The sequence below is a fragment of the Leisingera sp. CC-HEC096 genome, from assembly GCF_059429235.1.
The window spans coordinates 1,614,590-1,670,128 of the sequence record NZ_JCAIJS010000001.1 but is presented as its reverse complement, the minus strand read 5'-3'; the positions used below and the strand labels follow the sequence as shown (position 1 = coordinate 1,670,128).

The window sequence follows — 55,539 nt, the reverse complement described above, 5'->3', positions numbered from 1 at the left end:
TGGGCAAGCAGCCGCTGCTGTCTCTGGGCCTGCGGCTGGGCGAGGCCTCCGGCGCTGCGCTGGCGATCCAGGTGCTGAAAGGCGCAATTGCCTGCCACAGCGGCATGGCGACCTTTGCCGAGGCGGGGGTTTCAGACGGCTGACCGGCCGAATGCCAACATGAAAAAGCCCCGGCCTGTGCCGGGGCTTTTTCATTCTGCGGCTTCCGAGGATTTCTTGCGCTTGCGCTCCGCCATCTCGAAAATCGCGCTTTCCAGTGCCTTCTCCAGCTCGCGCGCGCGTTCAATATAGGCGGGGTTCTGGCTGGCCGGGGTGCCGGGAATCCAATGCTCGGCCAGATCGCGCAGGTTCTGGCGGTCGTGGGCATAGAAGGTCTGCGCCGCCTGCGCCGCCTCGTATTCGCTGAGGCCGACGTTCTCCAGCACATAGCGGCCCGCCCGCACCGAGCTGTCGAACAGCTCGCGCACGATATCGTCGGCGCCGGCCTGATACAGCTCATAGACGTGGTTGCGGTCCTTGGCGCGGGCGATGATGTGCAGGTCCGGATACGCGCGGCGCACATAGGCCACCATCTTGACCACCCCTTCGGGATCGTCCAGCGCCACCACAAAAACCTTGGCCTTGGCGATGCCGGCCGCCTTCAGCAGCTCCGGCCGGGTCGGGTCGCCCAGGAAGCTCTTGACCCCGAAACGGCGCATCAGCTGCACCGCTTCCATATCGTGGTCCAGCACCACGGTCTTGAAGCCGCTGGCCTGCACCAGCCGGTTAACGATCTGCCCGAAGCGGCCGATGCCCGCGATGATGACCGGGCCTTCCTCGTCAATCTCGTCCGGCTCATGTTCTTGTCGGGCGTCCCCCATACGCTTGGACAGGAAGTCATAGAGGATGAACAGCAGTGGCGTGATCAGCATCGACAGCGCAATCACCAAGAGCAGCTTTTCCGACAGCGCCGCCGGAATGACGTTGAGCTGGCGCGAAAAGGCAAGCAAGACAAAGCCGAATTCCCCGGCCTGCGCCAGGCTGAGGGTAAACAGCCACAACCCGCGGCGGCGAAGGCCAAAGGCGCGGCCGACCGCAAACAGCACTATGCCTTTGGCCAGTATCACCAGCGCGGCCAGGCCGATCAGGTCGCCGGGATCAGCCAGAAACTGGCGGTAGTCAATGCCCGCGCCGACGGTGATGAAAAACAGCCCCAGCAGCAAGCCTTTGAAAGGGTTGAGGTCGCTTTCCAGCTCATGCCGGAATTCGGAGTTGGCCAGAACCACCCCCGCCAAAAACGCGCCAAGCGCCGGCGACAGGCCGACCAGCGTCATCAGGAAGGAAATCCCGACCACGATCATCAGCGCCAAGGCGGTGTACATCTCGCGCAGGTTGGAGGCGTGGATAAAGCGGAACAGCGGCCGGGTCAGGTAGATGCCCGCCAGGATGATGAAGGCGATGGCTGCCAGGGTGACAAGTGTTACCGCCCAGCCCGGCAGCCCTTCCACCAGCGACAGGGAACCGTGGCCCGCGCCGTGGTCATCGCCTTCGAGGCGGATGGAGCCATCGCTGGAAAACTGCGGAATGGCGTATGAGCCAAGCAGCGGCAGGAAGGCGAGGATCGGGATCACCGCAATGTCCTGGGTCAGCAGCACCGAAAAGGCCGAGCGGCCGCCGCCGGTCCGCATCAGCCCCTTTTCCGAAAGGGTCTGCAAAACGATCGCGGTGGAGGAGAGCGACAAAGCGAGGCCGATGGCCAGGCTGACGTGCCAGGGCTGGCCCATCGCCATTGCCGCGCCCATCAGCGCGAGCGTGGACAGCGACACCTGCATGCCGCCAAGCCCCAGCAGCTTGTGCCGCATCGCCCACAGCGCGCGCGGCTCCAGCTCCAGCCCGATCAGGAACAGCATCATGACCACGCCGAACTCGGCGAAATGGCGCAGATCCTCGGTTTCGGTGCCGGTCAGGCCGAGCACCGGGCCGATGGCGATGCCCGCCGCCAGGTAGCCGAGCACAGAGCCGAGGCCGAGACGGGCGGCCAGCGGCACCGCGATGACGGCGGCTGCCAGATAAACGGTTGCCTGATAAAAAAACTCTTCCATACAGAAGGTATCGCAAGTGCGCCGGTGCCTTGGCAATGGCTTTGGCAGCTGTGGCGCGCTGATAAGGCAATTCAGCGCCTGCCGGGGGCAGGCGCTGCGGAATTATTGTTCGAGGAGACGGATTTCTTCACTAAGCTTGCCGATCCGGTCCAGCCGCCGCGAGATCCGCTCCTGGAAACCGCCGAGCTGGTCGATGATATCGGCCAGGGTTTCGCCGGAATCGGTCAGCCTGGCGCTTTCGATCTTGAGCAGCACCCTGGTCGAGCTGAGGCCAAGGAAGTGCCGGTGCATGATCTGGCAGGCGCTGGTGATGCGATCGGCTTCCTGATGGACCTCCTTCATCCCGTCCTGCGCGCGCTTGACCTGCTCCTGAACCAGATCGCCGAGGATATTGCGCTCCGACTCCATGTCGAGTTCGCCCAGTTCGCGGCGCTCCCTTTGCAGCTGGTGGTCGCACTCGATCAGGATCCGCGCCATGCCCTCGACAAACAGGCTGTCATTCACTGAGGATTTTATCTTGGCGAAGTTGCTGTTCTTGCCCATCACATGCGCGGCGAACCAATCCGACATCTCACGCGACATGGATCCGTAGTTCTGCGACAGCACGGTGACCGGGCCGCCCGAAGGCTCAATCCGGGAGGCCAGCACCCGCAGGTTATGCGGGATCGTGTGCATGGCGTCGAAATCGGCGATCAGCCCCTCGGTCTCTTCCACCAGGGTTTCGGCATTGCGCAGCATGCCGGTCAGCTCCTGGATGCGGGCATGCGGCTGGTTGCCCAGGCCGGTGTCGCGCGCGATCAGCTCCTGGCTCAGCGCGTGGGCGGCAAACTGGTGGTAGTTCTCGTAGCCGTGGCTTTCCAGCCAGTCGAGCAGGTACCGGGCGCTTTCCTCTGGCTTTACACCATGCTCTTTTTCGCGCTTGAGCATCTGCGCATACAGGCCGCGCACCTCCTCGAACAGCTTGCTGCTGGGCTTGATGCGCGCGGACAGATAGCCGTCCTGGCACGGCACCACCACGGCGAAGACCCAGTAATACAACCCGTCCTTGGCTTTGTTTTTGACATAGGCACCCATGAACTCGCCGCGCTGGATGGTGTCCCAGAACAGCGAAAACACGCCCTTGGGCATGTCAGGGTGGCGGATCACCTTGTGCGGAGCGCCAATCAATTCCTCCCATGGGTAGCCGCCCACCCGCCGGAACACATAGTTACCCGCCTGGATAACACCGCGGCTGTCAGTCCTCGAAAAGAACACTTCATTGAGGCCAAAGGGAGCCTCGCCGCTGCTTGGCCGCGTTTCAACACGCCGGTCGACAAAGGACACGTCAGTTTCCACTTCAGATTGAGATATTTGTTGCAGCCTGATTACATAGAAATTCTTGTTTGTTGGTTAAGTCGGCAGCGGCGCATCGCGTTTTAATTGTGCCATTACGATCTGACTCTGGACCCGTGACACCCCGGGATGCGGCAGCAGAATCTCGTGGATCAGCGTGTTCAGCGCCTGCAAGTCGGCACAGTAGACACGCAGCAGGTAATCGGCCTCTCCGGTCATCGTCCAGGCTGAGGTGATCTGCGGCTGGCTGGCCACCAGCCGGGCGAACCCCTTGGACTGTTCAGGGCCGTGGCTGCCCAGATGCACCTGCACAAATCCCTGAACGGCCAGCCCCAGCTTGGCCGGATTGAGCCGCGCCGAATAGCCCTCGATATACCCTTCCGCCTCCAGCCGCTGGCGCCGCCGCCCGGCCTGGCTGGGCGACAGGTTGAGCAGGTCTCCCAGTTGCTGCGCCGTCAGATGCGCGTCTTTCTGCAGCGCTGCGAGGAGTTTCGTATCCGTTGGGTCCAGCATGCGCAAAATCTCCGCGTTTTCGGCACTTTCCGTGAAAAGGCCGCGCATATCAACCTGCGCGCGCGAAACTATGCGGAAAACCTGTATCCGAAAAGCGGTATCCTTAGGGCAAGATTTGATCCTGTCCCCACACAAGATGAAGGAGACGCGCAATGGGCCCGTTCCCGCATAACGCCCCGAAATCCGAGATCACGCCGGAGAACCCCGCTGGCACCGATGGCTTTGAATTTGTTGAATTTGCCAGCCCCGAGCCGCAGGAACTGCGCGACCTGTTCACCCAGATGGGCTATGAGCTGGTCGGCCGCCACAAGCAGAAGCCCGGCGTCGAGCTGTGGCAGCAGGGCGATATCACCTACATTCTGAACGCCGAGGCCGGCAGCTTTGCCGAAAAGTTCGTGGCAGAGCACGGCCCCTGCGCCCCGTCGATGGGCTGGCGCGTGGCCGACGCGCAGAAGGCGTTCGAACATGCCGTCGCCAAGGGTGCCGAAGCCTACGACGGCGATGACAAGACCATGGATGTGCCCGCGATCAAGGGCATCGGCGGTTCGCTGATCTACTTCATCGACCAGTACTACGACACCTCGCCCTACAACGAGGAATTCGAGTGGCTGAAGCAGTCCAAGCCGCGCGGCGTCGGCTTCTACTACCTCGATCACCTGACCCACAATGTCTACAAGGGCAACATGGACAAGTGGTTCAAGTTCTACGGCGAGCTGTTCAACTTCAAGGAGATCCGTTTCTTTGACATTGAAGGCAAGTACACCGGCTTGCTGAGCCGCGCGCTGACCTCGCCCTGCGGCCGTATCCGGATCCCGATCAACGAGGACCGCGGCGAGACCGGGCAGATCGTCTCCTATCTGAAGAAGTACAAGGGTGAGGGCATCCAGCACATCGCCGTCGGCACCGAGAACATCTATGACTCGACCGATGAGATCTCGGAGCGCGGCATCCGCTTCATGCCGGCCCCGCCGGAAACGTATTACGACCTGAGCCACGACCGGGTGCAGGGACATGACGAGCCGCTGGACCGGATGAAGAAGCATGGCATCCTGATCGACGGCGAAGGCGTGGTCGATGGCGGCGAAACCAAGATCCTGCTGCAGATCTTCTCCAAGACTGTGATCGGGCCGATCTTCTTTGAATTCATCCAGCGCAAGGGCGACGACGGCTTTGGCGAAGGCAACTTCAAGGCGCTGTTTGAATCGATCGAGCGCGAGCAGATCGAAAACGGCGAGATCCAGGCCGCGGAATAACGGCTAGCAGGCTATTGCCCCAGGCCGGGTCCGCATCGCGGGCCCGGCCTTTTCTGTGCCTGCACCCTTCCTGTCCCGGCCCGCGCAAAAGAGGAGCCGCCGCCTGCGTTGCAGCGGCGGCAGCTGTCGGCTGGCCAGGGGAGAGGGCAGGTAAGGGAAATCTCTTTGGAGCGGGCGCTTAGCCGTTCGGCATCTTCAGAGTGCGGTTGCGGCCGCCTTTCTGATACTGCAACTGGTTTTCGCCGATGGCGATCACCCGGCCGCCGTCGATGCGGTCGCCGACCTGCACCTTCTTGTAGCGGCCCGAAGGCAGCCGGACCAGCGCGCGGCGGTCGGACGCGGTGCCGTAGACACCGATGAGGTTCAGCTTGCGCAGGTTGATAGCGTTGCTGACGGTGGCCCGGCGGGCGACCGACGCCGTAGTCGGGATGCGCGGCGCGACGGCGGCGGCGGCTGCTGGCACTGCGGCGGCGGTCTTCACCTGGTTCTGGGCGTTGCGGCGGGCGCGGTCGACCAGATTTGCGAAATTCGCGGGCCGCTCGCGGGGGACTGCCGAGGCGGCAATTGCCAAGGCTGTTGCGGGCAGCTGCTCTTCCTCCGCCGGCTTCAGGCTGGCTGGCCGCTGACGCGGGCGCAGCGAGGCGAGCTCAGCGCGGCTGAGACCGCCCAGCTGGGCGCGCTCGGTCTGTTCCTGCAGGTCCGCGGGCCGGGCCTTTGGCCGCTTGCGCGACAGCACCTGATTCCGGGCCACTTCCTCGGCCAGGGCTTCAGCGGCCGGGTCGCTGCGTTCGGGTGCCGGCGGCGGCACCTTCTTGGGGCGGCCCAGGTAAACCGTAATGCCGTCGGGGTTCAGCGTGCCGCCAGGCGTCGCTTTGACCAGGCCGCGCTCATCGAGGTCGAAGTCTGCGCCTGCCGCGGCGGGCGAGGCGACGGCGCCCGGTTCCTCATCCAGGGCAAAGGTCTCCGGCTGCGGCAGCGCCACCGCGTCCGGCGCGCTGCCGGTGCGGTCGATAGAGGCGGTATACAGCTCATCGAGGCGCGGCGCAGCGGGGAACGTCCCCAGATCCGGCGCCACTGGCCAGATCCCGGTTGCAGCGTACCGCGCGGCCAGGGCCAGGTCGTCCAGCGGCTCATCCTGGACGGCGGCCGCGTCCGCGTCCGTGTTCACAAGGGCAGTGTCCGTGCCATCCTCAGGCAGCTCCGCACCGTCTGCGGCGGCTTCGTCCTCGGCGGTGGGGTCCGGCCCAGTGTCCGGCAGGGCTGCGTCGCCGGCAGCCTCCTCCGCTGCCGCCCCGGTTTCCTGAATGCCGGGATCGGGCTGATCGGCCAGCACGCTGACCTGCGGAGCGATGGGGGAGCTGTCCTGGTCTGCTTCGGGCTGCGGCACCAGGGCTGGCGGTTCGGTTTGGCCACCTGTCTCCTCCGCCTGGCTGCCGCCGGAAGCGGGGGAGAGGCCGCGGCCGCCGTCTGCTGCGTCAGACAGGAAGCCGCCGCCGCCAAACACGGCCCAGACCGCGACAGTGGCCATGAACAGCAGCAGGATGGCGGTCAGGATCAGGCCAAGAAAGCGAGGCTTGCCTTTGGTGGCGGGCTTGTCCGCGGCGGGTTTGGACGGTGCGGGTTTGGACGGTGCGGCAGGGGCCGGGGCAGACTCGCGCAGCGCCGCGGGAGCGGGCGGAATTTTCGGGCCGGGCGCGGCGGTGTCAGCCTGGTCTGCGCCCTTGGCCGCAACTGCGGCTCCCAGCGGTTTCGCCGCTTCCGGCACGGGGCCCGGCTGCCGTGCGGCTGCAAGCGGTGCTGTGTTTTCTTGGGGCTGCGGCGCCGGGTCTGCTGCTGAGGGCGGCGGAGCAGCAGAGTTTGCGGCTGCGGCAGCTTTGTTGCGGGTGGTCGAGAACCCGCTGGCGTTCTGCACCTGCGCGTCAGCCGCGGGCGCGGCAGGCGGCGGGGCAGGCGGGAGGCTGGCCGGCGTCTCAGCCTTTGCAGCTTTCACCGGAGGGGTTTCCGCCGTATCCTCCTGCGCCGGGTCCGCTTCCGGTTTCTGCGCAGTTTCTTCGGAGGGCAGGGCGGCGTCTCCGCCGCTCGCCGGCTCAGAGTTGTCTGCCTGCGGTGCGGGCCGCTTCTGATCGCCGGCAGGGTCCTGGACGGGTGCCGGGTCGTCAGCCGCTGCCTCGGGGTTGCTGTCGTCGCTGCCGTCCTCGGTCACCGGGTCCGGCAGTTTGGCCGGGCCGGCAACCTTTACCGCTTCGGCGTCGGGTTCCACCTCGGTGCCGCGGATCGCGCGTGTGGTGCCAAAGAAGGGCTCGCCCTGAAAACCGCTGTCTTCGGGTGCCGCGACAAAGCTTACCGGGCCAAAACCATGCTCCACCGCAAAGGTTTCCGCCTCATCCAGCGTTTCCAGCGCCACGGCGGCAACATGGGTCAGGCTGCCGTCAGCGCTGATGTCAAACGCCAGCTCGTCCACCGGATAAGGCGTCGCCCCTTCCAGCGCAGCCCTGGCGGCGGCAATCCGCTCCTCCGCGGACTGCTCACCTGTCTCAACCGTCAGATACCGGATCTGGTCATTGGGCAGGATCAGCTTGCTGAACACGCCCTCCGGCGCCAGCCGCAGCGCGTCAGCACGCATCTCAGCCAGTGCGGCGGGCAGGTCCTCGGCGTCAAACGGAGTGCTGCCCACGTGCCGCCAGCCGTCTTCGGCGCGATAGAGAAGCGCAATACCATCAGCGGAAAGCGAAAGAGCAAAAGCCGGTTTCATGCCTTGGGTCAAACCATCCAAATCCATACTGCCCGGGGCCGCCCGACGCGCCCGGTGTTTTGCCGCGGACCTTAAAGCAGGAGATTGCCGAGTTAAAGGAAAAGACTTCTGCCGGGGCTTGCGGGCGGCAGTTTGCCGTCCCCATCTAAGGGGTATTCGAAAAAGGAGCTTTTGAGAATGAAAGCAAGGAAACTTCTGGCCGCCGCCCTGATGCTGTCGATGAGCGCAGGCGCTGCTGCCGCAAGCGAGGCCGCGGCGCCGCGGCAGATCACGGTCAATGGCGAAAGCACGCTGCAGGTGGCGCCGGAACTGGCGACCATCACCCTGGGCGTGACGGAGGAGGCCGAGGAAGCCGCAGCTGCGATGGCGGCCGTGTCTGAGGCGATGGGCGGGGTGATCGCACGGCTCAAGGAAAGCGGCATCGCCGGCGCGGACATGCAGACCCGGCAGATCGCGATGCATCCGGTCTGGTCGCAGGACCGGTCCTACGACAGCGGCGGCCGGCGCGAGATCACTGGCTTCCAGGCCTCGAACACGCTGATGGTGCGGGTGCGGGATCTTGACCGTTTGGGACCGGTGCTGGACACGGTTCTGACCGCCGGCGCCAACCAGTTCCAGGGCCTGACCTTTGGCGTGGAAGACCCTGCCGAGGTCACTGACCGGATCCGCGGCGAAGCGGTCAAGGATGCCATCCGCAAGGCGCAGCAGCTGGCGGAGGCGGCCGGCATGGAGCTGGGCCCGGTGCGCACAATCACCGAGCACGGCAGCGGCGGCGGGCCCCGGCCGATGATGGCGATGGACATGGCCCGCAGCGAGTCGATGCCGGTCGAAGCCGGGGAGCTGACGTTCACGCACAACGTCTCGGTGGTGTTCGACATGGCGGTGCCGGGCGGCGAGGGCAGCGAATAACAAAAAAAGGCCGGGCAGGGCGCCCGGCCTTTCTCTTTCGGATAAACCGAACCTCAGCCGCAGGCTTTGGCCAGCGCCTGGTCCAGATCGCGGATCAGGTCGTCCGCATCCTCGATGCCGATGGACACGCGCACCACGTTGGGGCTGGCGCCCGCGGCTTCCTGCTGCTCCGGCGTCAGCTGCCGGTGGGTGGTGGAGGCCGAGTGGATGATCAGCGAGCGGGTGTCGCCGAGGTTGGCGACGTGGCTGAAGATCTCCAGCGAATCCACCAGCTTGATGCAGGCCTCGTAGCCGCCCTTGACGGCAAAGGTGAACAGCCCGCCGGTGCCCTTGGGGTAGTGCTGCTGGGCACGCTCGTAATAGGGGGAGGACGGCAGGCCGGCATAGGTCACATAGTCGATCCGGTCATCGTTCTCGAGCCATTCGGCCACCTTGCGGGCATTCTCGCAATGGCGTTGCATCCGCAGGGACAGGGTTTCGACGCCCATCAGCGTGTAATGCGCCGCCTGCGGGTTCATCGTCATGCCCAGATCGCGCAGGCCGATGGCGATACCGTGGAAGGTATAGGCCAGCGGACCGAAGGTCTCGTGGAATTTGAGGCCGTGATAGGCGGGTTCCGGCTCCGACAGGGAGGGGAACTTGTCGTTGCCCGACCAGTCGAACTTGCCGCTGTCGATCACGCAGCCGCCGGTCACAGTGCCGTTGCCGGTCAGGTACTTGGTTGTCGAATGCACAACCAGCGTCGCGCCCTGCTCGATCGGGCGGCACAGATAGGGCGTGGCAGAGGTGTTGTCGACGATCAGCGGGATGCCGGCGCCATCGGTAATGTCCGCCAGCGCGCGGATGTCGGTCACGTAACCGCCCGGGTTGGCGATCGACTCGCAGAACACCGCGCGGGTGTTTTCGTCGATTGCGTCCTTCACTGCGTCCAGATCGTCGGTGTCGACAAATTTCGCCGACCAGCCGAAGCGCTTGATGGTCTGGCTGAACTGGGTAACGGTGCCGCCATACAGCCGGGTCGAGGCCACCACATTGCAGCCCGGACCCATCAGCGGGAACAGCGCCATGATCTGCGCCGCATGGCCGGACGAGCAGCAGACCGCGCCGACGCCGCCCTCCAGCGTCGCCAGCCGCTCCTGCAGCACTGCAACGGTGGGGTTGGTCAGGCGGGAATAGATAAATCCGACTTCCTGCAGGTTGAACAGGGCCGCCGCGTGCTCGGCATCGCGGAAGACATAAGCGGTGCTCTGATAGATCGGCGTCTGCCGCGCGCCGGTCGCCGGATCCGGCTTGGCGCCGGCATGGATTTGCAATGTGTCAAAGCCATAAGACGGGGCATCGGTCATGAGTGGGTCTCCCTGAAAACTCTTTCGCGCGCACAACAGCATGGCTGGATGCAGAAGGCAATCGCGCCAATGCCGCAGCGCAAGCGGGCCGGGCGGAGGTTCGTTCCGCTGGCGGCATGCGGCAGCACCGGCAAGGGAAGCAAGCGGGCAAATCACCCGCGCCCCGCCAGCTGCAGCACGCAGAACGGCCAGTGGATGTTGTTTTCCAGTTTCCCGCGTATCAGCTGCCGGAACCAAAAGCGCCGGAACTGCAAAGGCAGCGGTAGGCGAAACGGTCTCCGGCAGGATCCACGGCTCATTGCGATTGCGTGAAGCCGGAGAGAAACCAATATGTTAGCTGAAAAAGTGGTGCCCCCACACGCGCTCAAATCGAACTTGCTATGGGGGTGATCCGTTTATTTTCAATGACTTACAGGGGTGCGTCTTGCGGAGGTGTCCCAGAAAGTACCCTGAATGTGTCTTACGAACCGGCGCAGAATGCAAGACCGCCCTTGCCCTTCAATCCGAGGCTTGATCGACTTTATTCAAGACGCGGCGTGCATTGAGCATCGCGCGGTAAGACATGGCTTGCCTGTAAGCGTCATGGGAGCGTGCCGCATCCAATTGCAGCAGAGTAATTAACAAGGCCTCCGCGAACCTAAGCCTTCCGGATATTTTACCATCTTCAGCACGGCAATGGCGGATGACCGCGTCTACATCCTTTGAGCTTACTTTGAAATTGAGCTGGTGAGCGGCTTTATTTCGCAACTTGTTAATTAGGCGAAGCGCTTCGAGCAGACCCTTATCGAACAGCCCTAGCGAGTACAGTAGATCAACTTTCTGGGCAAATGCCCACCTATCGACGTCAATAGCAGAGTGAGCCACAAACTGCTGCGAAAGAAATACGCTAAGGGTATGATCTAGGGCCAAGTGAGCGGTAAGAAGCTGGGTAGCGTGATTGTTCAGGCGCAGGCGACTAGCTAAGTCTTTAAGGTCAAAGCAATAATCTTCGCAGAGTTTCTTAACATCCTCCTCCGAAGCCTCAAGGATGTCTATAAACCCCGCTGCCTCAGCCTTCTTCAGAATACTCTCAACAACTGGTTTCAACTGGGTCTTCCTTAATAGCGAGCTGTTACCGCTATACGGGACCATGAATGTGTGAAGTACAACCCTCGAAAAACACTGATACACCCCAGCGAACCCGCTCGCATGAAATATATATCAGCAATACCGACCTTTCTCAGTCACGCCCTCTCAAGCCGCTCTATGGTCCTCTTCACCTGTGACGCCTGCCATTCACCGCCACGGGCCGTTCGCACCCCCGCCCGGTTCAACTCCGCAGCAATCTCCCTGAGGCTCTTTCCGGCTTCCCGCAACGGCTGAATTAGGCCAGCCACGTTCTGGGCACGCTCGGCGGCCTTACGCTGAACCTCTTGGTTCCGCTTCAGGGTCTTGTCACGGGCACCGCCAAGCTTCACGCCACGGGCCTTGGCTTCCTTGAGTGCTGCCTTGGTCCTGATCGAGATGAACTCACGCTCCTGCTCGGCCAATGCTGCATAGATATGAAGCTGGAACTTGAGCGCCAAGTCCTCAAACAGTGATTTGCTGTTTTCATAGTCAACTTGTGCCTGCCTAGTGTTCCCAAATGACAAAGCGTAATTGCCGCGGCGCTGGAGCGCGACCGCATAGAAACGGACGAACCGCGTATCTTTGGAATCCTCGTCGTGAAGAGATTTGGCGACCTCCACAGATCGGTCAAATGGTTCTCGAGCGTTTTCCGACTGCCCCAGCCCTAGATAAGCGTCACCCAGCATTATGTTGGCGACAACCAAGTCGCGACGCCAGTCCGGGTTTCGGCCTATCAGCGATTCACGAATGGCAAGTGACTCGACAAGCAGTTTCGACATCTGTTCATAGTCGCGCCGATGTTCCGCTACTTCCGCCAGCCTCGCCAATGCAACTGCAACATCTCGAGCCGCCCGATCATTTGACTTATCGTTAGCTGCAAGGCTCCGGCGAGTTTCAAGCGCCTGCTGGTAGGAGAACACGGCTGACTCATAGTCGCCAACCTCCTGCATCGCGTCACCCAATTTGACAAGGCTGAGAGCCTATTGCCGTTGTACATCCGAACCCAGATCGCCTTGTTCGACCAGATCCCGGATCAATGCGACACTTTTCTCAGCCGCCGTCCGAGCAGATTCCGTATCGCCCTGCGCAAGATAGGTTTCAACAAACTCGTTCTGCATGACGGCGCGGCTGAGCAGCAACGCACTGTCTTCACCGACCGATCCGGAAAGCTGATCGAAAGCTTGCTGCGCCCGGTTTAGGATTTTTCGAACACTTTCTATTTGAAGCCCTTCCACATGGCGCAAACCCCTCGCAACGTCGACAACCAAGCCGTCCGCAGTGGCTTTGGCGGTTTCAAAGTTCGCCTGTGCAATATCCCGCTGGCGGCTCGCCTCGACGGCCTGCCACGTGGCAGCGGCAGTGGTCATTGCAAGAACCATAGCCGCACCTAGGAATACGCGCTGCCGCTTTTGATTCTGACGTGTGTATCCAAACCCGCGGACAAGCTCGGTAACAACATAGCCCGGCGGATCACCATCGGGATCATCGGTCGTCACGTTTAGGCGCAGCCAATGTCGTTCTTGAGCCAGGGTGGCAAGTTTCGCCTCTTGTGGTGCCGTCCCAACAGCATCATTGACGTCAACTATGATCGGGATTTTTCCGCTTTCCACAGCAGTTTGCACTTCGCGAAATACCCACTCTGATTTCATCGCGGCTGGGCGCCCGACAATTACGATTTTTCGGCTATTGCGAACTTGCCGTCTAGTTTCTCTTCTGAGGTCGACACCGGCGACATAATCGGTCTGATCAAGAAATACCCGAAATCCAGCTTCCTTGAGGAAAGCGGCCAATTGTCGTGGAAAATGTAGTCCATCGTCGTGGCTGTATGAGACAAAGAAGTCATATCCGAATACCCAGTCCACAGCGCGCTCCGACGGCCCAAGCGTAGTTGCATTTCAAGATTCATCATCCATTCGAAACCAACCTTACCAATTGTTCGTTCCGCCAGCTCTGCTATAATGGTGATGGCCATCAAAATGTCAGAAACTACGTGTCAGAAATATATAATCTGTCAAATTCCCCGGCACTCATCGCCCAACCATCCAATTCGTCTCTATCATTGAAAACAATCATGTCCCCGGCTTCATAATCGGTGAAGCCCGACGTGGTTTGTATTTTCCCGCTTTCTCTCGCCTTTCGGGCCCAAACTGCGTTGGTCTTTTCATAGACGCCCAGGCTTTGCATCGAGTATGTCCGCTCGAATACCTCTCGGTCAATTGTGTAGACATTTCCGTTATTGTTCACCAACCAGTCACCCGCCCGCGCAACCTGTACATCACCCCACTTCCGATAGGTGAAGCCGTCTGTATCAAGATCGATCTGGACCGCTGTCACCAAGGTCTTTTCGCGGCGACGGTACCGTCTGAGATCGTCCATCATTATTTCCTTCATCAACACGGCTAGGTCAGATCAAACGCTCCTGGAAGATGCGTGTCCAGTAACTTGCGGCGTGCATCTATTGCAGCAAGCTCTTTCAACATCGGCATGCTGTAAGGATCATCCATCGTGGTCAAAGCTGTCAACAGCTGGTCTGGAATCCCGGGCTTCAGCGCATCCACCGCGTCTAGTTTCAAGGGTAGGTCAAAACGCGAACCGTTGTGCAGAAGGTGAATCATGTTCTTCAGATCGCGTCGAGGGCCGACTTCTTCAGTAGCCTTTTAGAGGCAACCGTCTTGTTCTCTTCGCGAGGCATTCGCATTAACCACCTGTAGCCTCGGAAACAAGTTCTTCCACTTCTGCAATAATCTCTGCCAAATCACCCTGGTTCTCCGCGTGCTCAGGCATCACGTCGAAATAGGTTTGCAGATCCTTCAGGGTACTATCAAGTTTCCAATACTCAACCCCGTCTTGTTCCACCCGTTCGAGCCACTTACGCGCTTCTGCAATGTCGCCGCTGCGGAATGCCGCACCCAGCAGCGTGGGTGGGGTCCACACGTCACCAATGCCCAGTTCCAGCGCGCGTTCGCAAGCTGCAACAACCATATGGTCTATCGAACGAGCGCGCTCTCGGTCGTTTCCTTTATCACGGGCCGTCAATAGCAGCGCCATGTTACATGCGGGATAATACTCGTTCAGATCCAGCTGCATACCAGCCTTATAGGCGGCAATCGCGTTGTTGAGATGCTTGCGTTCGGCCGGTGAGGGGCGAGATTTGCCGGCCGCCACCCTTTCGCTCCGCGCCTCGCGCCAGAGCGTTTTCAACCGGCCACCCAAAAGACCATAGCGTTCGGACGAGCCTCCATGTTCTTTAATCAGTTCCTCAAGAGAAGCCGCCGCCAGCGCCGGATCGCCACGTTTGCCCAATGCCAGCAAGCGTTGTTCCTGCACGAAAGGCATGGCGCGAATGTCCTTGTCGAGAGCGTCGATAAAGTCCACCAGCGACGGCCAGTCGTCCAAGAGGTCGCGAATATGCACAATCATCTCAACCGCCGCCTGCGGCAGGCGCATCGTGGCGGATCCTTTGAGCTGTTTCATTCGCTCTGCCAGAACCTTTTTGCGTTCGTCCCCGTCATTTTTCAGCCGCAGCGCGCGCAATTCGGCCTGAAAAACACTCAGTTTCCGGGCTTGTTCCTTGAATACGTTGTCCGAACTGGTCCCGTCCTGCTTGCGCAGCATGTCGTGCCAAGGGGTAAAGCTGCTTTTGAATTTGTGGATCGAGTCCGCGACGATCCCCCGGACTGCTTCGGCCTGATCATCGGGCACCTCTCCGAAGCCGAGGCTGTAACGGATCGTCGTGAACTGGTCTATGTCAAACAGCTGTCGCGACCAGTCTGCGGCAAAGAGGATGCAGCCCTGTTTCTGTGCCACATGGCGCAGGCCCACCTCGTAATAAACATTGCCGTTGGGCAGGCTCATATCCGCCAGCACCAGATCGGAATACGCCAGCCGCTCGTGCATGTCTTTAATGATGACTGACCCAGTGTCGAAATCGGCCCGCACAGGCGTGAATCCGGCGTCCTCGATGGCGGGGCGATAGGCCTTATCCCAAAGATGGTCGAAGTTCACCTCTGAAGGTGCACCTTCCCTCGCTCCAGTCACCTTCTTGATGCCAAAGGGCATGGCAATGAAACAGACTGGGCGCAACTCATCTGTCATTGTCGGTCTCACTATCTTTTTTGCCGCGCTCATGTTCGAAAAAGATCTTCTGTTCCTCTGCAATAATTTCTTCTAGGCGGACCACCAGTGCTTTTTCTGCGATATTGTCATCCCCGCTATATGGTGGGGCTGCATTGGCAAAGAGGCGCTGTTCGCGCTTCATTCTTTCCGATGCGAGGCGATACTCCGGCCAGGTCTCGGCGAAGCGATAGATGCGTTGCGCCCCTTGCGCGATGGCCACCGCCGCGCCCAAAAATGATACGATGATATCCGGCACCTCTGGATCGCCACCGGATTTCAAAATTGGGATAGCCGCGACGAGAGCCCCCAACGAAATCACGAGCAGATCCAAGCTTTGCGCCTGTTTCTTTAGCTCTCTTGCGCGCTTGGAATACCAAGCGCGCTGTTCGTTGAATTCTGTCAGCGTCTCAGAAAAAGCCAGCCGCGCCGACTTCTGTGATGCTTCGGTCATTGCAAAAACTCTTTGAGAAACGACGCAAACTGGCTTCGCAGGTCCACTTGTTTACCTAGCTGCTCACCGATGCGTTTCATGTCCGGAGCGGCGGCAACGTTGTCCAACGCAAGACTAGAAGGGTCGATGCTGCCAAGTCCCATCGCCTGCAGTTGGGACGGGGACGTGTCAATATCGTATCTCGCATAAAGAAAGGCTCGATCTGTCTGTACGCTTGGAGCCGGGATCATGTCGCCGACCTCGCCATCAAGTTTCGGGCCCGCGACGCAGCGCCCAACGGTCCGGCAGGTGTGGTCGTTCTCATTGGCAAAGCCGCGCATCAGTTCCGCGGGGATCGACTTTGCAGTTTGCAGCAGCGACTCACCGTGTGAATGCGGATTCGGCATCAGCCGGTAGTTGTAGGAGGTGCCTACGGAGATAATCATCAGCTTATTTTCGCCAGTTTCCCAGCCGCAATTGTATTCCGGTGCGGTCGCCATTTTGTAGAGCATGAAAGCAGGATTATTGTACGGCGTGACGCCGCCGTCCTCAAAATAGAACTGCTTGTCCGGATCGTTGGGATCCCATTGCAAGCGCTCCGGCTCAAAGAAGGTGGGCGCGGCAGTTGATGCCCGGATCAATTGCCAAAGCGGGATCTTCAGGTTGCAATCGGCACGGTCGGCTTTGTTGTATTTGGCCTGCGGGTTGGTGCTGATCGGCCACGGGCTGTCAGTTTCCACATTCCGCGTGACAACCATCAGGTGTTTATCACAGCTCAGTTTTCCGCTTGCCTGCAACTGCCTGATGGAGTGGTCCGTGAATTCTTGCTTCAAACGCCGGGTAAGCTTCTTGTGGCTGTACTTCGACCGCAGCCGGGTAACTGCCCGTTCCAGAAGACCGCGCTTGTCAAAGATGTCCGGGCCTTCCTCAAGGTAGATCCGCTCGATCCTGTCGACATCCATTCCAAGCGCGAGCCCCGCAGCGATGATCGCACCGGTCGACGTGCCCGCGAAATAGTCGAAGAACTGGTTTAGACGCAGATCCGGTTCGCCGGTGATCTCGCGCAGCTGGGTTTCGATTTGACGAAGAGCGCCCAGTGAAATCACACCCAGGATGCCGCCTCCGTCACAAGCCAACATCCGTTTTTGATCTGTATTAAACATCTGAACCTCCTTTAAAAAACTTGCCGTCAATCAATGTTCCGGCTTTGCAGCATGCCCACAAGCCGAACGGCTTTGTCGACCTTCCCAAGAAATCCCCAACCTGTCAGCAGCGAAAGAACTGTGATTAGGGTACTGGAATGGGTTTCCAGGAATGTGACGATGTCGCCCTCAAGACCTACTGCTGGCAGTAAGGTTGTTAGAAGCAGGCCGATGATTCCGGTAACGGATTTCTTTCCGTTCAGCGCATGTCCAACCGTCTGACCGAGGGCTGCGTTGATGGGGGTCAAGGGCGGTTCTCCGTCCGGGCCTTTCGTGATTTTCGCAGCGTCCTGACCGGCGATCGAACCTGGGCTGATCACGCCTAAAAGAAGCCGCGCCAGGGCCTTGTTTCGTGATTTTCCTGCACTGTCTCCGGAATCTTCCTCCAGAGCCAGCTGAGCGATCTTGGCCAGAACCGCTCGCTTGTTTCCGCCTTTAGCGGCGCCTGCGATTTCCAATATGTCAGTGATGTCGACTTTTCTGTCAGAAACTTTCATTTCAATTTCCGGGCGCGCGCCCGACCCCTTGGGCAATGTGTTGATGATTTCACGAAGACCGGCGAGCCTGGCAAGGCTCTCAACAGTGGATGCCGGTTCCGCTGGCTGGCCGCGCAGATGCGTTTCAACCTCGTCGAGGAATGCCTCCGCCAAAACGGATGGATCGGTTTGCTTGACCGCTGCCATGGTCAGTCGGCCAATCAGCCCGTCCACCTCTAAAGGTTCGCCATCGACGGTCATATCTAGGCTGTTGAACGCTTTCTGGATGAGTTTCACGGCTTGCATCGGGCCGTATTGCGCGGCGGTATCGAAAACTGCCAAGGCCATCCGTTCAGGCATCTCTGCGCAACGGCAGGCTGCGTAGTAGCGCGTCCGGTAAATCTGCTTGACCTCCATCGGCGCGAGATCCAGTAGATCCTGCGCACTTACTTCCGATGCGCTGATCTTGCGCCATTCCGCAAGGTTTTCCAGGGTGATACCCATGCGGCTTTCAACAGCCCCACCTGCAGTTCGGCGTTCAGACTGTAATGTCAGTTGCATCACGGCATCGTAGAGCTTTTCGAAGCGCGCGCTGGCCGCCGGTGGAAGAGAAGTTGTTTTTGCCGCCGTCAGGCCGACAAGCGACGCGTTCACCCCGCTATCGAACCAATCTGCGACCGTGAAGCCAGGACAGGCTTTGGCCGAATACTCGTTGTGACCACTAATTTTCCTTATAGAAGGGAAATTCGCTTTTTGACTGGCGATGAAATCGCGCAGCGCTTTGTCCTGCTCCGTAGTGAAATGCTGTTCAAAACTGTCGTTTTCTGAGGAACCGTGGCCGCCCAGCAGGCACACTCCCACCGTGCCGGTGTTGTGCCCACGAACATGCGCGCCCGTTTGAGCAACGGGCCTGCCCTCTGCGACAGTGCCGTCACGGTCAATTAGGAAGTGATATCCAATATCCCGCCAGCCGCGACCATCTGGCTTTGGATCGGTATGCCAACGCTTGATCTCCGCGACCTTCGCTGACGTTTTCTGACCTTTCATCCAATCCGGCCGGGTCGCGCTGCAGTGTATAATGATTTCTGAGATTTCTCGCATTTGAACCCTCCTGAGGCAAAGCCATTTCTGCGCAACCTTATGAGGAATTCTGTAGCGCAATTTTGAAATGAGTAGGATTCTCTTTTCTTTGGCTGGACTATCGTATAAGTAAAGTAGGCGATGTGCCAAGTCACGTGAAGGTTATGAGCCGTTAATTTCTTGGAATGTGCAGGTTTCACCAGCCAGGAAAACGAGTGGTTTCATGTCTGATCTCTTCTGGATTAGGGGCGCCTAAATGGCGCGCTTTGAGCCCATTTTCTCGGCGATGTTGCACAAAGTTGCTTGAAGGTTGATTGCGCCCTTTTCCACCTGAAGTCAGACGGCAGTTTCGATCTCGGCGGTCTGGCGGCCGAGGTCTCGTGACATGATCTTGTCCCCGAAGAGTTTCAGGCTGTTCATTCGTGCCTCGACCGGGCTTCGGGCACGGTACCCCGCCCATCTCTTCCACAGCACCAGGCTCAAATGCCGGTTTGTCCGTAGGATCTAGTTTCGCGTGACGGCAGCGGGGCAGTCCTCTTTCCAGGCTCGACCATTGCGGCGGATCGGGATTGCCACCTCGGCGCCTCAGTCGGTGACACGCATTCCCGGCTCTGCCCTGCGGCCGATCCGCGCTTCACCTATCGGGGCGAAGATGTTGTGCAGACGCTCGAACGGGTCTGCGGGCAGATCGGCTAATGTCGGCAGGGTCCGAAACCGCCGTCGCCTCCAGGATCATTCCGCCGTCGGCATCGACAACACAGATGCTGGTCAATTCGAGTGAGACATCAAGTCCCGCGAACAGTACTTTGGTCATGGTCGTTCTCCCGGTCATGGACTTACCGGCAAGAAGAATACCGGCGATCCCGGGGACAGAGCCCCGATTACGCCATCTGAACGCACACTGGTTCATGAGCCTTGCAGATGCCCGCGAAAAACTGGAGGATTGGCGTCGGCACTACGATGAGGACAGACCACACAGCGCAATCGGATACAACGTCCCGATTGCCATGCATTATCCCGATGGCGTCACCAGCCCGTCATCGTGACAGAGCCGGAAAAATCTAGCTTCTGGCGGTCCAAGGTTGGGGCTCAGAGCAGTTGGAGATCAGGCTAACCTCAAAGCGAGGGCATTTCAGGGGAGCACGTCAATCAGAAAGCCTACCAGGGAGATTTGGGCGGTTTCGGTTCGTCGGCATTTGACTTCAGCCACCAAGGGAAAGGAGGGCTATAGCCCTCACTACAAATCTGACCGGTAACGCCTACTGACTCGTTTTCAAGCGAATTGGAGATTCTGACATCCTTTTTTCCGTCAACGAATGGTAGGAGCGAACAAGCGAGCTGAAATATGATTGCGCTCTTCGGTTCACCATGTTCTCGGATCTGATGCAAGCGTAACTGATATCGCTCCAGTTCAAAAATTCGCGCGTTGCCTCGCGTATCCCACGTTGTAAGTTTCTTTCCGTCGCGAGAGAAAGCAATGTTAGCGAAAGAGGCACCATGCGCCTCAAACTGCGCAACTTCCTGCCCCAACTCGGCGTCCCAGAGCCGCACAGTCCCGTCCACGCCCGCTGTCGCGAGCCACACCCCGTCGTGAGAAAATGCAACGCTGCGAACCCAGCCGTGGTGCCCCTCTAACTGGCCCAGCAATTGAGCGCCCTCAACGTTCCACACCTGTACGGTACCATCCGAACCCCCTGTTGCGAGCCTAGAGTCATCATGCGAAAACGAAATACTAATAACACTAGGCCGATGCCCCATAAGCGGGACGCATTTCAACCTAGTTCTCAGGTTCCAGAGGCACACCGTTCCATCTGCGCCACCGGTGGCTAACAATGTTCCATCGTGAGAGAAAGCGATACTATTGACAGCGTTTTGGTGGTTCTCGAGCAGTGCCATTTCTTTACTTGTCTCAGTATCCCAGAGGCGCACGTCCCCATTGTCCGCACTAATCGCTAGGCGTGCTCCCTTTTTGGAGAATGCGATGCTGCGAATCTTGCTTCCATGCTCAACTAAAACAGCATAGGCCTTTTCAGCCTTAACGTCCCAAAGCCGCGCTGAACCGTCCGTTCCGCCTGTCGCAAGAAGCGCCCCGTCGTGCGAGAATGCGATGCTCGTAACTGCTTCTTGATGACCCTCAAACCTAGTGAGCTCCTTTTGAGAAACGACATCCCACAAGTGCACCCCGCCATCACTCTTACCAATCGCAAGCTGCGTCAAGTCGTGTGAAAATGCGAGGCTTCTCTTAAAACCCCACTCCCTTCTTACTCTCAAGACCTTGCGCCCCATATCAGCTTTCCAAATCCGCGCGGAACCATCCAAACTCCCAGTAACAACTGTCCCTCCATCCGGTGAAAATGCGATGCTCGTGATCGGTCCGCTGTGCCCCAAGAATTTGGCAAGACGGTGCCGACTTATCCCGTCCCAGAGCTGCACGGCGCCGTCCCAGCCGCCAGTCACTAAGCGGGTCCCGTCTGGTTCGAAAGCGACACTCAACTTTCCGATCCCATGGCCATCGAAGATGGCACGTTCTCGCCCGGTGTCAGTGTTCCAAAGGAGTGCTGTTCCGCCGTCATCCGCCGTTACCAGCCAAGCGCCATTGGACGAAAATGCGATGCTGGTTATTATGCCCCTATGCCCGTCAAGCTCCGCGAGTTCTTGTCCAGTCGCCGTCTCCCATAGCCGCGCAGTATTGTCCCAGCCACCAGTCGCGAGCTGTGCCCCGTCAGGTGAGAAGGCCAAACTTACAACCCCACCAGGATGCTCCCTCATCCAATTGATCCGTCCACTCTCTACCGTGTCCCACAATATCACCGTTCCGTCGTCGTCTCCTGTCGCGAGGTGCAACCCGTTTTGAGAGAATACAATACTCGTAATTTGGTCAGTGTGCCCATCAAGCTGCGCGAGCTCGTTCCCGGTTTTCGCGTCCAGCAGCAGCAATTTTCCTTTCCAACCACTGGTCGCGAGCCGCAGCCCATCTGATGAAAAGGCGACGCTCCGCTCTCCTCCTTGATACCCATCATGCCGAGCGATCGTATTCCCTGTTTCCGCGTCCCACAGAAGAAGTACGTCGTCATCCACAGTTGCTATTCGTTTCCCGTCCGGCGAATACGCAATCCTTGTTACTGAACTCTGATGTCCTATGAATTGAGCGACTTCCTGTCCCGTCTTTGGATCTACGGTCAGAATGGAGCCGCCTCCAGTTCCTGTGGCGAACTTTGTCCCGTCAGGTGCAAACGCAATGCTTTGAATTTCGCTCCCATCGCCTTTGACCCTAGCCAGTTCCCATGATGCCACCAGAGCTCCTGAAAGCGCTTCCAGTGACTGAGGAAGCTGCGCACTCCCGGTGCCCGCTTCGCTCGGCCACGCTGCAAGGGCAAGTTTTATTGCTTCGGCAGGTCGGCCGCCGGACAGGGCTGCGTCGGACAACGCCGCAAGTGCGCCCATTTCGTTTCTCTTAGCAAACCAGGCTTCGCGCCGCGTGGATTGCGTCTGACCAATTGCAACCAGACCAAGAGCGGTTGTCACCAATGCCACGAGAATAGTCGCAAAAATTGTCCGCTTCTGTCGACGCGAGTACACCGACCTACTTTGAGCGATATAGTTCAATTGAACACCTGTGGGTGGCGGCGAAGTTGCGGGATGTAGATCACGCCAACGTTCGGCCCCAGCTATTGCTTCTTCGGAAAACATGAGAAGCCGTTGAACCTGGCCTGCCTTGTCCCACGCTGTCGCGAGGTCATTTATTCTCGTCTTTTCTCGCTCCCACTCTAAGTCGATGGAGAGAGTTTCGACGATACTGGGAAGCGAGGCTGCACGCTCTTCGTCTGTCCGACATAGTATGAAGTTTAGGCGGCTTAGTCGACCTGGGATTAAAAAAACTTCTGTATCTTGAACTACAACCGGGAGGATGTTTTTCCCGAGGCGCTCAGCGTGGTCAATCTCCCAAGCACAAATTTCTGACGCAACAGAAGCAGGGCTTACCAGGAAGATGATCTGTTCAGCTGACGCGATCAGAGATCCAAGCCTCTCACGCCATGGCTCACCAGGCAATACGTCATGCAGATCCAAAAACGCTTCGAGGCCTGCTTCGGCGAGTTTGTCGCGAAGCCACTCGGCCTCGGCGAGGTTCTGACGTGAGTACGAAAGAAATACCCTCGCGCGATCGTCGCCATCTTTCATCTTGCTGTCCTATCAAAAAAATCAAAGATAACTGCACGGGTGAGAGTTTTTGTACGGCCTCTATTAATGGGCATTATAACGCATGAAGGTCCTTTCGGGAGAAATTCAGCGCGAGTTAGACCTGGTACAGCCGACTAGGTGTTTGATCCCACGGTTTGATGGTGCGATCCACTCGTCTGAATGGAAGGCAGCACTATGGGACATAGTTCGTCACGGCAGCGCCACGACCACGCACGCCATCCGAGCTGCAATACAGCGATCGCAAGCTTCGACCGCGGCGTTGAAGGGGCGATAGGGTTCGCCGTGTTTGACCACGGCGTGTACGGTGCGCGCCATCTTGGCCGCGATAGCGGTATAGGCCTTGCGGCGCAGATGGGCATTGTGCCGGTCCTTGGAGATGTAACGCTCGAACTTGTCGCGGAAGCTGTTGGTCTTCTTCAACGCAGCCGTCTGACCCGCCATCCAGAGCGTGCGCCGGAGCCGGGCATTGCCATACTTGGAGATCTTGCTTTGTCCGCGGAACATTCCGGACTGCACGGTTGCGAGATCCCTCCCGGCGGATTGCTGCGCAATCGCCTTCCGGGCAATGCATGCCGCAGAACTTCAGGAACTGGCGGTGATGCCGGAAACGGCGCAGATCACCTGCTTCAGTCAGGATGGTCATTGTGTGGATCGGGCCGATACCGGGGATGGTCGTCAGCAGCTGATAGTCAGGCAGATCGGATAGGAGCTCGACGGATCGGGCCTCAATCTCATCGCGCTGCCGGATCAGGCTGCGGCCTTCGGCGAGAACGAGGCGGAACATACGCACGGCGTCGGATTCCGGGCGGGCAGGAAGCCCGACTGAACCCGCAGCAGTCGTGTAAATGTCTGAAAGCAGGCGTTCTTTGGAAACCTTGCGGCCAACGACTTGCCAGGCATCGGCGATGAAAGCCTGCCGGCTCATGGCCGAGATCATGTGTGGCGACGGGTACTTCTCGAGAAACGCCAGGAACCAATCCGTCCGGGAGTTTCTGTGAAACCGCTCGGCTTCGGGAAAATACAGAGGCAGGTAATGGGTCAGGATGCGGTGCCAGAGTTCGGTCTTCGACCGCGAAACGATCTCATGGGTCTTTGACAGTTCCTGAATGTCAGCGGTTCCAGTGGCCAGCGGATCATGGAAGAACTGCACGGCTCCGATCTCCAGCATGTGAAGGATGACCTGGGCGTCCTTCGGGTCGTTCTTGTCCCAGCTGTTGTGCAGGGCCTCCCGCGTCCGGACCAAGCCCACGGAGGACACGAGCTTCAGCTCGAACCCCGCCTGGCCGAGATGATGTGCCAATGCCGATGATAGTTGCCGGTTGCTTCGAACCCGATCCCAACCATCCGTGGACCAATGGTCAAGTCGAGCGGATGAACCGGACAATCAAGGACGCCACCGTCAAACGCTTCCACTACGACAGCCACGATCAGCTTCGCACCCATCTTGCCGATTTCATGGCCGCCTATAACTTCGCCCGAAGGCTCAAGACTCTCAGCGGACTCACGCCCTACGAGTACATCTGCAAAGTCTGGACTTCAGAACCAGACAGATTCTTTGTGGACCCGATCCACCAGATCCCGGGACTGAACACCTAATCAAAAACGGGGGCGTTTTCGGGGATCACATCAATAGAAGCCCCGTGCCCTACGGCCCCGCTTCATCATTGCCACCTACAATTCAATACATCAATACTTTACAGCTTCCACCGTACTGGCCAGATTTTCCACGTAAAGGCAGCCATCCCCCGCATCAAAGCGTTGTTTTGGCCGCACACCCTGCCCAGACCCGGCTATACACAAAGAGATACCCCTCTCCGAGAACCTGCCATGCGATCGCCGTCCGAAAGCGAAAACCCCGACCCTGAAACCGCGCTTTACGATGCGTTCGCTAGCCACGCGACCGACCCAGATTCTCGGCTTGTACGACGTGTAAAAGCGGATCTTGAGGCCTTTCACCTGCGCCCTGGCGTGCAGGACAGATATTACGCGGTGACTGGCGACACCTTTGACCCTATCCGCATCTGCGTCGACGGTATGGACTTTGCCTTCCCGAAGTCTGATCCGGATGAAGAAGCGCCAATTGATGCACTGGTTCAAAGCTACCTTGCCCGATCCAGAAGCCTGCTCGTGTTTTCGGGAACCGAAACCAAGGACCACCCTTGGGTGAACCGTGAAATCGACTGGTTTTTTACGCTGCGCCCCAAAGGCGAGGTTCATTTTGCTCTCACCCACGCGCCGGACCCGACGGAGCATGCACGCTTTCTGCCTCCTGCTCTCATGGGGCGTCCGATGGGGTTGTTTTCAGATCTGCGCGGCTACTACCGGCGCAAGTTTGCAACCTTCGGCCTGCGCACCTCAGAACGCCTGAAAGCCCTTCTGGCATCCGTTCCCAAATGGGTCAGCGTTCGTAGCTATGAAGAAGAATTGGCGCGTCTTGCGGTCCGGCTACTGTCCAATAGAGGCGCCCACGCCTTTGCGGTCGAAGACCTCGAAAAGAGCTTTGAAGCTGCGCTCCGCAAATCAAGGCGACGCAGGCGGGCGGCATGGACGGTCGTTGGCGTGGCGTTTCTGGCCCTGATCGCCGGGCTTGGAAACACGGCTCTGACCCTGACAGAGGAACAGCGGCTCAGAACCAACCGCATCTGGACCAGCCGCGCGGACCTGTTGCGCAGTGATCTGAACGCTTCCCTCATGGACAGTCTTGCCTTGTCGGTGAATGCCATGGCGAACGGGGATCGCGCGGAAGCGCCCAGAGGGCTGGTTGAAACCATGCAGCGGCTTGTGCCCTCAGAGGTCATTTACCGCCGCATCGGCGACGACACTGGCAACGGGCCTGGCGCCCGGCGCGCGCATATCGAAACGCTGACGGAACTCGTGCCTGGAAAAGAGGCGCTGATCGGTGGCATAGATGGCCACCTGGTGCTTCTCGATCTTCAATCAGGTCAGGAATTGGCCGAACTCTACCTTGATCACACCCGTATCCTGGACATCGCCGTGCTGCCCGGCGCGCGTGATTTTGCCGTGGCCACACAGAGCGGCATGTTTTTTGTCCGGCTGCAAGGCGAAGGGCAAGTTCGAACGTTCGAAAAGATCGCCCATTCGGGCTATGACAAGCGTGTTTTCAGCGTGGCCTACGATCCGGTCTGGAACCGCATCGTTCGGGGCGACATTGATGGGAGAGTGATGGCTTTTCCCTTGCCCACGAGGGGGGCTGAATGGGGCGGAACCCTCCTTTATCAGTTCTACGACCCTGACTTTGCCGATCCCGGCGAGACATCAACTATTCCTGGCAGCGTGTCTGACTTTGGTCTGCGGGTGCTTCCAGACGGGACTGTCCGCGGCTTTTTCACAAGCTACAACCATTTTGCTGGCGCGATTGATTTAACCGAAACGGGCGCAACAGAGGTCTGGCCACAGTACTTTGACAGCAATTCAGCGCTGTCAGCTATCGACGTCACTGCCGATGTTGCCCTTGCAATTGTCACGGATCTGGACGGACGCATTCTGGTTCTCGACGGCGAAACAGGTGCGCAAATTGGGGAAACTTACTCCTACCAAACCAGTCCTGCGTCTCTGGCACAGGATCTGTCAGGCGCATACATCGTTGCGCGGCCTGAAACAGCCGGCAACGTTGCACTCGAATTACATCCCTCCGGGCAGTTCTTCGGCATCAGTAGCCATGACCATACCACCAAGTTTTTTGCGACACGGGGCCCAAGCACAGGTGGCATGGCCGCGGCGGTGCATGACAGGATGGCGCGGGACGTGGTTTTTTCTGCGGATGGCATCACCGGCTATACATTGAGCGATGATGGAGTTTTGCAGCGCATCCGCCCAATGGACATCTATGAGACGCTGCGCATTCGAGCGGTACGCGCTGGCCACCCGGTTGCTGGAACCGAAAGCGTCGTCTTCAAGCCCGACACTGGCGGACCGTGGTTCTGGTCTCCTGGGCGCGGGTTCCACTCGGCTCCCGGCGCGCCAGACCCTTCGGGCAACTGGGACATCCTGACAACGGATGAGACGATACTGGTCTACTTCGATGCCGATACGCGTCTCTTTGCAGTTTCCGAAACAGAGGTGACACCCCTTTGTGGCGGCCAGACCATTGAACAGATACTCAAACTCACCCCCGATGAGGACGTTCGCGCCGCCTATTCCCTGGGACCGGACGGTGGAATCGTATTCCCGGCAATCCATATAAACAACGGCACCAAACGTCTTTTCGCCTTTGATCCTTCGGGTTGCGCCGGTGTCCTGCTGAATGCCGCACCCTTGCCAGAGGACGCGAAAGTCGCGGTTTCAGCAGGCGTCGTTGCTGTGCAAACCGCGCCCAACGCGCAACAGTTCTGGGTCGCAGAAGACGGTGGGTTCCGGTCTGACCAGTTCTCTCTGCCCGATACGGTCATTGAAAGCATCGCCTTCGGGTCCGAAGGCGCATCCAGCCTAAGCGTCTTACGCGCACCGTCCGACGACACCCGGCAATTGTGCTTGTGTTCTGAATCTTCAGGTGGCACGCATGAATGCGACGACGCAAGCCCACAAACCTGCGCACCCCTGCAGCTGCCCGAGACCTGGCCTTACGCCACCGCTGTCGCCGCATCACCTACGGGGGCGCATTTCATTGTGCATGGTCGCGACGGCGCTGTCGGCATCCTCGTTCCACCGCGCTGGCCTTGGCAGTCACACCATGTGGTCGAAGTGTCGCCCGCAAAAGTACGCAGCCGTGCGGCCCCCTTCGCGTTTGATGCGCATGAGACAAGGCTTGCAGTGCCCGGCGACGACACGGGCATTCGCATCATTGACTTGACTGACCTTTCAACCCTGTCAGTTCTGCCAACCCCAGGTCGCCCGAAGGTATTGGAGTTCCTCGGCGATCAGGTGTTGAGCACAGAGGGGTCAAGAGAAAACAGGATCGTCAGACTGCAGCCTTGGCGGGCAGAAGACCTGATCCGTCGGGCCTGCTCCTATTGGCATGCGGGCGTCACGACACAGACGCCTCCCGGCGTCCCCGCGATCCAACCCAGATCAGCCTTCTGCCCGGACTAAGCCATATCATTGCAGATCATTGCCCCAGATCGCATGCTCAATGGCCGTGCCGAAAGAAACGAACGGCTCCAGGTCCAGCTTCTCCTCCTCTGCAAAGGCGGTATCGAAAGTTGATGCTGTCTCAGTCCGGTCATCCTAAAGCTGCACGCTCAGCGCCGCCTCAGCATTGATCAGGCGTACCGCGGTGACGAAAAAGGGATCTAGTTCCATTCCTTTCAAAGTGAATTTCGGAATGTACACGACTTTGGGATTAAATTCCACAAACCTATCCCCAGCCACTTGCCGTGCTCTGGAGAGGAACTGGGTCGGATCGCCAGCCACAACGATGTCAGAAGGTCTGAATTGCCACTGGTGAGGAACGACCCTGTCGAATCATAGCGATGGGCAAATTCGGGAAAGCTGCGCCTGGATCCCGGCAAATCAATCGCAATCACCCCCATGTGGCGCACAATGGCAGTTGATACCTCTTGCCTGCACCAGGATGATGAGCCGTTGTTGCTCGTCTCAAGTGCCCAAAATGCAAGACTTGTTTGCAAGTTTCCGGGCGGGTCGAGGGCGCTTGGGCTGCTGGTGTACGGACCATTTATACGGCATTCAAAGGGTGGATTTAGGGGTGGGCTGGGAATTCAGCTTGCGAGGTAAGCTCATGAAATTCCTGGGCAATTTATTGTGAAATGGTGCCCCCACACGGACTCGAACCGCGGACCTACTGATTACAAATCAGTTGCTCTACCAGCTGAGCTATAGGGGCGCCGAGCTGTGAAACCGCGCTTAGCATCCTTCGCAGGTCCCTCGCAAGAGGTCTTTTCAGCAAATGCACAAGCTTGCAGAATTGCAGACCGCCGCGCGCATTGCTGGCGCTGCGGGAGACTGCCGCGGGGTTTGCTGCCAATGCCTTGCCGGGAAGGCCGGTACGCGGCCGCTCAGCCAAAACCGGCCAGATCCGGCCGGCGGGTCAGGCTTACCGCAGGGGGCGGCCGTTGCGGCCGAAGGAAAAGCTCTCGGTGCTGAGGTCATCATAGGTCACTTCAACCGCGACCTGCTGGATCGAGCCGAGCGGGTAGCTGCGGTAGGGCATGCCGTCTTCTTCCTTGATCATGTTGGGAAAGCCCTCGTCCAGGTGGCACTTTGGCAGCGGCCAGACTTCCAGCGGGCTGCCGTTCACCCCCAGTTTCACCTGCGCCAGGCCGCAGCGCCAGGACCACAGGTGGGTGACATAGAGCAGATCCTGGCCGTTGAATTCGCGCACATGTATCCAGTTGGCCAGGGTCGCGGCCAGGATCGGCTTCACCTCGGTTGCGGTGGTGAAGCGGCCGGTGGCCTCCTGCGGCTCCGCCGCCAGCGCGCTGCCAGCCGGAGCAGGCGCGGCGACCGCCGCAGCCTCCTGCGTGCCGTCCCCCGAGCCCGGCTGCGCCGCGGCCGCGATTATCGCCAGGATCACATCAATCATGTTCTCTCTCCACTTGGGACGCCCTTTCGAGTCACAGGGCCGCCCGAAATTCCCGGCGGCCTGTTGCACGGCATCCTGCCGGCTAGTAGCTACCATAGCAGGCAGGTCTGCCTGCGGCCTTAACAGGCAGTCCTAACCGCCCGGCAGAGACGAAAAAACGGGGAAAACAATGGCAAATGCCCCCTTCAACGTGATGATCATCGGCCAGGCGGGCCGGCTGCAGTATGAGGCGGTCCTGTTTGCCGCCTCGCTGCGCCATTGTTCGCCCGGGTTTGCCGGGCGGCTCGTCGTGGCGGTGCCGCAGCAGGGGCCCTTGTGGGACAAGGATCCCAGCATCCGCAACCGGGAGGTGCTGCAGGTGCTCGCGGATCTGGGCGCGGAGATTGTGCCGTTCGAGAGCAAGGTGTTCGGCGCCGCATACCCCTATGGCAACAAGATCGAGGCGCTGCAGGTACTGCCCGAAGGGGAGCCCTTTGTGTTCTTCGACACCGACACCCTAATTACAGGCGAGCTGGCAGAGGTGCCCTTTGACTTCTCCCGCCCCTCAGCGTCGCTGCGGGTGGAGGGGACCTGGCCCAAGCCGACCCTCTACGGGCCGGGATATGCCGGCATCTGGCAGTCGCTTTATGCCCGCTTCGGCCTCGATTTTCAGTCCAGCCTCGACCTCGGCCAACCGGACGGGTTCTGGAAGCGCTACCTCTATTTCAATGCGGGCTTTTTCTACGGCGCCTGCCCGCGGGCCTTTGGCAAGCGTTTCCTGGTCTATGCGCAATCGGTCAGGAATGATCCGCCGCCGGAGCTGACGGGCCAGTCATTGGATCCGTGGCTGGATCAGATCGTGCTGCCGCTGGTGATCCACTCCTTCGGCGGCGGCCGCGATGCGCTGCCAGCCGGCTATCTGGACGGGGAGACCAGCTGCCACTACCGGCTGTTTCCGCTGCTCTATGCGCGCGAGAGCGACCGGGTGGTGGAGCTGCTGCACGAAATCGCTGCCCCGAACCGGATCAAGAAGGTTCTGAAAACCTATGAGCCGATCAAGCGCATGGTCTACCAGGGTCGCGGGGAAAAGGTGCGGGCGCTGTTTGACCGCGAAAACCTGCCGCGGCGCGAGCAGGCGATCCGTAACCGGATCAAAAAAGAAGGCTTCTGGATGCGCTGAGGGCGGCCGCAGGCGTGCCTGCCCCGCTACCGCAGCGCCCGCTCGATGCTGCGGGCAAATTGCAGCAGCCGCGCATCCGATCCTTTTGGCCCGGTGATATGCAGCCCCACGGGCATCGCGTCCGCAGAGGTGCCGAAGGGGATCGAGACTGAGGGCAGCTCCATCGGCGGTGTCAGCGTCACCGTGCGCCAGTCCTCGGGCAGTTCGCTGTCTCGCAGATTGGCCGAGAACGGCATCCCCGTCGCCGTGGGCCACAAGGCGAAGTCATAGCGGTCAAAGAAAGCGGCAACATCCGCCCAGACCCGGGCGCGGGTGTTCTGATAGGCCACCAGCTCCGCCAGGCTGCGCCCCTCTGCCTGGGCGCAGGCGGTGCGGAAGCTTTCGCCCGCCAGCGCCATGTCCGGCTGCAGCGCGGCGCGGATCTGCAGCGCGCACTGGCCGCGGGTGATATCGCCATGCGCCAGCAGCGGCTCCAGCGCCGGGGCGTCTTCTGCCACCTGCCAGCCCAGCTCCCGGCACAGGGTTTCGACCGGTGCAATCGCCGCCTGCACCGAGGGCTCCACACTGGCCCCGAAGGGCGACAGCGACAGGGCAATCCGGCCAGCGCGCCGGGCAGGGGGCTCTTCCAAGTCCGCCAGCCGCGGCAGGCCGTGCCAGAAGCCCAGCGGCTGGCTGGCGGCGTTGCCCTGCATCACCTCCAGCATCAGCACCAGATCGCGCACCGTCCGCGCCATCGGCCCCGGCACCGACAGCCCGTCAAAGGGCGCGGGGTTCGGCGCATAGGGGATCAGGCCGGAGCTCGGGCGCATCCCCGCCACACCGCACCAGGCCGCAGGCGTGCGGGTGCTGCCGCCCAGGTCCGAGCCATCGGCCAGCGCCACCATGTTTGCCGCCAGCGCCGCCGCCGCGCCGCCGGAACTGCCGGCCACAGTCTTTTCCGGGTTCAGCGGGTTGCGGGTGGTGCCGCTCACCAGGTTGCTGGTCTGGCCGGAAAGGGTGAATTCCGGCGTGTTGCTCTTGCCGGTGATCACCGCTCCCGCTGCCCGCAGCCGCGCCACATGCAGCGCATCATACTCCGGCACATGGGTTTCAAAGCTCCGCGACCCCCAGGTCGTCCGCAAGCCCTTGGTCTCAAAACAGTCCTTGACCGCCAGCGGCAGCCCGTGCAACGGCCCGGCAAAACGTCCGTCGGCGGCCATCGCATCCAACTCCGCCGCCCGCGCCTCTGCCGAGTTCCAGTCCAGGGTGACAAAGGCATTGACCGTGCCCTCCCGCGCTTCGGTCTGCGCCTTATGCGCCGCCAGCACCTCACGGGCGCTCAGCTCGCGGGCGCGCAGCTTGGCCGCCATCTGTTCGGCGCTCAGCGCAGTGATTCCGGTCATGCGGCAGGTCTCCCGGGCCTTAGCGTGATGGTTTGCCGGGACACTAGGGAGACGTGCCCGCAGGCTCCGTCCTGAAACCGGCCTCAAAACCGTCTGCCAGCGACCTTGCCCGCCTCAGCGGCGCAGCCAGCGGTACACCGCGTCCTTGCCGCGCCTGCAGGCCTCCTGCAGGCTGGCCCCTCGCGCCAGATGGCAAGCGATGGCCGTGGCCAGGCTGCACCCGGTGCCGCGTTTTGAAACCGGCAAGCGCGGCGCGGCAAAAGGAACGGGCGCGTGATCCGCGGTGAACAGCAAATCAATGCTCTCAGCCCCACTGCCATGGCCGCCCTTGACCAGCACCGCCTGCACGCCCTGCGACAGCAGCGCCGCGGATTGGGTCTCAACTGTGCTGCCGGTGCCGGACAGCACTTCCAGCTCCGCCAGATTAGGCGTGACCAGCGCCGCCCGCCGCAGCAGCGCGCCAAACCCGTCCGCCTCCATCAGCGTGCCGCCGGAACTTGCCTTCAGCACCGGGTCCAGCACGATGGGCAGGCCCGCGGGCAAAGCGGCCTCTACCGCTTCCGCCACCGCAGCCGAGCCAAGCATGCCGATCTTCACCGCACCGGGCCGCGGCGGTGTTGCCAAGGCGGCGCGCGCCTGGTCCGCAACACCTTGGACAGCGCAGGGATGAACGGCCAGAACCGCCTCGTTGGTCTGCACGGTCACGGCTGTCACTACCGGCCGGACTGAAACGCCCAGCTCGGCGGCCATAGCCGTATCGCGGGTAAGCCCCGCGCCGCCGCTGCTGTCGGTGCCGCCAATGGCCAGGATCATTGTCACGCACCATCTCCCGCCGCCAGCAGCGCAAGATCGTTGAAACCGGCCTGCCGCAGATCCTGCGCCGCGCCCCAGGCCCGGAGCCCGGTGCGGCAGCACAGCACGATACGCCCCTCGCGCGGCAGGCCCGCCGCCAGCAGATCGGCACGGGCCATCCGGCGTGCCTGCGGTGCAGGCAGGCGCGGGGCCTCGGCGGCATCGCGCAGCTCGATCACCGTATCTTGCGGGGTGATATGAGGTGCCGCGATAAAGGGCAGGGTGTCCTCCGGCTCCTCGGCGCCGTCAAAGCGGAATGTGCTGACCTGCAGGTCCTGCAGGCGGAAAATAAACAGCTGTCCCCGCGGGGACGGCTGGTGATTGAGCAGCGCCTTCAAGGCAAGCTGCGCCTGCAATGCGCCGATCATGCCCACGGCCGGCCCCATCACGCCTGCGGTTGCGCAGGTCGCGGCCTGTGCGGGCAGATCCGGAAACACCGCGCGCAAGGACGGCCCGCCGCCGCAGAACCCGCCGGCATAGCCCGACTGCCCCAGCGCGGAGGCGGAGATCAGCGTCTTGCCCTGCCGCAGGCATTCATCCGAGAGGGTATAGGACACCGCAAAACTGTCCGCTGCATCCACCACCAGATCAGCCCCGGCTACCATTTCCGAGGCATTGGCGGCGTCCAGCGGTTCCACAAGGGCCGTCACCTCCAGCTCCGGATTGGCCGCCAGCAGATGCAGCCGGGCCGCCTCAGCCTTGGGGCGGCCGAGGTCCGGCATGGAATAAAGCACCTGCCGGTGCAGGTTGCTCTCCTCCACCACGTCGCCATCCATCACGGTGATCCGGCCCACGCCGGCCCCGCCCAGATATTGCAGCACCGGGCAGCCCAATCCCCCGGCGCCGACCACCAGCACATGGGCGCGGGCGAGCAGGTCCTGACCCGCCGCACCGACCTCCGGCAGGATCATCTGGCGCGCATAGCGGCTCATGCCGGCTCCTTGACGCGGCAGGCTTCCACCCATTCGCGGGTGCGCGCCTCGGGGTCATCCGCCAGCTGGATATCGGTCACCACCGCGGCGCTGTCGGCCCCCGCGGCAAAGACCCCAGGCAGCCGCTCCGGCGTCAGCCCGCCAATCGCGACCAGAGGCGTCTTGCCCGCCATCTGCTTCCAGCGCGCGACCCGCTCCAGCCCCTGCGGCCACCATTTCATCTTCTTCAGCCGCGTCGGATAGACCGGCCCCAGCGCCACATAAGCCGGATCAAGGGACAACGCCCGCTCCAGCTCTGCTTCATCATGGGTCGATAGTCCAAAGCGCACCCCCTTGCGGCGCAGCGCGGCGAAATCCGCGGTGTCCATGTCCTCCTGGCCCAGATGCACGAAATTGCAGTTCAGCTCCAAGGCCGCTTGCCAGTAGTCATTCACCACCAGCTGCGCGCCATGCACCGCGCAGAAATCCCGCGCGCGGGCAATTTGGCGGCGCACTTCGGCATCCGGCTCATCCTTGATGCGCAGCTGCACCAGCCTGGCCCCATGCGGCACCAGCAGCTCCAGCCTGCCGACATGGCCCACGATCAGATAGAAACGGTCCATCATGCAAACTCCGCCAGTCCCAGAACCGGGGTGGAGGGCACCGCCATGTCGCGCCGTTCCATCGGGCCGGCCTCATACCCCGTACGCCCGGCCTCAACCGCCAGCGCCATCGCGCGCGCCATGCCTGCCGGATCGCCGGCCTTGGCCACGGCGGTGTTCAGCAGCACCGCATCCATGCCCAGCTCCATCGCCTGTGCCGCGTCCGAGGGCCGCCCGATGCCGGCATCCACGATCAGCGGCACGTCGGGAAAATGCGCCCGCATCGCCCGCAAGCCATCCGGGTTGCGCAGCCCCTGGCCTGAGCCGATCGGCGCGCCCCAGGGCATCAGGACTTCGCAGCCTGCGTCCAGCAGCTTCTCTCCCACCACCAGATCGTCGGTGGTATAGGGAAAGACTTGGAACCCCTCGCTGCTCAGCACCCGCGCCGCCTCCACCAATCCGAACACATCCGGCTGCAGCGTGTCGGAATGTCCGATCACCTCCAGCTTGATCCAGGGCGTTCCGAACAGTTCCCGCGCCATACGGGCGGTGGTCACCGCCTCCTGCACCGAATGGCAGCCGGCCGTGTTGGGCAGGATGCGGCAGCCAGTCTCCCTCAGCCCCTCCCAGAACCCGGCGCCGGAGCCGTCGGCGGTCTCGCGGCGCAAGGAGACAGTAATGATCTCCGTGCCACTGGATGCCACCGCCTCAGCCAGCACCGCAGGCGAGGGATATTGCGCAGTGCCCAGCAGCAGCCGCGAGGCGATCTCTGTTCCGTAAACTTTCATCTCAGCCTCCCTGCATCGGGGCCAGAACCTCCAGCCGGTCGCCTTCGGCCAGAAGCACCCCCTCCCGCTTGCCGCGGGCAATGAATGTGCCGTTCAGCGCGGTGGCAACGGCTGAGCAGGCAAAGCCCAGCTCATCCAGGACCGTCTGAAGGTCGGTTGCGGACACGTCACGCGGTTCGGCGTTCACGATGATCTTCATCTGATATCTCCGGTATCAAGCGGTCAGCGGCTTGCCGTGCCATTGCGGGGGCAAGCAGGAAGCCGTGCCGGTACAGGCCATTGAGGTAAAGCGTCCCGTCCTGTGCGGTCAGCCGCGGCAGGTTGTCCGGGAAGGCCGGGCGCAGCCCCGCGCCGGTCTCCACAACGCTGGCCTCCGCAAAGGCCGGGTGCAGGGCAAAGGCGGCACTCAGCAGCTCGCTGAGCGAGCGCAGGGTGATGGCGCGGTCCGAGCTGCTCTCGATCATGGTGCCGCCGATCATGAAATACCCGTCCCCGCGGGGAACGAGATACAGCGGCATCCGCGGGTGCAAAAGGCGCAGGGTGCGGCTGATCTCCACCTCCGGGCAGTGCAGGATGGCCATCTCGCCGCGCACCGGGCGCAGGCCGGGCAGCGGTGCCGCCATGCCGGTGCAGTCCAGCGAGACGCGGGCCGGAGCAGGGGAGCCATAGCGGATCTTCACCCCCATTTCCTGCACCTTTGCAGTCAGGTCCCGCAGCGCCTGCCGCGGGTCCAGATGGGCCTCCTGCTCAAAGAACAGCCCTTGCGCAAACCGCCCCGCCAGTGCCGGCTCCAGCTCGCCAATCTCCGCCCCGTCCACGCCCCGGTGGCCGCGGGTGCGGCGGGCAAAGCGGGTAAGCTCCGCCCGGTCGCGGGCAGGCGCCACCACCAGCGTGCCGCGCCTGTGGACGGGCGTGACCTTGGCCCACCAATCGAAGGCGCGGCTGCCGAGGGTGATCACCTCCTCCTCGGCGCTTTCACGTTCGCACCAGGGCGCCAGCATGCCGCCCGCAAAGCGCGCGACGCTGCCGGCCCCGGGCGCCTCGCCCCGCTCGTATACGGTGACCGCCGCCCCGCGCTGCGCCAGTTCATAGGCGCAGGCGAGACCGGCAAGGCCCGCGCCTGCGATGGTGATCATTCCGCCGGTTCCGCTGCTTCAGCGGCAGGCACGTACAGCTCACCGCCCTCGCGGAACTTGGCGGCCATCGCCTCCATGCCCTCTTTCTGCGCTTCCGAGCGGATGTCGTGACTGATCCGCATGGAGCAGAATTTCGGCCCGCACATGGAGCAGAAATGGGCGACCTTATGGGCCTGTTTCGGCAGTGTCTGGTCGTGGAACTCGCGCGCGGTGTCCGGGTCCAGCGACAGGTTGAACTGGTCCTCCCAGCGGAATTCGAACCGCGCGCGGCTCAGCGCATCGTCGCGGCGCTGGGCGCCCGGCAGGCCCTTGGCCAGATCGGCGGCATGGGCGGCGATCTTATAGGTGATCACCCCGGTCTTCACGTCGTCACGGTCGGGCAGGCCCAGGTGCTCCTTGGGTGTCACGTAGCACAGCATGGCGCAGCCGAACCAGCCGATCATGGCGGCTCCGATGCCGCTGGTGATATGGTCATAGCCCGGCGCGATGTCGGTGGTCAGCGGCCCAAGCGTATAGAACGGCGCCTCGTGGCAGCACTCCAGCTGCTTGTCCATGTTCTCCTTGATCTTGTGCATGGCGACATGGCCCGGCCCTTCGATCATCACTTGGCAGTCCTTGGCCCAGGCAATCTTGGTCAGTTCACCGAGGGTTTCCAGCTCAGCAAACTGCGCCTCGTCATTGGCGTCCGCGATGGAGCCGGGGCGCAAGCCGTCGCCCAAGCTGAAGCTCACGTCATACTGGCGGCAGATGTCGCAGATCTCCTCGAAATGCTCATAGAGGAAGCTCTCCTTGTGGTGATGCAGGCACCACTTGGCCATGATCGAGCCGCCGCGCGAGACGATCCCCGTCACCCGGTTCACCGTCATCGGCACCATGTGCAGCCGTACGCCCGCGTGGATGGTGAAGTAGTCGACGCCTTGCTCCGCCTGCTCGATCAGCGTGTCGCGGAACACTTCCCAAGTCAGGTCCTCGGCGATGCCATTGACCTTCTCCAGCGCCTGGTAGATCGGCACGGTGCCGATGGGAACGGGGGAGTTTCGCACGATCCATTCGCGGGTGTTGTGAATGTTGCGCCCCGTCGACAGGTCCATCACCGTGTCGGCGCCCCAGCGGATCGCCCAGACCAGCTTGTCGACCTCTTCCTCCATTGAGGAGGTGACGGCAGAGGTGCCCATGTTGGCGTTGATCTTCACCTTGAAATTGCGGCCGATGATCATCGGCTCGATTTCCGGGTGGTTGATGTTGGCGGGGATGATGGCGCGGCCCGCGGCGATTTCCTGGCGCACGAATTCCGGCGTCACGTAGTCGGGGATTTTGGCGCCGAAATCATTGCCGTCGCGTTTGGCGTGACAAGGCGACAGCTCGCGCAGCTGATTTTCGCGGATCGCCACAAACTCCATCTCCGGGGTGATGATGCCAGCGCGCGCATAGGCCAGCTGGGTCGGCGCCTTGCCGTCCTTGCCGCGCAGGGGGGCGGGTTTCACCGGGAACTCAGGCGTCAGCCGGTCGCCCTCGACAAAGCCGTTGTCCTCCGGCTTCACATCGCGGCCCTGGTAGCTTTCGACGTCGCCGCGTGCCTCAATCCACTGGCGGCGCAGCGCTGGCAGGCCTTCGCGGATGTCGGTCAGCACATCCGGGTCGGTGTAGGGCCCGGAGCTGTCATAGACCGGCAGCGGCGCCTCGCCCGCGGTGGGGTGGGTGGAGATTTCGCGCATCGGCACGCGGATGTCCTGATGGACCTCGCCGCTGACGTAGATCTTGCGCGACGCGGGCAATGCGCCCGTCGTAATCTTGGGGTTGGGGACGTTCATTTTGGTGCTCCTCGAAGCCTAAACTCAGAAAAGACACCAGGTGAGTTTTGGCTCGGGAAACCGGCAGGCATGGGGCCTGCTTGACCGGAATGCGCCCGTTTCAAACGGCTGTCCCCGCGGGGACAAGGGGCCAAAAGGCGCGTCCTAGCTTCCTACGCCAGTGTCAACTGGGTCAGGTTCAAAGGGTCGCGCCGCCGGTCCGGGCTGCCCCGCACCATGACGCCTCTCAGTCCCTTGGGCGGGACTCCCCTGCGTGCCTATAGGGCTAGGGGAGGGGCGGGGTTCGCGTCAACTGCTATTTTCATAGATTATTTTTTGGCATTATTATCAGCGTGATACTGGCATTAAGGGCGCATCTGCGAGGCAAATCGCTGCAGCGCAGCTTTGGTGCTTGATCGGCGGCCTCAAAATTATCTATAAAAACCGGAAACGCCATCCGCGCATGGCCAACAGGTATAGAGAACAGGAGACAGCATGCTGGACGCTGCACCCATCCGCACCGACTGGACCCGCGAGGAAGCGGAAGCGATTTACAACAAGCCTTTCATGGACTTGCTGTTTCAGGCGCACACCGTGCACCGGCAGTATTTCGACCCCAACCAGGTGCAGAAATCCAAGCTTCTCAGCATCAAGACCGGCGGCTGCGCCGAGGATTGCGCCTATTGCTCCCAGTCGGCGCGCAACGGCGCGCAGCTGTCGGCGTCCAAGCTGATCGAGGTGCAGCGGGTGATCGCCGAGGCCAAGAAAGCCAAGGAAGGCGGCGCGACGCGCTATTGCATGGGGGCCGCCTGGCGCTCGCCCAAGGACCGCGACATGGCGGCGCTGGAAGCGATGGTGCAGGGCGTGAAGGACCTGGGCATGGAAACCTGCATGACGCTGGGCATGCTGGACGAGGAACAGGTGTTCCGCCTGCGCGATGCTGGTCTGGACTACTACAACCACAACATCGATACCTCCGAGCGCTACTACTCCGAGATCATCACCACCCGCACCTTCGCCGACCGGATCGACACCCTGAACCGGGTGCGCGAGGCGGGCATCAAGGTCTGCTCCGGCGGCATCGTTGGCATGGGCGAGCAGCAGCTGGACCGCATCGACATGATGCTGGCACTGGCAACGCTGGAGGTGCACCCGGATTCGGTGCCTGTGAACATGCTGATCCCGATCGCTGACACGCCGCTCGCCAATGTCGAGAAGCTGGACCCGATCGAATTTGTCCGCTCCGTGGCGCTGGCCCGCATCCTGATGCCGAAATCCCACGTGCGCCTGTCCGCAGGCCGCACCGATATGTCGGACGAGATGCAGGCGATGTGCTTCTTTGCCGGTGCCAACTCGATCTTTGTGGGCGACACGCTGCTGACCGCGGACAACCCCGAAGAGGACAAGGACCAGCAGCTGTTTGACCGTCTGGGCATCACCGCCATGGCCGCGGGCTGCGACGGCAGCCGCTGATGGCGGGCGCCTTCCCGAGGCATGAGAAATCGCTGGAAGCGCTGCGCACGCGCGGGCGCTACCGGCAGCTGATGCCGCGGGACGGGCACGACTTTGCCTCCAACGACTACCTTGGGCTGGCGGGCAGTGACGTGCTGCGCGCCGCTGCCGCAGATGCGCTGGCGCGCGGGGTGCCGGTGGGGGCAGGCGGCTCGCGCCTGCTGCGCGGCAATGATGCGGAACATCAGCTGCTGGAGGCGGAGGCTGCGGAGTTTTTCGGCACCGAGGCTGCGCTGTTCATGGGCGGCGGCTTCAATGCCAATCAGGCGATTTTCTCAACCCTGCCGCAGCAGGGCGATCTGGTGCTGTATGACGCGCTGATCCATGCCAGCACCCATGACGGCATGCGGCTGGGCCGGGCCGAGACGCGCAGCTTTGCCCACAGCGACGCGGAGGACGCCGCGCGGGCGCTGAAAGCCTGGCGCGCGGAAGGCGGCGACGGCCAGGTCTGGATCGCGGTTGAGGCGGTATATTCCATGGACGGCGACCTCGCGCCGCTGGATGCACTGATGGCGCTGGCCGATGCCGAGGGCGCCGTGCTGGTGGTGGATGAAGCGCATTCGACGGGCGTGTTCGGCGATCTGGGCCGCGGGCTGGCGCATGAGATCGCGCACCGCCCGAATGTCCTGAGTCTGCACACCTGCGGCAAGGCTTTGGGTGCCTCCGGCGCTTTGATCTGCGGTCAGCGTGTGCTGATCGATACTCTGATCAACAAGGCGCGCGGCTTCATCTTTGCCACAGCACCGTCGCCGCTGAACGCGGCACTGGTGCGGGCTGCCTTGCAGGAGCTGCAACAGAACCCAGGCCGCCGGGAACAGGCGTGGCAGGGGATCACCCATGCGCAAGGCGAAGCCAAGCGCCTGTGCGGGCTGGACGGGTTCCAGAGCCAGATCCTGCCGGTGGTGATTGGCGATGACAAGCGCACCATGTCGCTGGCTTCCGCCATGCAAACCCGCGGCTATGACATCCGCGGCATCCGCCCGCCGACGGTGCCGCGCGGCACCTCGCGGCTGCGGCTGTCGATCACGCTGAATACAGGGGCAGGGGTTATTACCCGGATGTTCGAAGACCTCGCCCGGGAAATGGAGAGTGCAGCATGAGTGCGCTGATCGTGGCCGGAACCGATACCGGCATCGGCAAGACCGTCTTCTCGGCCGGCCTTGTGCAGGCGCTGGGCGCCACCTACTGGAAGCCGGTGCAATCCGGGCTGGAGGAGGAGACCGACAGCCAGATCGTCTCCCGCCTGTCGGGCCGCCCGGCGCTGCCGGAGGGCTACCTGCTGCAACTGCCCGCCTCGCCGCATCTGTCGGCGGAGGCCGAGGGTGTGGAGATCGACCCGGACGCGTTGCCCTTGCCAGAGACCGACGGCGTGCTGGTCGCCGAAGGCGCGGGCGGGCTGATGGTGCCGCTGAACCGGGAGGTCCTGTATCTTGACCTCTTCGCGCGCTGGCGAGCGCCGGTGATCCTGTGTGCGCGGACGCAGCTTGGCACGATCAACCATACGCTCTTGTCTCTGAAAGCCTTGCGAGATGCGGGCTGCCCGGTTGTGGGCGTGGCCTTCATAGGCGACGCGGAGCCGGCGGTGGAGGAAACCATCTGCCAGTTCGGCCAGGTGGCTCACCTGGGCCGTCTGCCGGTGCTGGGCGAGCTGACTTCTGACGCGCTGGCCGTGGCCTTTCAGGCCAGCATCCGCATGGACCTGATCAAGGAGGCCCTGGCATGAGCGCCGCTGAGCTCAGCCAGCTGGAATTTGACCAGCGGCACCTCTGGCATCCTTACACCAATGTCGCCAAACCCGGCCCGACCTTCGTGGTGAAGGAAAGCGAGGGCGTGCATATCACGCTGGATGACGGCACCCGGCTGATCGACGCCATGTCGTCCTGGTGGTGCATGATGCACGGCCATAAGAACCCGGCGATCACCAAGGCGATTCACGACCAGCTCGACACCCTGCCGCATGTGATGTTCGGCGGGCTGACCCATGACCCGGCCATCGACCTGGGCCGCAAGCTGCTGGAGATCACGCCCGAAAGCCTCACCCGTATCTTCTACTGCGACTCGGGCTCGGTCTCGGTCGAAGTGGCGATGAAGATGGCGGTGCAGTACCAACACGCCATCGGCCAGCCGGAGCGCAAGGAGTTTGCCACCATCCGCTCCGGCTATCACGGCGACACCTGGAAGGCGATGAGCGTCTGCGACCCGGATACCGGTATGCACCACCTGTTCCAGGGCGCGCTGAGCGTGCAGCATTTCGTCTCCCGCCCGCCGGTCCGCATCCATGAGGAGTGGGTGGACGACCCGGCCCGGAACGGTCTGGGGGAACTGCGCGCCGTGCTGGAGGCCAATGCCGGAAAGATCGCCGCCTTCATCCTGGAGCCCGTCGTGCAGGGCACAGGCGGCATGTATTTCTATCATCCGGAATACCTGAACCAGGCGCGTGCCTTGTGTGATGAACTGGGCATCCTCCTGATCTTTGACGAGATCGCCACCGGCTTTGGCCGCACGGGCGAGCTGTTTGCCACCAATTTCTGCACCGTCGAGCCGGATATCATCTGCCTCGGAAAGGGGCTGACGGGCGGGCATATCTCTTTCGCCTGCACCATGACCAATGACCGCGTGGCGGAGGGTATCGGCGGCGGCAATCCCGGCCTGTTCATGCATGGCCCCACCTACATGGGCAACCCGCTGGCCTGTGCTGCGGCCAAGGCGTCGCTTGACCTGCTCACGGGCCAGGACTGGCGCGGCACCGTGGCCGCCATCGGCGAGCAGATGGAGGCCGAACTGGCCCCGGCGCGCGATCTTCCCGACGTGGCGGACGTGCGGGTGCTGGGGGCCATTGGCGTGATCGAGATGAAGCACCGCGTCTCGGCGGATGAGGCCCACGCCCGCGCGCATGAGATGGGTGTGTTCCTGCGGCCCTTCGGCTGCAACATCTACACCATGCCGCCCTTCATCACCTCGCCGGATCAGCTGAGCCAGATCACCGCCGGCATGCTTCGGCTGGCGCGGGAGCTGTAACCATGGAATTCCGCTGGATCAAACAGAACCAGGCAGCCGAGGCCATCGTGGTCTTTGGCGGCTGGGCTGTCGGGCCGGAGGTGTTCTGGCACCTCGACGGCCCGCAGGATATTCTGTTTGCCAGCGGCTACAGCGATCTGAACGCGGAGCTGCCGGATCTGTCTATCTATGACCATGTAAGCCTGCTGGCCTGGTCCTTTGGGGTCGCGGCCTATGGCCATTGGCAGCAGGGGCGGTCCGATCCGTTCCACCGCAAGGTGGCGGTGAACGGCAGCCTGAAACCGGTGAACCGCAGTGCGGGTATTCCGCCCGCGGTCTTCCGCAAGACAGCCGAGACGCTGAGCCTGGAAAGCTTTCAGGGCTTTCTGACCCGCGTTTTCGGGCAGCCGCAGCCGCCCGAGCCGGTGGATGTGGACGCGCTCCGGGCGGAGCTGCTGGCAGTGGAGCGCCGCGGCGATGCACCGCAAACGCGGTTTGACTGGATCTGGATCAGCTCTGGTGACAAGATTTTTCCGCCCGCCAATCTGGCGCGGGCCTGGGCGGGGCAGGCGGTCAGCCAGATCGACGCGCCACACGCGCCTTTTAGCCAGTTCGAGACCTGGGAGGCGCTTTTGCAATGAAAGACATGATGCCTCCTCAGGTTGACCGGTCGCGGGTGCGGCAAAGCTTCCGCCGCGGGCTGGAGAGCTATCACCGCAACGCCTCGGTGCAGGCGGATATCGCTGCTCAGCTGGCACAGATGCTGCAGGCTGAGGGTGCGCCAGGGCAATTCGGGGCGGCGCTGGAATTCGGCTGCGGCACCGGTCATCTGACCCGGCAGCTGGTGCAGCGTTTCGAAATCGGCAGCCTGTTGCTGAACGACTTGGTGCCGGAGGCGGCTTCTGTATTGCAGGAACTGGGTGACGCTGCGCCTGCGCAAACCCGGTTCGAGGCCGGGCCGGTGGAAAGCCTGCCGCTGCCGCAGGAGCTGGATCTGATCGCCTCGGCCTCCACCGTGCAGTGGATCCCGGACCTGCCTGCGCTGACAGCGCGGCTGGCAGCGCGTCTGAAACCCGGAGGCTGGCTGGCGCTGTCGGGCTTTGGCCGCGGCCAGTTCCGCGAGCTGGCGGCTCTGGGTTCAGCCGCCGCCGCGCCCAGCTACCTGGATGCCGGGGAGTGGCGGGGGGTGCTGCCCGGCAACCTGGACCTCGTGGCGATTGCCCAAGCACCGGTGGTGCCGGAATTCGACAGCGCGCTGGCACTGCTGAGGCATCTGCGCCAGACCGGCGTCAACGGTCACGCCCAGCAAAGCTGGAGCCGCCGGCGTCTGCGGGATTTCGAGGACGCCTACCGGGCGCAGTTCGGCCAGGGCGGCAAGCTTCCTCTGACCTATGATCCGGTGCTGCTGGTGGCCCGGCGCACGGCCTGATCCGGTTGGGTTGTTCCGGCGGTGCAACGCGCGCTTGAAGCAAGTTTTAGGCTTTTTTCTATTCTTAGGCAGCGCCGTTTCCGCGTGGCGTTAATCTTTGTCAATGTCCCGCTGCTATGCCGGTTCCGGAGCTGCGCCTGAGAGCGCGGCACGTGGGTAGACCGGCAGTACGGGAGTGATGCCAATGAAAGTCAAAGCGTTTGCGGCAGCGCTGGCGGCGCTGGCGGTTTCGGGGGCCGTCGAAGCAGCCGATATGGGGGATGCGGAGACGCCGATCCGCCTGTCGCTGAACAACTGGACCGGCCAGCGCCTGTCGACCTATATCGCGGGCGGCATGCTGCAAGAGGCGGGTTATACCGTCGAGTATGTCGAGGCGGATCAGAGCGCCTTGTACGAGCAGATTGCCACTGGCGAACTTCATGCCATGGTGGAGATCTGGACCAGCAGCGACCCTGACGAATACACCGCCGCGCGGGACGCGGGCCGGTTGGAAGAATTGGGCGATCTGGGGCTGGACGCGCGCAACGGCGTGGTCTTCCCGCCCTATGTGACGCAGATGTGCCCGGGCCTGCCCAACTGGGAGGCACTGCGCGACTGTGCGGGGATTTTCTCCAAGGACGGCAAGGGCAACCGCGGTATCTATCTGGCCTATCCGGAATCCTGGGGCTCCCCCGGGGCGGACCGGGTCCGGGCGCTGGACCTGCCGTTTGATGTGGTCGCAGCCGAGTCTGAGGCCGCGATGATCGAGGAATTCCAGCAGGCCTACAAAGAGAAGCGCCCGGTGATCGCCACCTTCTGGGCGCCGCATTGGGCGATGTCTTCTTACGCGCTGCAATTCGTGCGCCTGCCCAAGCCTGAACCGGCCTGCTACACTGATCCGTCCTGGGGGCCGAACCCCAAGGCCACCGGCGATTGCGATTTCTACCGCGGCGGCGTGGTCAAGGCGAGCTGGTCCGGCTTCAAGGAACGCTGGCCCGCAGCCCATGAGATCCTCAAGAACTATGAGCTGAGCATCTGGGACCAGCAGCCGCTGATCGGGCTGGTGGACGTGCGCGGTGAAACCGTGGCGGGGGCCGCCCGGGGCTGGCTGGCGGTGAACCGCGCCAAGTGGATGCCGGTTGTTGAGGAGGCCACCGGCAAGGGCCGCTCCTGAGCTATGCGCTCTTAGGATCGTTTTCAGCGCTCCCGCCGGTGCGGGGGCGCTTTTTGCTGCCTGCAGACGGCTTGATGGCGGAGCCGGGCCTGCGGTAATCAGCTTTGGCACAGCGGAGGCGGCGGCCCGGAGTGATTCCGGATCTTGTCCGTTTGCACAAAAACTTGAACCGTCAATCAGAATTTTTTACGTTTTGCGCCGCATTTGCTCGACAAAGTGCCGCAATATGTTCCAATACTTGCATTATCCCCGGCCACACTTGGGTCATGGGCACACGCTGACAGCAACAAGACCGGCCGTAAGGCCAGGCAGGTGCCGCGAACCGCCGGGTTCCAAAAGATGCGCCACAGCCGGAAAACGGCGGCGCAAAAGGATAATGACAGGGAGTATTGAGATGAATTTCAAAGGATATGCGCTGGCACTGGGCGCAGCCTCGATGACCGTGGCTGCCGGTATCGCCTCGGCGGCGGAGCTGGGCGACACCAGCAAGCCGATCAAGCTGGCGGTGAACGAATGGACCGGCCAGCATGTGACCACCCATATCGCCGGTGAGATGCTCAAGGCGGCGGGCTATGATGTGGAGTATGTGTCTGCCGGCATGATGAACCAGTTCCAGGCGATTGCCGACGGCGACATCCACGCGACACTGGAAATCTGGTCCTCCAACGTTTCCGACGAATACGCCAAGAAGATCGAAGAGGGCACCGTCGTTGAACTGGGCGACCTGGAGCTGAACGCCCGCGAAGGCATCGCCTACCCGGCGCATGTGGCAGAGATCTGCCCCGGTCTGCCCGCATGGGAAGCGCTGAAGGACTGCGCAATGCAGTTTGCCACCGCCGAAACCCTGCCCGAAGGCCGCCTGGTGGATTACCCCGCCGACTGGGGCACGCCGGGTGCGGACCGGATGACCGGTCTGGGGCTGCCGTTCAAGGCGGTGCCCGCAGGCTCCGAGGCCGCACTGATCGTCGAGCTGCGCGCCGCGACCGAGCGCAAGACGCCGCTGCTGATCACCTTCTGGCAGCCGCATTGGGCGATGTCGGCCTATGACGTGAAATTCGTCGACCTGCCGCCGGGTGAGGACGCCTGCTTCAGCGATCCGGCCTGGGGTCCGAACCCGGATGCGGTGAACGACTGCGACTTCTCGCCCTCGCGGATCTTCAAGGCCGCCTGGTCCGGAACCGAAGAAACCTGGCCCGCGGCCTTTGAAATCCTGTCGAACTACACCCTGGCCGTGGAAGACCAGCAGCCGATGATGGGCGCGGTCGATGTGGACGGCGGCAAGGTCGAAGAGGTGGTTGCCGAATGGATGGCCGCCAATGAGGACAAGTGGCGCCCGGTTGTCGACGCCGCCATCAAGTGAGCCAACCCCAGTGAGCGGCTCTGAAACGCCCGCCATCACCTGCCGGAATGTCTGGCAGGTGTTTGGCAACAACGCAGACAGCGCCTTGAAGGAGGCGCTGTCGCGGCACGAAACACCCGAAGCGGCGGCGCAGGAACTGCGCGGCAGGGGACTGATCCCGGCGGTGCAGGACGCCTCCTTTGACGTGAAGGAGGGGGAGCTGTTCGTGATCATGGGGCTGTCGGGGTCCGGCAAGTCCACCCTGATCCGCTGCATCTCGCACCTTTTGCACGCCACCGGCGGCGAGATCCGCATCGACGGCGAGAACATCGTCGAAGCCAGCCCCAAGCGGCTGATCGAGCTGCGGCGCAAGAAGCTGGGCATGGTGTTCCAGCACTTCGGCCTGTTCCCGCATATGACCGTGGCGGAGAACGTCGCCTACCCGCTGCGGGTGCAGGGGGTGAAGAAGAAACAGCGGCTGGCCAAGGCGCAGGAGGTGATCGAGCTCGTCGGCCTCGGCGGGCGGGAAAAGAACTATCCGCGCGAGTTGTCCGGCGGCCAGCGCCAGCGCGTCGGCATTGCCCGCTCGCTGGTGGCGGATTGCTCGGTCTGGTTCCTGGATGAGCCGTTCTCGGCGCTGGATCCGCTGATCCGGCGGCAGTTGCAGGATGAGTTCCTGGAGATCCAGGCCAAGCTCAAGACCACCATCGTTTTCATCACCCATGACATCAACGAGGCGCTCAAGCTTGCCGACCGCATCGCCATCATGCGCGACGGCAAGGTTGTGCAGATCGGCACGCCTGCCGATATCGTGCTGCGCCCGGCCGATGATTACGTGCGCGAGTTTTCCAAGGACGTCGCCAAGGGCCGCCATGCCCGCGTTGCTTCGGTCATGCAGCCGGGTGAGCACCATGTCTATGGTGCCGACGATCCCGGCCTGCGCCAGGACATGACGCTGGACGCGGCGCTGGCGCGCTGCATGGAGCTGTACGAGCCCGTGCCGGTGCGCACGCCCGAGGGCAAGCTGGTCGGCGTGGTGAACCCGGCGGATCTGGCCGCAGCGCTGCAGGTGGAGCAGGGGTGATGGCAGGTCTTTTGAAAGGCTCTATTGCGGCGCTGATTGCGGCGGCGGTCGGCGCGCTGTGCCTGCTGCTGGAAAGCAGCCTGCCGTGGCTAGTGAAATTCCCCGCCGGCTGGGTGCTGCCCGCAACCGACTGGGTGGGGGCCGCCATGGAGTGGTTCCTGGCGCTGATCAAACCCGCGGCCCGCAGCTTCTCGGCGCTGATGTTCTATCCGATGGAAGCTGCAAACTATGTGCTGAGCCACACGCCCTGGCCGCTGGTCATCTGTGCCACCACGGCGCTGGCCTGGATGCTGGGCGGGGTGCGGATGGCGCTGATGGCGGTGGTGGGCCTCGGCTTTGTGCTGGCATCGGGCTATTGGCCCGAAAGCATGAACACGCTGGCGCTGGTCGCCGTCTCGGTGCCTTTGGCGCTGATCATCGGCGGCGGCATCGGTATCCTTGCCAATGAATACCCCAAGATCCGCCAGCCGGTGCAGGCGGTGCTGGATATCATGCAGACGGTGCCGACCTTTGCCTACCTAACGCCGTTGCTGGTGCTGTTCGGCTTTGGCCCCGTGGTGGGCCTCATCGCCTCTGCCATCTACGCGGCGCCGCCGATGGCGCGCAATGTGCTGCTGGGGCTGGAGCGGGTGGAGCCGGAGATCAAGGAAGCCGCCATCATGTCCGGCGGCACCCGCCTGCAGCAGCTGTTCCAGTGCGAGATCCCCTCAGCCGGGCAGCAGATCATGGTGGGTGTCAACCAATGCCTGATGGCGGCGCTGTCGATGGTGATCATCGCCGCCGTGATCGGCGGCTTTGACGACATCGGCTGGGAGGTGCTGCTGACCATGCGCAAGGCGCAGTTCGGCCAGAGCCTGCTGGCCGGCCTGGTGATCGTGATCTTTGCGATCCTGATCGACCGGATGAGCGGCACCCTGACCCAGGACCGGCGTGCGCAACACGATCCGCGCGTCGCCTGGGGCATCCTGGCCCTCGGCGCAGTGGTGAGCGTGGTGTTTTGGGGCAACATCCAGCAGCCCGGCACCTATGCCCTGTTCAACCCGGTGGCGGACAGCGTCGACCGTGGGCTGTCGGCCTTCACCAGTGCCAATGCCGAGTTCCTGACGGCACTCAAGAATAATGTGCTGTTCTATGTGCTGCTGCCGCTGCGGATCGGGCTGGACCAGGCGGTGCTGCCCTTCACCTGGGGCTTTGCCTGGACCCCGGCGATGAGCCTGGGGCTGTTCGCAGCAGGTGCCGCCGCTGCCGTCGCCTTTGCCCTGCGGGGGCAGCTGGCGCTGGGTGTGATGCTGCTGATTGCCGCCGGAATGCTGGAGACCGGCATTTCTCAGCTGCCCTGGCCGTTTGTTCTGGCGGGGGCAGGCGCGCTGGCATGGGTTGCCGGCGGGCGCGGGCTGGCAATCCTGACGGTGGTGCTGCTGTGTACTATCCTGGTCTCCGGACTGTGGGAGCGCGCGCTGCTATCGCTCTACCTGTCGGGCGCGGCGGTCTTTGCCTGCGCAGTGGTGGGCGGCGCGATCGGCCTGGCGTCGGCGGTGTCGCCCGGTGTCTGGCGGGTGGTGCGACCGGTCTGCGACATGCTGCAGACGATCCCTCTGTTCGTGTTCCTGATCCCGGTGCTGATGGTATTCCAGATCGGCGAGTTCTCCGCTTTCCTGGCGATCATCGCCTATGCCATCGTGCCGATGATCCGTTACACAAGGCATGGGCTGGTCTCCACACCTGACGAGATGATCGAAGCGGCCACAGCGTCCGGTGCCACAAAATGGCAGATGCTCAAGGACATCCGCGCGCCCTATGCGGCACCGTCGATCCTCTTGGGCCTCAACCAGACCATCCTCTATGCCTTTGCGATGCTGGTCATTGCGGCGCTGATCGGCACCACCGGCCTCGGCCAGTCGATCTACCTGGCGCTGGGGCAGGCGGATGTGGGGCTGGGCATTTCCGCCGGTGCGGCGATGGCGATCCTCGCCCTGATCGCCGACCGCATGGTGCAGGGCTTTGCCGAGGAGCGGCGCAAAGCCTTGGGATTGTAAACATCCCGAATAACCACGAAAGGGCGCCCCAGCGGCGCCCTTTTTTGATCTGGGGCAACGTTATAGACTGCCAGCCCGCCTATAGCTGCACACAAGACTGATCTATATCCGGAGAGACACCGATGGGCTGGCTTGAATTCACCGCCGCGCTGCTCTTGTTTCTGGCCAGCCACGCGATCCCCGTGCGCCCGCCGGTGCGGCCCTGGCTGGTGAACCGGCTGGGGCTGCGCGGTTATATCGTCGCCTACAGTGTGCTGTCGCTGATGATCCTGGCGTGGCTCGTGGTGGCTGCCGCCCGCGCGCCCTACGTGGGCGTGCTGCCCTATTGGGAGGGTTTCCGCTGGGTGCCGCTTCTGGTGATGCCGCTGGCCTGCCTGCTGGCGGTTGCGGGGATGATGCGGCAGAATCCGTTCAGCTTTGGCGGGCTTGGCATCAAGCCCTTTGACCCGGCAGACCCCGGCATTCTGGCCGTCAGCCGCCACCCGCTGCTGGCGGCGATGGCGCTCTGGGCCGGGGCGCATCTGCTGGCCAATGGCGACCTGGCGCATGTGATCCTGTTCGGCCTGTTCGCAGGCTTCGCCTGGATGGGCATGGCGCTGATCGACAAGCGTAAGCAGCGCCAGATGGGGCAGGGCGAATGGCGCCGCCTCAGCCGCAATACCGCGCGGCTGAACCTTGGCCGCCTGCGGCCCGCGGCCCGTGAGGCCGGGCTGGCGGCGGCGGTGTTCCTGGCGCTCTTGATCCTGCACGCGCCGGTCATCGGCTACAGCCCGCTGCCCTGGTAGGGGTTGACCCCGGACGCCTCATGACCACCTATGAAATCAGACGACACTGGAGAGACCGACACATGCACCTGGCCTATGTGATGACCGAAGAGCGCGGCGCCACCGACCGCCTGCTGAGCGAACTGGCCGAACGGCTGCAGGCCAAGGGCCTCCGCCTGGCGGGGATCGTGCAGACCAATGTGGAATGCTACGACAAAGAGCTCTGCGACATGGATGTGCGGGTGCTGCCCGCGGGTGAAACCATCCGCATTTCGCAGTCCCTGGGCGCGGGCGCCCGCGGCTGCCGCCTGAACCCCGAGGCGCTGGAACAGGCGGTGGGGCAGGTCTCTGCATCGCTGCAATCCGGCGAGGCGCCGCAGCTGATGATCGTCAACAAATTCGGCAAGCACGAGGCCGACGGCCGCGGCATGCGCCCCATCATAGGCGAGGCGCTGGCGCTGGGCATCCCGGTGATTTCCGGCGTCAACAAGATGAACGTAGAGCCGTTCCAGGCCTTCGCCGACGGCATGGCAGTCGAGGCGGGCCCGGATCTGGACGCGTTGGTCGAATGGGCGGAGCAGGCCGTGGCCGAAACTGCCTGACCCAGGCGATTTTCTTTTGAAATCAATCGAAAGGCCCGCGAACTTCACGCGGGCTTTTTGCTGCGTAGGGCAGCGTGCGGCCCGTTCAGCCTTGCTGCTGAACCACCATCGTCCGTCCTGTTAAGAGGGAAAATGGTGGGCGACCCTGGAATCGAACCAGGCGTGCGTCTCCGCGAGGGAGTTACAGTCCCCTGCCACACCTTGCGGCCTGTCGCCCACTGTCAGTTGCTTGTTGCACCTGATGTGGAGGCGTGATTACAAGCAGGCCAAAGGGGCGTCAACAGGAAAATCGCAAGTTTTTCGCGCGCCCCGCAAATTCTTTCTGCCGGAGAGCAAAATGTCCAAGAAACCCAAGTGGGTCGTCGAAAAAGAGCAGGCCAAGCGGGCGGCCGCAGCGGAAACCGTGTGGCTGTTCGGGCTGCATGCGGTGCGCGATGCGCTGCTCAATCCCAAGCGCGAAAAACTGCGCCTGATGGTGACGATGAATGCGCAGGCGAAGCTGGCGGATGCCATCGAAGAATCCGGTGTCGAGGCCGAGGTCATTGACCCGCGCAAGTTCAACCCGCCAATTGATCCGCAGTCGGTGCATCAGGGCGCGGCGCTGGAAGTGAAGCCGCTGAACTGGGGCGGGCTCGCCGAAAACTGCATCGGCCGCGAGGCGCCGCGGGTACTGCTGCTGGACCGGGTCACCGATCCGCATAACGTCGGCGCGATCCTGCGCTCGGCCGAGGTGCTGGGCGCCAGCGCGGTGATCGGCACCCGCCACCATTCGGCACCGGAAACCGGGGCGCTGGCCAAGACCGCCAGCGGCGCGCTGGAGCGCCAGCCGTACCTGCGGATGCGCAACCTGGCCGACACCATCACCGAGCTGCAGCAGATGGGCTTTACCGTGCTGGGCCTGGACGGCGAGGCAGAGCAGACCGTGGAAGCCGCGCTGGAGGGGAAAAAGGATCAGCCGGTGGCGCTGGTGCTGGGGGCGGAAGGCCCCGGGCTGCGGCAAAAGACCAAGGAGACCGTCGACCAGCTGGTCAGGATCGATGCTGCGGGCGGCTTCGGCTCTCTCAATGTCTCCAACGCGGCTGCAATTGCGCTTTACGCCTCAATTGCACGCTAGTCGGGGCCAACCCGTAACGGGGTAATCACATCTGCGTATGCTCCCTTTGCAAGGGCAGGGCGCTGCGGCAGAGTCAGTGAACTGCTGCAAAAACGTGAATGGAGAATAACGTGGCCCTGCGCCTGATTTCGATGGCTGTTGCGGTTCTGTTGCTGGCGCTGCCCGGTCCGGCCCGGGCGGATGCGGCCATGTTCTCCTCCCGTTCGGGGGTCGCTATCGGCGGCTATGACCCGGTGGCGTTCTTTGTGCATGGGGCCGCTGAACGCGGACGGCGCGGCCATGCGGTGATGTGGAAGGGGGTCGTGTGGCGGTTTGCCTCGGCCAGCAATCAGGCCCGGTTCGAGGCAAACCCGCGCGCCTATGCGCCCGCCTTTGGCGGCTATTGCGCCTTTGCGATGACGCAGGGGGTGCTTGCGGATGGCAATCCGCAGCTTTGGGCGATCGTGGATGGCGAGCTGTTTCTGCTCAACAACCCGGAGGCACAGGGTGTCTGGGTTACCCGCCGCGGCGAGCTGATCACCCAGGCGCGGCTGCACTGGCCGGTGATTCTCCGCAAATAGCCCGTCACCTCACGTTTTCGCGAGGGGGGCTTTTATTTTCCAGACTGTGACCCATATTCAATACAGACTGCGGAGTGGAACCACCGCAGATCTTTTTCACTGTCCCTCGTTCCATACCTTGCGCCCGGTTCGTCCGGGCGCATTTTTGTTCGCGTACGGCGAATCCGGCTTTGCGGCGCTGTGCGGCAAGGCTAGGGTGCGCGGCATGACTGATTACAGTGATGAGCATCTGAAAAAGGTTCTGCAGCGCACCAAGGTGGTTGCGGTGGTCGGCGTCTCGATGAACCCGGTGCGGCCGAGTTACTATGTGGCACGCTACCTGGGCCTCAAGGGCTACCGGGTGATCCCTGTGAACCCGGGCCATGCCGGCAAGCCGCTGTTTGGCGAGACGGTGCGGGCGAGCCTTTCGGATATTGAGGCGCCGGTGGATATGGTCGACATCTTCCGCCGGTCTGAGGCGGTGCCGCCGATTGTGGACGAGGCGCTGGAGGCGTTCCCGAAGCTGAAGACCGTGTGGATGCAAATCGGGGTTGAGCACGCAGAGGCCGCTGCCAAGGCCGAGGCGCGCGGCGTTACGGTGATCCAGAACCGCTGCCCCAAGATCGAATACCAGCGGCTGTTCGGCGAGTTGCGCATGGGCGGCTTTGCCACCGGGATCATTTCCTCGAAGCTGTGACGTCTGCGGCCGGGCAGGGCGCTCCCGCCCGTTCCCGCCGTCCTGCCGGACGGCCTCCACGGTTGGGTCCGGCGCCGCTGCGCGGCGCTGATTTTATGCTGAGAAGCCCTTGAGGGGCAGGAGTGCCCTCAAGGGCCTTTCCCAGTGTGTTTCAGAGTGCGCGTCAAGGGCAAGCCGCGCTGGCGCGCGGAGGCTGCGCCTCCCTTGACCCGCCGCAAGCAGGCCGGCCGAGCGCTGGGATCAGCCCTTGGGGCGGCTGGCCTTCTCGGCGATGCCGCTGAGGCCTTGGCGTTCCGCCAGCACCTGCAGGACATCCTCCAGCGCCACGTCCCGGGCGGCCAGCATCACCAGGAAATGATAGAGCACATCGGCCCCTTCGGACGCGAGCCCGGCCTTGTTGTCCTTAACCGCCTCGATGATGGCCTCAATGGCTTCCTCGCCGAATTTCTCGGCGCATTTCTCCGGCCCCTTGGCCAGCAGCTTGGCGGTCCAGCTGGAGTCCGGGTTTGCGCCCTTGCGGGACAGGATGGTGGCTTCAAGATCGTGCAGAAGGCTCATCGCATGCCCCTCAGTTCAGCCGCATCGGGATGCCGGCGGCGGCCATGTGTTCCTTGGCTTCCTGGATGGTGTATTCGCCGAAGTGGAAGATCGAGGCCGCGAGCACCGCGCTGGCGCCGCCCTTGGTCACGCCCTCCACCAGGTGATCGAGGTTGCCGACGCCGCCGGAGGCAATCACCGGCACGTCCACCGCGTCCGAAATGGCCTTGGTCAGCGGCAGGTTGAAGCCCGATTTGGTGCCGTCGCGGTCCATCGAGGTGAGCAGGATTTCCCCCGCGCCCTTGGCTGTCACCAGCTTGGCAAACTCCACCGCGTCGATGCCGGTCGGTTTGCGGCCGCCGTGGGTGAAGATCTCCCAGCGGCCCGGCTCAACGGTCTTGGCGTCTATGGCGCAGACGATGCACTGGCTGCCGAACTGGTCCGCGGCCTCGGCGATCACATCCGGGTTGGCCACCGCGGCCGAATTGAAGGAGACCTTGTCAGCACCCGCCAGCAGCAGTGCGCGCACATCTTCCTTGGTGCGAACCCCGCCGCCCACGGTCAGCGGCACAAAGCACTGCTCGGCGGTGCGTTGCACCACGTCGAACATGGTTCCGCGGTTTTCATGGGTCGCGTGGATGTCGAGGAAACAGATCTCATCCGCGCCGGCCGCATCGTAGGCCTTGGCCGATTCCACCGGATCGCCCGCGTCGCGCAGGCCGACAAAGTTGACACCCTTGACCACGCGCCCGTCGGCGACGTCGAGACAGGGAATGATGCGGGTCTTCAGCATGTTGCCGTGCCTTTCAAACTGCTTGGCCCCGTGGGTACGCAATGCCCGCGGCGAGCGCAACAGATATGGCAGGCGCTGCGCGTTTTGGTCCGGGGCACGGGTGCAATCCGCGCGAAACCGCCGGAACCGTGCAGTCTCGCAGTTGTGAATTGCCTGGCCGGAGCGGATGCCCCGATCATGATCAGACGTCCCTGATTTTGGAGCAGCTGTTATGACCAAGACTTTTTTCCTTGCCGGAGCCATCGCCCTCGCCGCCGCACTGCCTGCCGCCGCGGAACTGGTGACCGTGCAGAGCCAGAAATCCGTCGGTGAAACCATGGACGCGCTGCAGGCCGCGGTTGAGGGCGCGGGCGCCACCGTCTTTGCCCGGGTGGACCATGCCGCAGGCGCGCAGAACGCAGCGCTGGAGCTGAGCCCGTCCCAGCTCCTGATCTTCGGCAACCCCAAGCTGGGCACGCCGGCGATGCAAGCCGACATGCGGGCAGGGCTCTATCTGCCGCTCAAGGTGCTGGCTTTTGAGGACGCGGACGGCCAGGTCTGGCTGACCTATGAGGACCCGGCAGAGATGCTGTCGGGCCTCGAAATCCCGGCAGATGCAGCGTTCATTGGCAAGATGCAGGGAGCCTTGGACAAGCTGACGTCCAAGGCGGCGCAATAACCGCGGAAACCGCCCGCGGGCTGCCCGTGCCTTAGCGGCGCGGGCGGGACCGGTGGCGGTCAATCACGATCGCAATGGCCCACAACAGCCCTGCGCCCATCGTGACCGGGCCAAAGATCAGCGGCCCCCAGGCGGCCAGGACACCCGCGGTATAGGCGGTCTCGCTCAGGTCATGGCCCAGCACCACGCAGGGGTTGGCAAACCCTTCGTGGATTTCGCAATCAAAGCCGAACCCCAGCAGCATCACGAACGCAATGCACAGCAGCCACAGGACAATCGGCCCTATGGTCAGCGTCGCGAGGATTCGGCGGACAAGGCGCATGAGGTTTCCCTTTGCCGGATCAGACCGGGGCGGGGCGTCAGGCCTTC

At 62.4% G+C, this 55,539-nt stretch carries 50 protein-coding genes, 2 tRNA genes, 4 pseudogenes and 1 riboswitch (2 of these 57 only partly in view); of the genes and pseudogenes, 23 read left to right on the top strand and 33 right to left on the bottom strand.

Annotation, left to right across the window (positions count from 1 at the left end; genetic code table 11):
* On the top strand, nt 1-143 hold the 3' end of the coding sequence (gene cobT, locus AC5STI_RS08145) for a nicotinate-nucleotide--dimethylbenzimidazole phosphoribosyltransferase (protein ID WP_495446307.1). The gene continues 874 nt to the left of window position 1, outside the view; only the last 143 of its 1,017 coding nucleotides appear in the window; its start codon lies off the left edge, out of view; its stop codon occupies nt 141-143.
* Nucleotides 144-191: 48 nt separating this feature from the next.
* On the opposite strand, the gene AC5STI_RS08140 is transcribed toward cobT, so the two are convergent.
* The 3 genes from AC5STI_RS08140 to AC5STI_RS08130 all read right to left on the bottom strand — a co-directional run bounded on the left by AC5STI_RS08140 (nt 192) and on the right by AC5STI_RS08130 (nt 3,926).
* On the bottom strand, nt 192-2,081 hold the full coding sequence (locus AC5STI_RS08140) for a monovalent cation:proton antiporter-2 (CPA2) family protein (RefSeq protein ID WP_475046599.1): 1,890 nt from the start codon (nt 2,079-2,081) through the stop codon (nt 192-194).
* Between the two features lie 102 nt (nt 2,082-2,183).
* Nucleotides 2,184-3,404, bottom strand: a complete 1,221-nt coding sequence (locus AC5STI_RS08135) for a PAS domain-containing protein (RefSeq protein ID WP_490399059.1) — start codon at nt 3,402-3,404, stop codon at nt 2,184-2,186.
* 66 nt (nt 3,405-3,470) lie between these two features.
* Complete coding sequence (locus tag AC5STI_RS08130; RefSeq protein ID WP_475046596.1) at nt 3,471-3,926, bottom strand: Lrp/AsnC family transcriptional regulator; 456 nt, start codon at nt 3,924-3,926, stop codon at nt 3,471-3,473.
* A gap of 152 nt (nt 3,927-4,078) precedes the next feature.
* On the opposite strand from AC5STI_RS08130, the gene hppD reads away from it, so the two are divergent.
* The gene (gene hppD, locus AC5STI_RS08125; RefSeq protein WP_490399060.1) at nt 4,079-5,179 is read left to right on the top strand and encodes a 4-hydroxyphenylpyruvate dioxygenase; all 1,101 of its coding nucleotides are present in this window, start codon (nt 4,079-4,081) and stop codon (nt 5,177-5,179) included.
* A gap of 178 nt (nt 5,180-5,357) precedes the next feature.
* Here the strand turns inward: hppD and AC5STI_RS08120 are convergent, their stop codons facing one another.
* Nucleotides 5,358-7,931 carry a hypothetical protein gene (locus tag AC5STI_RS08120; protein WP_495446306.1) on the bottom strand — a complete coding sequence of 858 codons (2,574 nt, stop codon included), beginning with the start codon at nt 7,929-7,931 and terminating at the stop codon, nt 5,358-5,360.
* Nucleotides 7,932-8,108: 177 nt separating this feature from the next.
* On the opposite strand from AC5STI_RS08120, the gene AC5STI_RS08115 reads away from it, so the two are divergent.
* On the top strand, nt 8,109-8,840 hold the full coding sequence (locus AC5STI_RS08115) for an SIMPL domain-containing protein (protein WP_495446305.1): 732 nt from the start codon (nt 8,109-8,111) through the stop codon (nt 8,838-8,840).
* A 53-nt stretch (nt 8,841-8,893) separates the two neighbouring features.
* Here the strand turns inward: AC5STI_RS08115 and AC5STI_RS08110 are convergent, their stop codons facing one another.
* The 12 genes and pseudogenes from AC5STI_RS08110 to AC5STI_RS08055 form a co-directional block, all read right to left on the bottom strand.
* The gene (locus AC5STI_RS08110; RefSeq protein WP_475046589.1) at nt 8,894-10,186 is read right to left on the bottom strand and encodes an O-acetylhomoserine aminocarboxypropyltransferase/cysteine synthase family protein; all 1,293 of its coding nucleotides are present in this window, start codon (nt 10,184-10,186) and stop codon (nt 8,894-8,896) included.
* Between the two features lie 498 nt (nt 10,187-10,684).
* On the bottom strand, nt 10,685-11,272 hold the full coding sequence (locus tag AC5STI_RS08105) for a hypothetical protein (protein ID WP_495446304.1): 588 nt from the start codon (nt 11,270-11,272) through the stop codon (nt 10,685-10,687).
* Between the two features lie 137 nt (nt 11,273-11,409).
* Nucleotides 11,410-12,243 (bottom strand): tetratricopeptide repeat protein, encoded by an 834-nt coding sequence (locus tag AC5STI_RS08100; protein WP_495446303.1) that lies wholly within the window; start codon nt 12,241-12,243, stop codon nt 11,410-11,412.
* 30 nt (nt 12,244-12,273) lie between these two features.
* Nucleotides 12,274-13,155, bottom strand: a complete 882-nt coding sequence (locus AC5STI_RS08095; protein WP_495446302.1) for a toll/interleukin-1 receptor domain-containing protein — start codon at nt 13,153-13,155, stop codon at nt 12,274-12,276.
* A 124-nt stretch (nt 13,156-13,279) separates the two neighbouring features.
* Nucleotides 13,280-13,669 carry a hypothetical protein gene (locus tag AC5STI_RS08090; RefSeq protein WP_495446301.1) on the bottom strand — a complete coding sequence of 130 codons (390 nt, stop codon included), beginning with the start codon at nt 13,667-13,669 and terminating at the stop codon, nt 13,280-13,282.
* Nucleotides 13,670-13,692: 23 nt separating this feature from the next.
* Nucleotides 13,693-13,908 carry a hypothetical protein gene (locus AC5STI_RS08085; protein WP_495446300.1) on the bottom strand — a complete coding sequence of 72 codons (216 nt, stop codon included), beginning with the start codon at nt 13,906-13,908 and terminating at the stop codon, nt 13,693-13,695.
* A gap of 82 nt (nt 13,909-13,990) precedes the next feature.
* Nucleotides 13,991-15,388 carry a TRAFs-binding domain-containing protein gene (locus AC5STI_RS08080; protein ID WP_495446299.1) on the bottom strand — a complete coding sequence of 466 codons (1,398 nt, stop codon included), beginning with the start codon at nt 15,386-15,388 and terminating at the stop codon, nt 13,991-13,993.
* Nucleotides 15,378-15,860: a DUF4231 domain-containing protein gene (locus AC5STI_RS08075; RefSeq protein WP_495446298.1), complete on the bottom strand. Its 483-nt coding sequence runs from the start codon at nt 15,858-15,860 to the stop codon at nt 15,378-15,380. Before AC5STI_RS08075 ends, AC5STI_RS08080 begins: the two co-directional genes overlap by 11 nt.
* On the bottom strand, nt 15,857-17,002 hold the full coding sequence (locus AC5STI_RS08070) for a patatin-like phospholipase family protein (RefSeq protein WP_495446297.1): 1,146 nt from the start codon (nt 17,000-17,002) through the stop codon (nt 15,857-15,859). Before AC5STI_RS08070 ends, AC5STI_RS08075 begins: the two co-directional genes overlap by 4 nt.
* 26 nt (nt 17,003-17,028) lie before the next feature.
* Nucleotides 17,029-18,618, bottom strand: a complete 1,590-nt coding sequence (locus AC5STI_RS08065; protein WP_495446296.1) for an N-acetylmuramoyl-L-alanine amidase — start codon at nt 18,616-18,618, stop codon at nt 17,029-17,031.
* Between the two features lie 315 nt (nt 18,619-18,933).
* Nucleotides 18,934-19,182 (bottom strand): annotated as a pseudogene (locus AC5STI_RS08060) (IS5/IS1182 family transposase); the annotation flags it as partial.
* A gap of 49 nt (nt 19,183-19,231) precedes the next feature.
* The gene (locus AC5STI_RS08055) at nt 19,232-19,411 is read right to left on the bottom strand and encodes a hypothetical protein (protein WP_495447785.1); all 180 of its coding nucleotides are present in this window, start codon (nt 19,409-19,411) and stop codon (nt 19,232-19,234) included.
* A gap of 76 nt (nt 19,412-19,487) precedes the next feature.
* Between AC5STI_RS08055 and AC5STI_RS08050 the strand changes: the two are divergent.
* A pseudogene (locus AC5STI_RS08050) lies at nt 19,488-19,643 on the top strand (integrase core domain-containing protein); the annotation flags it as partial.
* Between the two features lie 112 nt (nt 19,644-19,755).
* Here AC5STI_RS08050 and AC5STI_RS08045 read toward each other — a convergent pair.
* A complete protein-coding gene (locus AC5STI_RS08045) occupies nt 19,756-22,776 on the bottom strand; it encodes a toll/interleukin-1 receptor domain-containing protein (RefSeq protein WP_495446295.1) in 3,021 nt (1,006 codons plus the stop codon).
* A 282-nt stretch (nt 22,777-23,058) separates the two neighbouring features.
* Nucleotides 23,059-24,144, bottom strand: a pseudogene (locus tag AC5STI_RS08040) (IS110 family RNA-guided transposase); the annotation flags it as partial.
* Between AC5STI_RS08040 and AC5STI_RS08035 the strand changes: the two are divergent.
* Together AC5STI_RS08035 and AC5STI_RS08030 are read left to right on the top strand one after the other, a co-directional pair.
* Nucleotides 24,133-24,393, top strand: a pseudogene (locus AC5STI_RS08035) (integrase core domain-containing protein); the annotation flags it as partial. The pseudogenes AC5STI_RS08040 and AC5STI_RS08035 overlap by 12 nt on opposite strands.
* Before the next feature lie 231 nt (nt 24,394-24,624).
* Nucleotides 24,625-27,846, top strand: a complete 3,222-nt coding sequence (locus AC5STI_RS08030; RefSeq protein ID WP_495446294.1) for a WD40 repeat domain-containing protein — start codon at nt 24,625-24,627, stop codon at nt 27,844-27,846.
* Between the two features lie 675 nt (nt 27,847-28,521).
* On the opposite strand, the gene AC5STI_RS08025 is transcribed toward AC5STI_RS08030, so the two are convergent.
* Both AC5STI_RS08025 and AC5STI_RS08020 read right to left on the bottom strand, forming a co-directional pair.
* A tRNA-Thr gene (locus AC5STI_RS08025) sits at nt 28,522-28,597 on the bottom strand.
* A gap of 210 nt (nt 28,598-28,807) precedes the next feature.
* Nucleotides 28,808-29,296: a hypothetical protein gene (locus AC5STI_RS08020; protein ID WP_495446293.1), complete on the bottom strand. Its 489-nt coding sequence runs from the start codon at nt 29,294-29,296 to the stop codon at nt 28,808-28,810.
* Between the two features lie 169 nt (nt 29,297-29,465).
* Between AC5STI_RS08020 and AC5STI_RS08015 the strand changes: the two genes are divergently transcribed.
* Nucleotides 29,466-30,455 (top strand): GT-B fold glycosyltransferase domain-containing protein, encoded by a 990-nt coding sequence (locus AC5STI_RS08015; protein WP_495446292.1) that lies wholly within the window; start codon nt 29,466-29,468, stop codon nt 30,453-30,455.
* A gap of 26 nt (nt 30,456-30,481) precedes the next feature.
* On the opposite strand, the gene AC5STI_RS08010 is transcribed toward AC5STI_RS08015, so the two are convergent.
* From AC5STI_RS08010 to thiC, 8 genes are all read right to left on the bottom strand, one after another.
* A complete protein-coding gene (locus AC5STI_RS08010; RefSeq protein WP_495446291.1) occupies nt 30,482-31,837 on the bottom strand; it encodes an amidase in 1,356 nt (451 codons plus the stop codon).
* Between the two features lie 114 nt (nt 31,838-31,951).
* The gene (thiD, locus tag AC5STI_RS08005; RefSeq protein ID WP_495447741.1) at nt 31,952-32,650 is read right to left on the bottom strand and encodes a bifunctional hydroxymethylpyrimidine kinase/phosphomethylpyrimidine kinase; all 699 of its coding nucleotides are present in this window, start codon (nt 32,648-32,650) and stop codon (nt 31,952-31,954) included.
* A gap of 2 nt (nt 32,651-32,652) precedes the next feature.
* On the bottom strand, nt 32,653-33,621 hold the full coding sequence (locus AC5STI_RS08000) for a ThiF family adenylyltransferase (RefSeq protein ID WP_495446290.1): 969 nt from the start codon (nt 33,619-33,621) through the stop codon (nt 32,653-32,655).
* The gene (locus AC5STI_RS07995; RefSeq protein ID WP_495446289.1) at nt 33,618-34,223 is read right to left on the bottom strand and encodes a thiamine phosphate synthase; all 606 of its coding nucleotides are present in this window, start codon (nt 34,221-34,223) and stop codon (nt 33,618-33,620) included. Before AC5STI_RS07995 ends, AC5STI_RS08000 begins: the two co-directional genes overlap by 4 nt.
* Nucleotides 34,223-34,990, bottom strand: coding sequence for a thiazole synthase (locus AC5STI_RS07990; RefSeq protein WP_495446288.1), 768 nt, complete (start codon nt 34,988-34,990; stop codon nt 34,223-34,225). The genes AC5STI_RS07995 and AC5STI_RS07990 overlap by 1 nt, the downstream gene beginning before the upstream one ends.
* A 1-nt stretch (nt 34,991) precedes the next feature.
* A complete protein-coding gene (gene thiS, locus AC5STI_RS07985; protein ID WP_475046565.1) occupies nt 34,992-35,189 on the bottom strand; it encodes a sulfur carrier protein ThiS in 198 nt (65 codons plus the stop codon).
* Nucleotides 35,158-36,126, bottom strand: coding sequence for an FAD-dependent oxidoreductase (locus AC5STI_RS07980; RefSeq protein WP_495446287.1), 969 nt, complete (start codon nt 36,124-36,126; stop codon nt 35,158-35,160). Before AC5STI_RS07980 ends, thiS begins: the two co-directional genes overlap by 32 nt.
* Entirely contained in the window at nt 36,123-37,937 is a 1,815-nt protein-coding gene (gene thiC / locus AC5STI_RS07975) for a phosphomethylpyrimidine synthase ThiC (RefSeq protein ID WP_495446286.1), read from the bottom strand. The genes AC5STI_RS07980 and thiC overlap by 4 nt, the downstream gene beginning before the upstream one ends.
* Nucleotides 37,938-38,069: 132 nt before the next feature.
* A riboswitch (TPP riboswitch) is annotated at nt 38,070-38,198 on the bottom strand.
* Nucleotides 38,199-38,411: 213 nt separating this feature from the next.
* Between thiC and bioB the strand changes: the two genes are divergently transcribed.
* From bioB to AC5STI_RS07915, 12 genes are all read left to right on the top strand, one after another.
* Nucleotides 38,412-39,389, top strand: a complete 978-nt coding sequence (gene bioB, locus AC5STI_RS07970; RefSeq protein ID WP_008556688.1) for a biotin synthase BioB — start codon at nt 38,412-38,414, stop codon at nt 39,387-39,389.
* Nucleotides 39,389-40,528 (top strand): 8-amino-7-oxononanoate synthase, encoded by a 1,140-nt coding sequence (locus tag AC5STI_RS07965; RefSeq protein ID WP_495446285.1) that lies wholly within the window; start codon nt 39,389-39,391, stop codon nt 40,526-40,528. Before bioB ends, AC5STI_RS07965 begins: the two co-directional genes overlap by 1 nt.
* A complete protein-coding gene (gene bioD, locus AC5STI_RS07960; protein WP_495446284.1) occupies nt 40,525-41,151 on the top strand; it encodes a dethiobiotin synthase in 627 nt (208 codons plus the stop codon). The genes AC5STI_RS07965 and bioD overlap by 4 nt, the downstream gene beginning before the upstream one ends.
* Nucleotides 41,148-42,446, top strand: a complete 1,299-nt coding sequence (gene bioA, locus AC5STI_RS07955) for an adenosylmethionine--8-amino-7-oxononanoate transaminase (protein WP_495446283.1) — start codon at nt 41,148-41,150, stop codon at nt 42,444-42,446. The genes bioD and bioA overlap by 4 nt, the downstream gene beginning before the upstream one ends.
* A gap of 2 nt (nt 42,447-42,448) precedes the next feature.
* The gene (locus AC5STI_RS07950; protein ID WP_495446282.1) at nt 42,449-43,066 is read left to right on the top strand and encodes a pimeloyl-ACP methyl esterase BioG family protein; all 618 of its coding nucleotides are present in this window, start codon (nt 42,449-42,451) and stop codon (nt 43,064-43,066) included.
* Nucleotides 43,063-43,854: a methyltransferase domain-containing protein gene (locus AC5STI_RS07945; RefSeq protein ID WP_495446281.1), complete on the top strand. Its 792-nt coding sequence runs from the start codon at nt 43,063-43,065 to the stop codon at nt 43,852-43,854. Before AC5STI_RS07950 ends, AC5STI_RS07945 begins: the two co-directional genes overlap by 4 nt.
* Before the next feature lie 184 nt (nt 43,855-44,038).
* A complete protein-coding gene (locus AC5STI_RS07940) occupies nt 44,039-45,007 on the top strand; it encodes an ABC transporter substrate-binding protein (protein WP_495446280.1) in 969 nt (322 codons plus the stop codon).
* Nucleotides 45,008-45,401: 394 nt separating this feature from the next.
* Complete coding sequence (locus tag AC5STI_RS07935; protein WP_495446279.1) at nt 45,402-46,367, top strand: ABC transporter substrate-binding protein; 966 nt, start codon at nt 45,402-45,404, stop codon at nt 46,365-46,367.
* Between the two features lie 10 nt (nt 46,368-46,377).
* Nucleotides 46,378-47,430, top strand: coding sequence for a quaternary amine ABC transporter ATP-binding protein (locus tag AC5STI_RS07930; RefSeq protein ID WP_495446278.1), 1,053 nt, complete (start codon nt 46,378-46,380; stop codon nt 47,428-47,430).
* Nucleotides 47,430-49,466 (top strand): ABC transporter permease, encoded by a 2,037-nt coding sequence (locus AC5STI_RS07925; RefSeq protein WP_495446277.1) that lies wholly within the window; start codon nt 47,430-47,432, stop codon nt 49,464-49,466. Before AC5STI_RS07930 ends, AC5STI_RS07925 begins: the two co-directional genes overlap by 1 nt.
* Before the next feature lie 122 nt (nt 49,467-49,588).
* Entirely contained in the window at nt 49,589-50,251 is a 663-nt protein-coding gene (locus AC5STI_RS07920; RefSeq protein WP_495446276.1) for an NnrU family protein, read from the top strand.
* Between the two features lie 62 nt (nt 50,252-50,313).
* On the top strand, nt 50,314-50,832 hold the full coding sequence (locus tag AC5STI_RS07915; protein ID WP_495446275.1) for a DUF2478 domain-containing protein: 519 nt from the start codon (nt 50,314-50,316) through the stop codon (nt 50,830-50,832).
* A gap of 133 nt (nt 50,833-50,965) precedes the next feature.
* On the opposite strand, the gene AC5STI_RS07910 is transcribed toward AC5STI_RS07915, so the two are convergent.
* Nucleotides 50,966-51,049, bottom strand: a tRNA-Tyr gene (locus tag AC5STI_RS07910).
* A gap of 120 nt (nt 51,050-51,169) precedes the next feature.
* Here AC5STI_RS07910 and rlmB point away from each other — a divergent pair.
* The 3 genes from rlmB (at nt 51,170) to AC5STI_RS07895 (ending at nt 53,182) form a co-directional block, all read left to right on the top strand.
* Complete coding sequence (gene rlmB / locus AC5STI_RS07905) at nt 51,170-51,946, top strand: 23S rRNA (guanosine(2251)-2'-O)-methyltransferase RlmB (RefSeq protein ID WP_475046545.1); 777 nt, start codon at nt 51,170-51,172, stop codon at nt 51,944-51,946.
* 98 nt (nt 51,947-52,044) lie between these two features.
* Entirely contained in the window at nt 52,045-52,506 is a 462-nt protein-coding gene (locus AC5STI_RS07900; RefSeq protein WP_495446274.1) for a YHS domain-containing (seleno)protein, read from the top strand.
* Between the two features lie 205 nt (nt 52,507-52,711).
* Nucleotides 52,712-53,182: a CoA-binding protein gene (locus tag AC5STI_RS07895; protein WP_495446273.1), complete on the top strand. Its 471-nt coding sequence runs from the start codon at nt 52,712-52,714 to the stop codon at nt 53,180-53,182.
* Between the two features lie 240 nt (nt 53,183-53,422).
* Here the strand turns inward: AC5STI_RS07895 and AC5STI_RS07890 are convergent, their stop codons facing one another.
* Both AC5STI_RS07890 and hisF read right to left on the bottom strand, forming a co-directional pair.
* Nucleotides 53,423-53,740, bottom strand: coding sequence for a phosphoribosyl-ATP diphosphatase (locus tag AC5STI_RS07890; protein WP_495446272.1), 318 nt, complete (start codon nt 53,738-53,740; stop codon nt 53,423-53,425).
* A 10-nt stretch (nt 53,741-53,750) separates the two neighbouring features.
* Complete coding sequence (gene hisF / locus AC5STI_RS07885) at nt 53,751-54,512, bottom strand: imidazole glycerol phosphate synthase subunit HisF (RefSeq protein ID WP_421054587.1); 762 nt, start codon at nt 54,510-54,512, stop codon at nt 53,751-53,753.
* A gap of 211 nt (nt 54,513-54,723) precedes the next feature.
* Between hisF and AC5STI_RS07880 the strand changes: the two genes are divergently transcribed.
* A complete protein-coding gene (locus AC5STI_RS07880; RefSeq protein WP_421054588.1) occupies nt 54,724-55,170 on the top strand; it encodes a DUF302 domain-containing protein in 447 nt (148 codons plus the stop codon).
* Between the two features lie 31 nt (nt 55,171-55,201).
* On the opposite strand, the gene AC5STI_RS07875 is transcribed toward AC5STI_RS07880, so the two are convergent.
* Nucleotides 55,202-55,492 (bottom strand): hypothetical protein, encoded by a 291-nt coding sequence (locus tag AC5STI_RS07875; protein ID WP_490399088.1) that lies wholly within the window; start codon nt 55,490-55,492, stop codon nt 55,202-55,204.
* A gap of 37 nt (nt 55,493-55,529) precedes the next feature.
* Nucleotides 55,530-55,539 carry the 3' portion of a 1-(5-phosphoribosyl)-5-[(5-phosphoribosylamino)methylideneamino]imidazole-4-carboxamide isomerase gene (hisA, locus tag AC5STI_RS07870; protein WP_039189700.1) on the bottom strand. 713 nt of this gene lie beyond the right edge of the window, so 10 of the gene's 723 nt are visible here — the last part of the coding sequence; its start codon lies beyond the right edge, outside the window — the gene reads right to left on this strand; the stop codon is at nt 55,530-55,532.

Excerpts from the sequence above, each read along its gene's own strand:
- AC5STI_RS08070 (WP_495446297.1), bottom strand. The coding sequence starts at position 17,002 with ATGTTTAATACAGATCAAAAACGGATGTTGGCTTGTGACGGAGGCGGC.
- AC5STI_RS07995 (WP_495446289.1), bottom strand. The coding sequence starts at position 34,223 with ATGGACCGTTTCTATCTGATCGTGGGCCATGTCGGCAGGCTGGAGCTG.
- AC5STI_RS07935 (WP_495446279.1), top strand. The coding sequence starts at position 45,402 with ATGAATTTCAAAGGATATGCGCTGGCACTGGGCGCAGCCTCGATGACC.
- AC5STI_RS08065 (WP_495446296.1), bottom strand. The coding sequence starts at position 18,618 with ATGCGAGAAATCTCAGAAATCATTATACACTGCAGCGCGACCCGGCCG.
- AC5STI_RS08085 (WP_495446300.1), bottom strand. The coding sequence starts at position 13,908 with ATGATTCACCTTCTGCACAACGGTTCGCGTTTTGACCTACCCTTGAAA.
- AC5STI_RS08015 (WP_495446292.1), top strand. The coding sequence starts at position 29,466 with ATGGCAAATGCCCCCTTCAACGTGATGATCATCGGCCAGGCGGGCCGG.
- AC5STI_RS08140 (WP_475046599.1), bottom strand. The coding sequence starts at position 2,081 with ATGGAAGAGTTTTTTTATCAGGCAACCGTTTATCTGGCAGCCGCCGTC.
- AC5STI_RS07990 (WP_495446288.1), bottom strand. The coding sequence starts at position 34,990 with ATGAAAGTTTACGGAACAGAGATCGCCTCGCGGCTGCTGCTGGGCACT.
- thiC (WP_495446286.1), bottom strand. The coding sequence starts at position 37,937 with ATGAACGTCCCCAACCCCAAGATTACGACGGGCGCATTGCCCGCGTCG.
- AC5STI_RS07875 (WP_490399088.1), bottom strand. The coding sequence starts at position 55,492 with ATGCGCCTTGTCCGCCGAATCCTCGCGACGCTGACCATAGGGCCGATT.
- AC5STI_RS07945 (WP_495446281.1), top strand. The coding sequence starts at position 43,063 with ATGAAAGACATGATGCCTCCTCAGGTTGACCGGTCGCGGGTGCGGCAA.
- bioA (WP_495446283.1), top strand. The coding sequence starts at position 41,148 with ATGAGCGCCGCTGAGCTCAGCCAGCTGGAATTTGACCAGCGGCACCTC.
- AC5STI_RS07925 (WP_495446277.1), top strand. The coding sequence starts at position 47,430 with ATGGCAGGTCTTTTGAAAGGCTCTATTGCGGCGCTGATTGCGGCGGCG.
- AC5STI_RS07965 (WP_495446285.1), top strand. The coding sequence starts at position 39,389 with ATGGCGGGCGCCTTCCCGAGGCATGAGAAATCGCTGGAAGCGCTGCGC.
- hisF (WP_421054587.1), bottom strand. The coding sequence starts at position 54,512 with ATGCTGAAGACCCGCATCATTCCCTGTCTCGACGTCGCCGACGGGCGC.
- AC5STI_RS07980 (WP_495446287.1), bottom strand. The coding sequence starts at position 36,126 with ATGATCACCATCGCAGGCGCGGGCCTTGCCGGTCTCGCCTGCGCCTAT.
- AC5STI_RS08045 (WP_495446295.1), bottom strand. The coding sequence starts at position 22,776 with ATGAAAGATGGCGACGATCGCGCGAGGGTATTTCTTTCGTACTCACGT.
- AC5STI_RS07950 (WP_495446282.1), top strand. The coding sequence starts at position 42,449 with ATGGAATTCCGCTGGATCAAACAGAACCAGGCAGCCGAGGCCATCGTG.
- AC5STI_RS08090 (WP_495446301.1), bottom strand. The coding sequence starts at position 13,669 with ATGGACGATCTCAGACGGTACCGTCGCCGCGAAAAGACCTTGGTGACA.
- AC5STI_RS07915 (WP_495446275.1), top strand. The coding sequence starts at position 50,314 with ATGCACCTGGCCTATGTGATGACCGAAGAGCGCGGCGCCACCGACCGC.
- bioD (WP_495446284.1), top strand. The coding sequence starts at position 40,525 with ATGAGTGCGCTGATCGTGGCCGGAACCGATACCGGCATCGGCAAGACC.
- AC5STI_RS07895 (WP_495446273.1), top strand. The coding sequence starts at position 52,712 with ATGACTGATTACAGTGATGAGCATCTGAAAAAGGTTCTGCAGCGCACC.
- AC5STI_RS08010 (WP_495446291.1), bottom strand. The coding sequence starts at position 31,837 with ATGACCGGAATCACTGCGCTGAGCGCCGAACAGATGGCGGCCAAGCTG.
- rlmB (WP_475046545.1), top strand. The coding sequence starts at position 51,170 with ATGTCCAAGAAACCCAAGTGGGTCGTCGAAAAAGAGCAGGCCAAGCGG.
- AC5STI_RS08080 (WP_495446299.1), bottom strand. The coding sequence starts at position 15,388 with ATGACAGATGAGTTGCGCCCAGTCTGTTTCATTGCCATGCCCTTTGGC.
- AC5STI_RS08110 (WP_475046589.1), bottom strand. The coding sequence starts at position 10,186 with ATGACCGATGCCCCGTCTTATGGCTTTGACACATTGCAAATCCATGCC.
- thiS (WP_475046565.1), bottom strand. The coding sequence starts at position 35,189 with ATGAAGATCATCGTGAACGCCGAACCGCGTGACGTGTCCGCAACCGAC.
- AC5STI_RS07920 (WP_495446276.1), top strand. The coding sequence starts at position 49,589 with ATGGGCTGGCTTGAATTCACCGCCGCGCTGCTCTTGTTTCTGGCCAGC.
- AC5STI_RS07880 (WP_421054588.1), top strand. The coding sequence starts at position 54,724 with ATGACCAAGACTTTTTTCCTTGCCGGAGCCATCGCCCTCGCCGCCGCA.
- AC5STI_RS08030 (WP_495446294.1), top strand. The coding sequence starts at position 24,625 with ATGCGATCGCCGTCCGAAAGCGAAAACCCCGACCCTGAAACCGCGCTT.
- AC5STI_RS08000 (WP_495446290.1), bottom strand. The coding sequence starts at position 33,621 with ATGAGCCGCTATGCGCGCCAGATGATCCTGCCGGAGGTCGGTGCGGCG.
- AC5STI_RS07940 (WP_495446280.1), top strand. The coding sequence starts at position 44,039 with ATGAAAGTCAAAGCGTTTGCGGCAGCGCTGGCGGCGCTGGCGGTTTCG.
- AC5STI_RS08130 (WP_475046596.1), bottom strand. The coding sequence starts at position 3,926 with ATGCTGGACCCAACGGATACGAAACTCCTCGCAGCGCTGCAGAAAGAC.
- AC5STI_RS08020 (WP_495446293.1), bottom strand. The coding sequence starts at position 29,296 with ATGATTGATGTGATCCTGGCGATAATCGCGGCCGCGGCGCAGCCGGGC.
- AC5STI_RS07900 (WP_495446274.1), top strand. The coding sequence starts at position 52,045 with ATGGAGAATAACGTGGCCCTGCGCCTGATTTCGATGGCTGTTGCGGTT.
- AC5STI_RS08100 (WP_495446303.1), bottom strand. The coding sequence starts at position 12,243 with ATGCAGGAGGTTGGCGACTATGAGTCAGCCGTGTTCTCCTACCAGCAG.
- thiD (WP_495447741.1), bottom strand. The coding sequence starts at position 32,650 with ATGATCCTGGCCATTGGCGGCACCGACAGCAGCGGCGGCGCGGGGCTT.
- AC5STI_RS08075 (WP_495446298.1), bottom strand. The coding sequence starts at position 15,860 with ATGACCGAAGCATCACAGAAGTCGGCGCGGCTGGCTTTTTCTGAGACG.
- hppD (WP_490399060.1), top strand. The coding sequence starts at position 4,079 with ATGGGCCCGTTCCCGCATAACGCCCCGAAATCCGAGATCACGCCGGAG.
- bioB (WP_008556688.1), top strand. The coding sequence starts at position 38,412 with ATGCTGGACGCTGCACCCATCCGCACCGACTGGACCCGCGAGGAAGCG.
- AC5STI_RS08115 (WP_495446305.1), top strand. The coding sequence starts at position 8,109 with ATGAAAGCAAGGAAACTTCTGGCCGCCGCCCTGATGCTGTCGATGAGC.
- AC5STI_RS08055 (WP_495447785.1), bottom strand. The coding sequence starts at position 19,411 with ATGACCAAAGTACTGTTCGCGGGACTTGATGTCTCACTCGAATTGACC.
- AC5STI_RS07890 (WP_495446272.1), bottom strand. The coding sequence starts at position 53,740 with ATGAGCCTTCTGCACGATCTTGAAGCCACCATCCTGTCCCGCAAGGGC.
- AC5STI_RS08120 (WP_495446306.1), bottom strand. The coding sequence starts at position 7,931 with ATGAAACCGGCTTTTGCTCTTTCGCTTTCCGCTGATGGTATTGCGCTT.